The sequence below is a fragment of the Hydrogenophaga palleronii genome (assembly GCF_031457455.1).
Lineage (GTDB): Bacteria > Pseudomonadota > Gammaproteobacteria > Burkholderiales > Burkholderiaceae_C > Hydrogenophaga > Hydrogenophaga palleronii_A.
On sequence record NZ_JAVDWU010000003.1, the window covers coordinates 394,155 to 449,895 of the forward strand.

General features: G+C 65.7%; 56 protein-coding genes (2 of these 56 only partly in view). 16 read left to right on the forward strand and 40 right to left on the reverse strand.

Features of this window, described 5'->3' with window-relative positions; translation table 11 throughout:
- On the forward strand, positions 1 to 482 hold the final stretch of the coding sequence (locus tag J2W49_RS09420) for a hypothetical protein (protein ID WP_310314811.1). Its footprint begins 1,423 nt before the window's first position; the window shows 482 of its 1,905 coding nt (coding positions 1,424-1,905); the start codon falls outside the window, past its left edge; it ends in the stop codon at positions 480 to 482.
- 150 nt (positions 483 to 632) lie between these two features.
- On the opposite strand, the gene xopF2 is transcribed toward J2W49_RS09420, so the two are convergent.
- Positions 633 to 2,417, reverse strand: a complete 1,785-nt coding sequence (gene xopF2, locus J2W49_RS09425; protein WP_310314814.1) for a type III secretion system effector XopF2 — start codon at positions 2,415 to 2,417, stop codon at positions 633 to 635.
- A 221-nt stretch (positions 2,418 to 2,638) separates the two neighbouring features.
- Positions 2,639 to 3,139 carry a hypothetical protein gene (locus tag J2W49_RS09430; RefSeq protein ID WP_310314817.1) on the reverse strand — a complete coding sequence of 167 codons (501 nt, stop codon included), beginning with the start codon at positions 3,137 to 3,139 and terminating at the stop codon, positions 2,639 to 2,641.
- Positions 3,140 to 4,092: 953 nt separating this feature from the next.
- Here J2W49_RS09430 and J2W49_RS09435 point away from each other — a divergent pair.
- Positions 4,093 to 4,803: a winged helix-turn-helix transcriptional regulator gene (locus J2W49_RS09435; RefSeq protein ID WP_310314819.1), complete on the forward strand. Its 711-nt coding sequence runs from the start codon at positions 4,093 to 4,095 to the stop codon at positions 4,801 to 4,803.
- A gap of 51 nt (positions 4,804 to 4,854) precedes the next feature.
- Here J2W49_RS09435 and J2W49_RS09440 read toward each other — a convergent pair whose 3' ends face one another.
- From J2W49_RS09440 to J2W49_RS09480, 9 genes are all read right to left on the reverse strand, one after another.
- Positions 4,855 to 5,310, reverse strand: coding sequence for a CesT family type III secretion system chaperone (locus tag J2W49_RS09440; protein WP_310314822.1), 456 nt, complete (start codon positions 5,308 to 5,310; stop codon positions 4,855 to 4,857).
- Complete coding sequence (locus J2W49_RS09445; RefSeq protein WP_310314825.1) at positions 5,307 to 6,215, reverse strand: hypothetical protein; 909 nt, start codon at positions 6,213 to 6,215, stop codon at positions 5,307 to 5,309. Before J2W49_RS09445 ends, J2W49_RS09440 begins: the two co-directional genes overlap by 4 nt.
- A gap of 2 nt (positions 6,216 to 6,217) precedes the next feature.
- On the reverse strand, positions 6,218 to 6,478 hold the full coding sequence (gene sctS, locus J2W49_RS09450; protein WP_310314829.1) for a type III secretion system export apparatus subunit SctS: 261 nt from the start codon (positions 6,476 to 6,478) through the stop codon (positions 6,218 to 6,220).
- 6 nt (positions 6,479 to 6,484) lie between these two features.
- Positions 6,485 to 7,147 carry a type III secretion system export apparatus subunit SctR gene (sctR, locus tag J2W49_RS09455; RefSeq protein WP_310314832.1) on the reverse strand — a complete coding sequence of 221 codons (663 nt, stop codon included), beginning with the start codon at positions 7,145 to 7,147 and terminating at the stop codon, positions 6,485 to 6,487.
- On the reverse strand, positions 7,144 to 8,160 hold the full coding sequence (sctQ, locus tag J2W49_RS09460; protein WP_310314835.1) for a type III secretion system cytoplasmic ring protein SctQ: 1,017 nt from the start codon (positions 8,158 to 8,160) through the stop codon (positions 7,144 to 7,146). The genes sctR and sctQ overlap by 4 nt, the downstream gene beginning before the upstream one ends.
- Positions 8,161 to 8,207: 47 nt before the next feature.
- On the reverse strand, positions 8,208 to 8,930 hold the full coding sequence (locus J2W49_RS09465) for a type III secretion HpaP family protein (protein ID WP_310314838.1): 723 nt from the start codon (positions 8,928 to 8,930) through the stop codon (positions 8,208 to 8,210).
- 20 nt (positions 8,931 to 8,950) lie between these two features.
- Entirely contained in the window at positions 8,951 to 11,005 is a 2,055-nt protein-coding gene (gene sctV / locus J2W49_RS09470; protein ID WP_310314841.1) for a type III secretion system export apparatus subunit SctV, read from the reverse strand.
- Between the two features lie 319 nt (positions 11,006 to 11,324).
- Complete coding sequence (gene sctU / locus J2W49_RS09475) at positions 11,325 to 12,395, reverse strand: type III secretion system export apparatus subunit SctU (protein WP_310314843.1); 1,071 nt, start codon at positions 12,393 to 12,395, stop codon at positions 11,325 to 11,327.
- A gap of 60 nt (positions 12,396 to 12,455) precedes the next feature.
- Positions 12,456 to 13,067 (reverse strand): GNAT family N-acetyltransferase, encoded by a 612-nt coding sequence (locus J2W49_RS09480; RefSeq protein ID WP_310314846.1) that lies wholly within the window; start codon positions 13,065 to 13,067, stop codon positions 12,456 to 12,458.
- 212 nt (positions 13,068 to 13,279) lie between these two features.
- Between J2W49_RS09480 and J2W49_RS09485 the strand changes: the two genes are divergently transcribed.
- Positions 13,280 to 14,515 carry a Tle-like phospholipase domain-containing protein gene (locus J2W49_RS09485; protein ID WP_310314848.1) on the forward strand — a complete coding sequence of 412 codons (1,236 nt, stop codon included), beginning with the start codon at positions 13,280 to 13,282 and terminating at the stop codon, positions 14,513 to 14,515.
- A 260-nt stretch (positions 14,516 to 14,775) separates the two neighbouring features.
- Here the strand turns inward: J2W49_RS09485 and J2W49_RS09490 are convergent, their stop codons facing one another.
- From J2W49_RS09490 to J2W49_RS09570, 17 genes are all read right to left on the reverse strand, one after another.
- Complete coding sequence (locus J2W49_RS09490; protein ID WP_310314850.1) at positions 14,776 to 17,196, reverse strand: hypothetical protein; 2,421 nt, start codon at positions 17,194 to 17,196, stop codon at positions 14,776 to 14,778.
- 534 nt (positions 17,197 to 17,730) lie between these two features.
- A complete protein-coding gene (locus tag J2W49_RS09495) occupies positions 17,731 to 18,969 on the reverse strand; it encodes a hypothetical protein (protein WP_310314853.1) in 1,239 nt (412 codons plus the stop codon).
- Between the two features lie 160 nt (positions 18,970 to 19,129).
- Positions 19,130 to 20,452, reverse strand: coding sequence for a type III secretion system ATPase SctN (sctN, locus tag J2W49_RS09500; RefSeq protein ID WP_310314856.1), 1,323 nt, complete (start codon positions 20,450 to 20,452; stop codon positions 19,130 to 19,132).
- Between the two features lie 105 nt (positions 20,453 to 20,557).
- Positions 20,558 to 22,618, reverse strand: a complete 2,061-nt coding sequence (locus J2W49_RS09505) for a hypothetical protein (protein WP_310314859.1) — start codon at positions 22,616 to 22,618, stop codon at positions 20,558 to 20,560.
- Positions 22,615 to 23,616, reverse strand: coding sequence for a hypothetical protein (locus J2W49_RS09510; RefSeq protein WP_310314863.1), 1,002 nt, complete (start codon positions 23,614 to 23,616; stop codon positions 22,615 to 22,617). The genes J2W49_RS09505 and J2W49_RS09510 overlap by 4 nt, the downstream gene beginning before the upstream one ends.
- Before the next feature lie 133 nt (positions 23,617 to 23,749).
- Positions 23,750 to 24,466, reverse strand: coding sequence for a type III secretion system stator protein SctL (gene sctL, locus J2W49_RS09515; RefSeq protein WP_310314866.1), 717 nt, complete (start codon positions 24,464 to 24,466; stop codon positions 23,750 to 23,752).
- On the reverse strand, positions 24,460 to 25,131 hold the full coding sequence (locus J2W49_RS09520) for a type III secretion protein HrpB4 (protein WP_310314868.1): 672 nt from the start codon (positions 25,129 to 25,131) through the stop codon (positions 24,460 to 24,462). The genes sctL and J2W49_RS09520 overlap by 7 nt, the downstream gene beginning before the upstream one ends.
- Before the next feature lie 10 nt (positions 25,132 to 25,141).
- Positions 25,142 to 25,936, reverse strand: coding sequence for a type III secretion system inner membrane ring lipoprotein SctJ (gene sctJ, locus J2W49_RS09525; RefSeq protein WP_310314871.1), 795 nt, complete (start codon positions 25,934 to 25,936; stop codon positions 25,142 to 25,144).
- A gap of 52 nt (positions 25,937 to 25,988) precedes the next feature.
- On the reverse strand, positions 25,989 to 26,375 hold the full coding sequence (locus J2W49_RS09530; protein WP_310314872.1) for a hypothetical protein: 387 nt from the start codon (positions 26,373 to 26,375) through the stop codon (positions 25,989 to 25,991).
- Positions 26,376 to 26,408: 33 nt separating this feature from the next.
- Positions 26,409 to 26,885 (reverse strand): HrpB1 family type III secretion system apparatus protein, encoded by a 477-nt coding sequence (locus J2W49_RS09535; RefSeq protein ID WP_310314875.1) that lies wholly within the window; start codon positions 26,883 to 26,885, stop codon positions 26,409 to 26,411.
- 103 nt (positions 26,886 to 26,988) lie between these two features.
- The gene (locus tag J2W49_RS09540; protein ID WP_310314878.1) at positions 26,989 to 27,759 is read right to left on the reverse strand and encodes a hypothetical protein; all 771 of its coding nucleotides are present in this window, start codon (positions 27,757 to 27,759) and stop codon (positions 26,989 to 26,991) included.
- 91 nt (positions 27,760 to 27,850) lie between these two features.
- Positions 27,851 to 28,126, reverse strand: a complete 276-nt coding sequence (locus J2W49_RS09545) for a hypothetical protein (protein ID WP_310314882.1) — start codon at positions 28,124 to 28,126, stop codon at positions 27,851 to 27,853.
- 98 nt (positions 28,127 to 28,224) lie between these two features.
- Complete coding sequence (locus tag J2W49_RS09550) at positions 28,225 to 28,665, reverse strand: hypothetical protein (protein ID WP_310314885.1); 441 nt, start codon at positions 28,663 to 28,665, stop codon at positions 28,225 to 28,227.
- Positions 28,666 to 28,695: 30 nt separating this feature from the next.
- Positions 28,696 to 28,956 carry a hypothetical protein gene (locus J2W49_RS09555; RefSeq protein ID WP_310314888.1) on the reverse strand — a complete coding sequence of 87 codons (261 nt, stop codon included), beginning with the start codon at positions 28,954 to 28,956 and terminating at the stop codon, positions 28,696 to 28,698.
- Positions 28,957 to 29,012: 56 nt separating this feature from the next.
- The gene (gene hrpD5 / locus J2W49_RS09560; protein ID WP_310314891.1) at positions 29,013 to 29,981 is read right to left on the reverse strand and encodes an HrpD5 family protein; all 969 of its coding nucleotides are present in this window, start codon (positions 29,979 to 29,981) and stop codon (positions 29,013 to 29,015) included.
- Positions 29,982 to 29,995: 14 nt separating this feature from the next.
- A complete protein-coding gene (gene sctC, locus J2W49_RS09565) occupies positions 29,996 to 31,894 on the reverse strand; it encodes a type III secretion system outer membrane ring subunit SctC (RefSeq protein WP_310314893.1) in 1,899 nt (632 codons plus the stop codon).
- Positions 31,894 to 32,280 carry a hypothetical protein gene (locus J2W49_RS09570; protein ID WP_310314895.1) on the reverse strand — a complete coding sequence of 129 codons (387 nt, stop codon included), beginning with the start codon at positions 32,278 to 32,280 and terminating at the stop codon, positions 31,894 to 31,896. Before J2W49_RS09570 ends, sctC begins: the two co-directional genes overlap by 1 nt.
- 289 nt (positions 32,281 to 32,569) lie before the next feature.
- On the opposite strand from J2W49_RS09570, the gene J2W49_RS09575 reads away from it, so the two are divergent.
- Both J2W49_RS09575 and J2W49_RS09580 read left to right on the forward strand, forming a co-directional pair.
- Positions 32,570 to 32,974 carry a hypothetical protein gene (locus J2W49_RS09575; protein WP_310314897.1) on the forward strand — a complete coding sequence of 135 codons (405 nt, stop codon included), beginning with the start codon at positions 32,570 to 32,572 and terminating at the stop codon, positions 32,972 to 32,974.
- 10 nt (positions 32,975 to 32,984) lie between these two features.
- On the forward strand, positions 32,985 to 33,731 hold the full coding sequence (locus J2W49_RS09580; RefSeq protein WP_310314899.1) for a lytic transglycosylase domain-containing protein: 747 nt from the start codon (positions 32,985 to 32,987) through the stop codon (positions 33,729 to 33,731).
- Positions 33,732 to 33,860: 129 nt separating this feature from the next.
- On the opposite strand, the gene J2W49_RS09585 is transcribed toward J2W49_RS09580, so the two are convergent.
- The 8 genes from J2W49_RS09585 to queE form a co-directional block, all read right to left on the reverse strand.
- Positions 33,861 to 35,477 (reverse strand): hypothetical protein, encoded by a 1,617-nt coding sequence (locus tag J2W49_RS09585; RefSeq protein ID WP_310314902.1) that lies wholly within the window; start codon positions 35,475 to 35,477, stop codon positions 33,861 to 33,863.
- A 167-nt stretch (positions 35,478 to 35,644) separates the two neighbouring features.
- Positions 35,645 to 36,103, reverse strand: a complete 459-nt coding sequence (locus tag J2W49_RS09590) for a hypothetical protein (protein WP_310314905.1) — start codon at positions 36,101 to 36,103, stop codon at positions 35,645 to 35,647.
- Positions 36,100 to 36,573, reverse strand: a complete 474-nt coding sequence (locus J2W49_RS09595; RefSeq protein ID WP_310314907.1) for a hypothetical protein — start codon at positions 36,571 to 36,573, stop codon at positions 36,100 to 36,102. The genes J2W49_RS09590 and J2W49_RS09595 overlap by 4 nt, the downstream gene beginning before the upstream one ends.
- Before the next feature lie 204 nt (positions 36,574 to 36,777).
- The gene (locus tag J2W49_RS09600) at positions 36,778 to 37,836 is read right to left on the reverse strand and encodes a YopJ family acetyltransferase (RefSeq protein ID WP_310314909.1); all 1,059 of its coding nucleotides are present in this window, start codon (positions 37,834 to 37,836) and stop codon (positions 36,778 to 36,780) included.
- A 193-nt stretch (positions 37,837 to 38,029) separates the two neighbouring features.
- Positions 38,030 to 39,445 carry a hypothetical protein gene (locus tag J2W49_RS09605; RefSeq protein ID WP_310314912.1) on the reverse strand — a complete coding sequence of 472 codons (1,416 nt, stop codon included), beginning with the start codon at positions 39,443 to 39,445 and terminating at the stop codon, positions 38,030 to 38,032.
- Positions 39,405 to 40,220, reverse strand: coding sequence for a hypothetical protein (locus tag J2W49_RS09610; RefSeq protein ID WP_310314914.1), 816 nt, complete (start codon positions 40,218 to 40,220; stop codon positions 39,405 to 39,407). Before J2W49_RS09610 ends, J2W49_RS09605 begins: the two co-directional genes overlap by 41 nt.
- A gap of 585 nt (positions 40,221 to 40,805) precedes the next feature.
- Entirely contained in the window at positions 40,806 to 41,171 is a 366-nt protein-coding gene (locus tag J2W49_RS09615) for a 6-carboxytetrahydropterin synthase (protein ID WP_310314917.1), read from the reverse strand.
- Positions 41,172 to 41,353: 182 nt separating this feature from the next.
- Complete coding sequence (queE, locus tag J2W49_RS09620) at positions 41,354 to 41,986, reverse strand: 7-carboxy-7-deazaguanine synthase (RefSeq protein ID WP_310314920.1); 633 nt, start codon at positions 41,984 to 41,986, stop codon at positions 41,354 to 41,356.
- 212 nt (positions 41,987 to 42,198) lie between these two features.
- Between queE and J2W49_RS09625 the strand changes: the two genes are divergently transcribed.
- From J2W49_RS09625 to J2W49_RS09655, 7 genes are all read left to right on the forward strand, one after another.
- A complete protein-coding gene (locus tag J2W49_RS09625; RefSeq protein WP_310314922.1) occupies positions 42,199 to 42,606 on the forward strand; it encodes a SirB2 family protein in 408 nt (135 codons plus the stop codon).
- Entirely contained in the window at positions 42,603 to 43,040 is a 438-nt protein-coding gene (locus J2W49_RS09630) for a YbaN family protein (RefSeq protein WP_310314925.1), read from the forward strand. Before J2W49_RS09625 ends, J2W49_RS09630 begins: the two co-directional genes overlap by 4 nt.
- Positions 43,041 to 43,145: 105 nt before the next feature.
- On the forward strand, positions 43,146 to 43,808 hold the full coding sequence (locus J2W49_RS09635; protein WP_310314928.1) for a thermostable hemolysin: 663 nt from the start codon (positions 43,146 to 43,148) through the stop codon (positions 43,806 to 43,808).
- 32 nt (positions 43,809 to 43,840) lie between these two features.
- The gene (locus tag J2W49_RS09640; protein ID WP_310314930.1) at positions 43,841 to 45,301 is read left to right on the forward strand and encodes an AMP-binding protein; all 1,461 of its coding nucleotides are present in this window, start codon (positions 43,841 to 43,843) and stop codon (positions 45,299 to 45,301) included.
- Between the two features lie 21 nt (positions 45,302 to 45,322).
- On the forward strand, positions 45,323 to 46,012 hold the full coding sequence (locus J2W49_RS09645; RefSeq protein ID WP_310314932.1) for an iron-containing redox enzyme family protein: 690 nt from the start codon (positions 45,323 to 45,325) through the stop codon (positions 46,010 to 46,012).
- On the forward strand, positions 46,009 to 46,845 hold the full coding sequence (locus J2W49_RS09650; RefSeq protein WP_310314935.1) for an SDR family oxidoreductase: 837 nt from the start codon (positions 46,009 to 46,011) through the stop codon (positions 46,843 to 46,845). The genes J2W49_RS09645 and J2W49_RS09650 overlap by 4 nt, the downstream gene beginning before the upstream one ends.
- Before the next feature lie 28 nt (positions 46,846 to 46,873).
- On the forward strand, positions 46,874 to 47,560 hold the full coding sequence (locus tag J2W49_RS09655; protein ID WP_310314939.1) for a tetratricopeptide repeat protein: 687 nt from the start codon (positions 46,874 to 46,876) through the stop codon (positions 47,558 to 47,560).
- Positions 47,561 to 47,602: 42 nt separating this feature from the next.
- Here J2W49_RS09655 and J2W49_RS09660 read toward each other — a convergent pair whose 3' ends face one another.
- Both J2W49_RS09660 and J2W49_RS09665 read right to left on the reverse strand, forming a co-directional pair.
- Entirely contained in the window at positions 47,603 to 48,796 is a 1,194-nt protein-coding gene (locus J2W49_RS09660) for a phosphoglycerate kinase (protein ID WP_310314942.1), read from the reverse strand.
- Between the two features lie 115 nt (positions 48,797 to 48,911).
- Positions 48,912 to 49,487 (reverse strand): phosphatase PAP2 family protein, encoded by a 576-nt coding sequence (locus tag J2W49_RS09665; protein WP_310314944.1) that lies wholly within the window; start codon positions 49,485 to 49,487, stop codon positions 48,912 to 48,914.
- A 258-nt stretch (positions 49,488 to 49,745) separates the two neighbouring features.
- Here J2W49_RS09665 and J2W49_RS09670 point away from each other — a divergent pair, with 258 nt between their 5' ends.
- The 3 genes from J2W49_RS09670 to J2W49_RS09680 all read left to right on the forward strand — a co-directional run bounded on the left by J2W49_RS09670 (position 49,746) and on the right by J2W49_RS09680 (position 51,405).
- Positions 49,746 to 50,294, forward strand: a complete 549-nt coding sequence (locus J2W49_RS09670; RefSeq protein ID WP_310314946.1) for a cytochrome b — start codon at positions 49,746 to 49,748, stop codon at positions 50,292 to 50,294.
- A gap of 148 nt (positions 50,295 to 50,442) precedes the next feature.
- Positions 50,443 to 50,910 (forward strand): hypothetical protein, encoded by a 468-nt coding sequence (locus J2W49_RS09675; protein ID WP_310314949.1) that lies wholly within the window; start codon positions 50,443 to 50,445, stop codon positions 50,908 to 50,910.
- A gap of 15 nt (positions 50,911 to 50,925) precedes the next feature.
- Positions 50,926 to 51,405, forward strand: a complete 480-nt coding sequence (locus tag J2W49_RS09680; RefSeq protein ID WP_310314951.1) for a DUF5063 domain-containing protein — start codon at positions 50,926 to 50,928, stop codon at positions 51,403 to 51,405.
- 155 nt (positions 51,406 to 51,560) lie between these two features.
- Here the strand turns inward: J2W49_RS09680 and J2W49_RS09685 are convergent, their stop codons facing one another.
- Both J2W49_RS09685 and J2W49_RS09690 read right to left on the reverse strand, forming a co-directional pair.
- Positions 51,561 to 52,904, reverse strand: coding sequence for a sensor histidine kinase (locus tag J2W49_RS09685; RefSeq protein ID WP_310314954.1), 1,344 nt, complete (start codon positions 52,902 to 52,904; stop codon positions 51,561 to 51,563).
- 11 nt (positions 52,905 to 52,915) lie between these two features.
- Positions 52,916 to 53,635, reverse strand: a complete 720-nt coding sequence (locus J2W49_RS09690) for a response regulator (RefSeq protein WP_310314955.1) — start codon at positions 53,633 to 53,635, stop codon at positions 52,916 to 52,918.
- Positions 53,636 to 53,788: 153 nt separating this feature from the next.
- Here J2W49_RS09690 and J2W49_RS09695 point away from each other — a divergent pair, with 153 nt between their 5' ends.
- Positions 53,789 to 55,741, forward strand: the 5' portion of a protein-coding gene (locus J2W49_RS09695; protein WP_310314959.1) for an LTA synthase family protein. It continues 42 nt past the right edge of the window; the window shows 1,953 of its 1,995 coding nt (coding positions 1-1,953); it begins with the start codon at positions 53,789 to 53,791; its stop codon lies beyond the right edge, outside the window.

The window sequence follows — 55,741 nt, forward strand, 5'->3', positions numbered from 1 at the left end:
GTGAGATCAACATCGATGGCCTCATGCGCTTCGCCGACAACCTTGTGAAGGCCAATCAAGCGTTTCTGAACAAGGTGGGCCATGGCGCTCAGACCGCCATCAATACCGTGAAACAGGGCGTCTCCACGGCCGTGGCCGACGTCAAGCAGGTGGCCAACAAAGCCTTTGACACCGTGAAGGACGTGGCCAACACGGTGGTGGACAAAGTCAAGGAAGCCGCCACCAAGACCCTGAAAGAGGGCGTCTCCACGGCTGCGGTCGAAGCCAAGCAGGTGGCCAACAAAGCCGTTGACACCGTGAAGAAGGTGACCAACAAAGCTGTTGACACCGTAAAGGACGTGGCCAACACAGCGGTGGACAAGGTCAAGGAGGTCGCTGCGCCCGTGGTGGAAGAGATCAAAGACGTGGCCGAGAAGGTGGGCGACGGCATCAAGGAAGGTGCCAAGAAAGTGGGCGGTTTCTTCAAGGGTCTGTTCAAGTGATGGCCGTTGCCTGAGGGTCGCGCGCAAGGGACCTCAGGCAACTGAAAAGGGCGCTGATCAGCGCCCTTTTTTATTCCCAGCAAGGTCCAAGGTGTGGCCAAGGTTTCCTCCGCACACGAACAGACCGGCCGCGGCCCGTCCCGCGCGTCATCAATCGTTCTTGGAGGGCTTGCTCCAACGGAGCATGGCGTCGCGTTGCTGCGTGGCTTCCAGCGCCGTCTCCAGCGAAATCAGCAGGGGTTTGATGGCCTCTGACACCGCCCCCTCGCCTTGCGCGGCATGGCGCTTCAGATCGGACAATGCCTCATTGAGAGTGGTGGTGTGGTTGGTGTTGCCCAACGGCAAAGCTTGCAGGGTACGCAGAACACCTTGAAGTGCATGCTGGTCGGCATGGGGCATCGCGCCCAAGACCTGCTCGGCCTGTCGCGCCAGCTCAGGGAGCGCGCCCTGGGCCTGCTTGGCGGTTTGCAACAAGCGCAGTTGCCCGTTGGCTCGCCAGTTGTCCAGAGAGGCCGCCAGATCAAAGGAGGTCGCTTTGAATGCGGCCTTCGATGCTTGCCAGACAAAGTCGTTGGTGGCACTTTGGGCGAACTGCTGCAGCAGGTAGGCCGGTGAGTTGTGAGGCTCATCGGGGCGGGCCGATGCCGCACCCTTGCGCAGCAACTGGGCCACCAGCGGTCCTGTGGCCGTAGAAAACACCGCCGCGAGGGTGTTGGCCATCACCGCGTGGGCGACGTCGCCCACCCGATTCCGCAGTTCTCGCCCCGAAGGAATGAGGCCTTGACCCCGCCAGGGGCCCGCCACGTAATGCCGGGCCAGCAGGCCAGCCTCCACCAAGGTCTCGCCGGCACGCCGCGGCAGTTGGGCAATGTCGGCCAACGATGCGGCGGGTACATCCGGTTGGGGCAGCTTGGTGGTGAACAGGTTGACCCGCTGTTGTCCTCCCACCAGGTTGTCCACATCGGCAAAGGCAGGGGCCTTCAGCACGCCCAGCCCAAACTTGGTCAGCCCGCCAGCGGTGCCCGATGCCAGGACGGTGGCGGCCCCCACCTGCGTGCCCTGCAACATGGCCTGCGCGGGCATCCAGTGGCGGCGCAACATGTTGGCCACGCCAGTGACGGCGGGCTGTGCCAACAGCCCCCAACTGCGTGCCTGCAACATGTCTTGCACGGTGGCCAGTGTGCGACGCTTTTCCTGCGCAGCGTGCTGGAGATCGCGCAGAGTTGTTTGATCGGGAGACGCCGCCGGGGCGGCACTGTCGGTCAGGGGTTCCCAGTATTCCTTCTTGCCATCGATCACCCGCAGCTGAACGGGCGCAGGATCGGGGACCAGCGCTTTCAGGTCCACGGGTTTGAATTGAGGAAGGTTGGCCATCCGCGCGCGACGGTCCATGGCGGTGAGCAAGGTGGAATCCATGGCCAGTGCCGTGACACCCCCCGCAGCCCCCCCGATCACGGCAGGATCGAATGCATTGTTGAGTTCGCCCAGGTTGACGCGATTGCCCTCGAAGTCGGTGCCGCCCAGCCGAGGACCCAGGGCGGTGGCAATGGCCCCTGCCACCGGCGATCGCGACGAGGACGACAAGAACTGACGCACGCCGTCATAGAGCGCTGGCAGCATGGCCGCGCCCAGCGCCACCTGGCGATCACCGTCGACGCTGTAGCGGCCTTGACCAAACACTTTTTCGCGCGACGCCAGCACGCCTGCGGCCCAGTCAATGTACCGGTCTTCCAGCGCTTGCTGCGCTTGCCGCTGCGGTCCCTCCGGGGCCTGAAACGCCATGGCTTGCAACGCCGCCCCAATGCGCTCTTTGTGGGTGGGGACGGGCGGATCGAGAGGAGGCAGACCCGCGGCGGCGGAGAGACGGGCGATGTCGATCGCGACCTCGTGCGCCCTGAATGACGACACGGGCGTGTAGAAGCGCTCCGAAGGCATGTTGCGCTCTTCTCGCGACAACAGCGAGGCGCCGGAGCGTGGGGCCAGGTCCAAGGCGGAACGCGATTGGGGTGCAGTCTCGAGACGCCCCAGCACATGATGTGCCTGCGCGCTGGGACGCAAAGGCGGCTCGGCGGACGGTGGATCGGCTGCCGATGGCAGAGGTCCGTGCGGAAGCGAAGGGGGACGTGAGACCGGAATCATGACGCTTCCTGTCGGTGTCAGTTGCTCAGGCCTTGTGATTGCCCAAGGCTCGGTTCGTCCAGCATCAGGGCATGAATGATCGCCATGCCGACGCCATTGACGAGATCCAGCGCCGTGGCGGCGTCAATGGGGTCGTTGATCCACGCCAGCGATGTCAACTGCAACAGTCCTTCGGGCGAAGTGCTCAGGAACCAGCCCAGCTCGCCGAGCACCAGGGACTGCACGGCCAGCAAACGCTGCACCTCGGCACCGGCCAGTTCCTGCACAGACATGGGCAGCAGGGCCTCCGGACGCACGGCCGGTGGATCGCCTTCCTGAAGGTGTACGCGGCATGCCAGTCCGGCGGGACCGGTGAACAGCTGTGGCGCGATCAGCGCATCTCCGTTCTGAGCAGGAAGCCCCAGCTGCAAGGCCAACCGAGACATGAAGTCGGCTTGCGCGATCGTCAGAGAGCCTGACAGGGCACTGTTCATCGCTGGAAAGCGCGCATGCGCGGCAGCGGGCAGAGAAGTGGACATCATCATTTTTTGGCGGGATGGTCTGGCCTGATGCACGACATCGTCGGTGTCGACGGGCAGCCGTGGCGGCCCGAAGCCGCAATGGTCGATGGACACGCGAAGTCCGCATCGCCCCGTGACCCACACCACCGTTCAGGAAGTGGTCGCGGGCATCTCCTCAGTTGCACGCAACATGCTGCCCCCCCGGCGTGATGCAGGCCTTGCATGCCCCTCCGGGTTGCCATGGGATCGCGCCTGGGTTGCCATCAGATTCGGAGTACGCACAAGAGGTGACCGGTGATGATCTGCGCTCCCCGGCGTCGACTGATGTCGGCGACGTCGCACCTCACTGCACTTGACATTTCTGCGGCAAGCCCAGATTAAATGCACCTTGATTAGAAAATATCAAAAAATCTTTTATTAGAACACTGAAAAATTACAGAATAATTACAACCAAGTTGATTCGGTCAAATTACCAAAAAGCCCATGAATTGACCACACAAACTCGAATCATCCAAACAACTAAAGAAGAACTTAAGCGCAGGTCGAGAGGCCATCGCATCCAACTCATCCGAGGAGACAACGTTTCAACGGATTTTGCCGACAAGTTGTCGCCCACACATGAGCAGCAATCGATTGCACCAAATCTGCACGAATGTCAAGACAAAAAAACCACACTTTCGAGTGTTTGCATCAATATATGAAGAATCATCTTTCTGAAAAGAAATAAAAGTAATTATTAAATATAGTTATTTCCCCTCTTGACCTGGGGTTGTCGCCTATGCATCATTGATCTCGAATGGGATAATTCGCGAGGGGAAAAATAACATTTCGCCCTTCGATCTTTGCGAATCTGGAGGTCCAAGTTGAAAGTCATTGCGCTATTTGCAAAACAAGCCAAGGGGGCTGCCATTTGCAGAGATCTGACGGCACGGGGTATCGACATCGTCGCCGCGCCTTCCATCGGCACTCTCTTGCAAGCACTCAAGCAGGGGGACGTCCAGGCCGTCGTCTTGGAAGACGATGTGCTGCATCTGCTGGACTGGCTGGCCATGCTGCAAATGCGGGCGGGCGACCATGTGCCCGTGATCGTGGTGGGCGACGGCTACGGCGTCGGCATGGCCGAGGCGCTGGCAAACGGAGCGACCGACTATGCCGAGCACTGCGGCTGCGTGGGCCCATTGCTGGCCCGGTTGCAGGCCCGCGTGGGGCAGGCCCCGCCCGCTCAAGCCAACCAGCTCATGACGGTAGGGCCGTTCGAGCTGCACCCGGCTTCTTCCACGGTGCTTCACGAGGGCATGGAAATCAGCCTCACCGCACGCGAGTTCGCACTGGCCTGGGTGTTGTTTTCAAACGCGGGGCGCGTGGTCGGCATGTCCAGCCTGGCCGCAAGAGTGTGGGGCCGATCGACCGAGGTGTGCAAGCGCACGCTGGAGCAACACATCTACCGCTTGCGCCGCAAGCTGTCGATCAACTCCTTGGATTCCCCGGTTCGCATCCAGGCGGTCTACAGCATCGGCTACCGGCTCGATCTGCGCAGGGAAAGCCGGCCGGACTGGCCGGTCTCGGACTTCGGAGTGCTTCCCTGCCCTTCTTCCGACCCATTGCCCCGAACCCGAGACCAGGATCTGGAGGACTCCCGGTACGAGGGAGCAACGTCAATTTTCCCAGACAGCGGCGGGTGATGGATTGAACGGAGGAACGTCAAGCCGCCGCAGCCACCGCCGCCAAGACGCTCAGGCCCGGATCCAGAAATAGTCCCCCGCGCAGATGCCTGCAAACATCTCGTCGGTGGCGTTGGAAATGTTGTCGCGCCAGTAGCGCCCGTGCTCCACGTAGTGCGTCATGGTTTCGGCCAGCCACGTACCCGTGATCGAGTCGCTCATGGGCACGCGCACGATGAGCACGATCCCCCCGGTGTCGGCGTGCAGGCCAAGTTGTGCCTGGTCTTGGGCATACACGCTCAGATTGGCTTCCAGCAAGAGGCGAAAGACGCGCATGGTGCGCCCCGCCGTCACGATGCCGTAGTGGAAGTTGAGGTACATCGCACCCGGGTCGTTCTCGAAGTTCGCCAAATGCACCTCGAAACCCTCGACCTCGATGCTCCCGCGCTGGAGGACGCTGTCGGCGTCGTGCAAGTCGATGACCTGGCACAGGTCTCGCACGAGTGCTTGATAGCGTTCGAAGCTCATACGGTGGGTTTGGACGCGCCCATCAAAGCCATCTGCCACGACAGCGCCATGCGATCACAGGCTTGTTGAACCTGCTCAGCGGACCGGGGGCGATCGGCATTGAGCAGCTTCAACGGCAACAGCAGGTTGCGGTTCTGCCGGTCTTCGTCTCCTACGCCCGTGGGCGGCCGCCGGGGGCCCTTGGGCCGGCTCTCCAGCAGTGCCCGCTTCACGCGCCAGAGTGTGGCCAGAGGCCCCTGCTCCAAACCACTTTGGAGCACCTTCATCAAGTACATGCGCACGGCAGCCAGTTGCAAATTCGTGGCATCAGGCATTGGGGAAGACCGCTCGGCTGCCGTGTGGACATCGACCATGGCATGAACCAGGGCACGGGCCAGGTCTTCGGCCCGCACCGGGGTGTTCGCCCCAGCTGCGGACCACAATGCCTGGGCATCTGCGCCACAGACGGCCTGCAAGCCTGAAAGCAAGGCCACGTCGCCGTCCAGCTGCTTACGCCGGCCCACGCGCCACGAAAGGGCGCGTGCCTTCTGACGGTGATCTTGTTCCTGCATGCCGTCATGTGCATCATCGTTCCAGGCCATCGCGTCGATGACCAAGCTGTCCGACCGCTCCTCGTCTTCGAGCGCCGAAGACTGAGGCGCCAGACGCATGTTCGTCGTCGGCCCCTGCTCCGCAATGTGCTCAAGGTCTACTTGCTGTGCCCCGGGTGGACGCGGCGGACGGCGCAACCGCGGTGGGCGGCGGGCGCTTCGCGGGGCCGATGCGCGGCTCACGCGGAACACGTAGCCGCCGAACTGCCCCCTTTGTCCAGACCCTGTCTTGCCTGATGAGCGCGCATGCAGGTGCTCGTCGTGCCGACGCACTTCGGCCGCCGCTTGGGCCGCCTGCGTGGGGTGTACCTTCATGTTCATAGGAACATCGCCGCCAACAGGTTGTCAGCGAAGCGCAACAACGTCGATCCCGCCCATGGGGCACAGATGGCCACCACCACGGTGACGGAGAGCAGCTTGATGCCCTGGGAGATGCTGGAGTCCTGCAACGAGGTCACCGCCTGCACGAACGAGATCAGCAGGCCAACGATGGCCGACACCGCCACTGCGGGCAGGGAGAGCATGAGGCACATCATGAGGGCCTCAGAGGTGAGGCGGACCACGTTTTCGTAGTGCATGGCAGTTCAACGGTAGGTGAGCACAAGGCCATGGATGAGCTTGGACCAGCCATCCAGCACGACAAACAAGAGCAGCTTGAATGGAATGGCCACGTTGGTCGGCGTGACCTGCGACAGCCCCATGGCCAGCAGCACGTTGGCAATGACCAGGTCGATCACGATGAAGGCCAGGTAGAGCAAAAAACCGATGCGAAAGGCCGCCGTCAACTCGGTCAGCAGGAAGGCCGGCGCCAGCACGAGCAGGTCGTCTTTCTTCAGCTGCGCCGCCCGCTCCTGGGGCCAGATGGCCATGGCTGACTTCAGGAAAAACGCCTTCTCGGCGGAGTCGGCATGCTTGTCGAGGAAGCGCCGCAGCGGCTCGCGCGCGGCATCTGCTGCACCGATGATCTGCTGCGCATTGGTCTGCGTGGTGCCGGGTGACACGGTGCGCATCTGCTCGGAGGCTTCCATCAGGACGGGGGCCATGATGTAGCACGACACGATCATGGCCACACCGTTGAGCACCATGTTGGGCGGGACCTGCTGCACACCAATGGCGTTGCGCAGCAGGCCCAGCACGACGACGATCTTGGTGTACGACGTGACCACCATGGCAGCAAACGGCAGCACCGCCATCGCCGCGAGCACCAGGAACAACGAAATCGGATCGGCGCTGGGCAGGGGCGTCATGACGCGACCCCCACCTTCGCTGTGGACCCCAGCGGGCCCATCTGAACGATGCGCACCCCGAGCTGCTCGCCCACGGCCACCAGTTGGCCCTGGCCGATCGTCTGCCCGTGGCACACCAGCCGCACAGAGGCTTCCATCAGCCCCACGTCGAGTTCGATCACCGAACCCTCGCCCAGGCAAGCCAGCTCCCCCAGGCTCACCCGTGCGCTGTCGATCTCGAAGGCAACCGGCACCTGAAGGTCTTCAATGCCAACAGGCGCGCGAGACAACTCCGCGGCAGCGGATGCCGGGTCGTCTTCAACGGTGTGGGGGGCCTCCGTCAGGTAGGCGTGTGGTTGATCGAAGTCGATGTCTGCGTGAGCTTGCATGATGATTCCCAGTCCGAATTTCAAGGTGGCCTGCCATTGCGTTCCTGTGCGTTGAGCGGCCCCAATCAGCACCACGTCGCCAGCCGACAGTCCAGCCAGCCGGTGGCGGCGGATGAGCCGCTCGAAAAGCGTGACGCGCATCGGCACACGCAACGCCTGAAGGCGACCCAGGTCGGGCGCCACGCCTTCGTGCAACACGCCACCGACGTGCGCCGCCAGTGAGCGGCTGAGTTGAACCAGCGTCACCTCCCCTTCGCCATGTCCGATGCACGGGGGCGCACAGCCCGTCGCGCCCGTTGGCGAATACCGCCCGATCGTGCGCACCCGCGCGCCCGGCAGCAGTGCTGACAAATGGTGCAGCGCCGGGGCCAGCAGTGCATCGGTCACATCACGTGCCAACGCGCGGTCTTCCAGTCCGGCAACCATCTGCAAGGCGGGCCATTGCGCAGGGTCGAGCGCCACAGCGGCATCGCCGTGGGCGCATGCGATGTCCAGTTGCAGCAACTCGGCGGGTGCGTGCGCGGGGTACACCTGGATGCCGGCCAGCCCCGTCTGCCGCGACAGCCAGCCTTGGAGGCGGCGGTCGAAGCCGACGCGCGTCGCACGTGCTGCTGCGGGCTCAAGTGACGGCAGGTGGCGTGCCAAGCCCTCAACCCTCACAGGGCCTGCTGGTTCGGATTCGCCTTTCCCTTTCATGTCACCTCGATGTCTATTCCGTGGGGCAGTTGCGGCAAACGTTCCAGTTCTTCGAGCAGCCGATCCCGATGAGCACAGACTAAGTGGTGCGACTGCGGTGATTGGGTGATGAAGCGAAGCGAGAGCCAGTGCTGCGAAAGGCTCAACCTGAGGTCGGTCTGGGGAAGTCCTTGCGGGTCCATCGGCAAGGTGACCGTCCAATTCACGAACGAAGGCTCGGCACGCGCGCACAGGGTGGCGATGGTCTGTGCCATCTGCTGCGGCCAAGGGTCTTGCGGCAAAGCAGAGACCACCAGGCCGTCGTTCACGCCACCCCTGTTGGACGCGTCGGTGGACGGCGTGCAACCGGAAGGAACGGCCTCCTGGCTCCCGCGCGCTGCGGTCTGGTCCACCCCTAGGTGGTCTTCGCCGTCAGGTCTGTCCAGTAACGCTTCTGCGCCTGTGTGAAAGGGTGCCAACGGTCCTGGCATGGCCGGCGGGGCCGGCGCCCGCTCGCGGCCCCGGCCTGCGGAGGCCTGCAGTGGCGGCGGAGATGGCGTGGCGCACAGTGAGTCGGCACGGCGCGGTGGCCCGGACAGGGAGCGGCGAAACCGGTCCGTCGATTGCGCCACGGCCAGTTGCACCGCACCGCGAGGCGCCTGCGCCTGCGCTTGCAAGTGCTGCGCGACTTCCTCAGCGCTCAGTACGCGCAGGGGTCGACGGCCTTCGGTGCGTGACATGGCTGCGGACGACGGAAGAATCAGTCACTGACACGGCCGATCGGCCGAAGCTCAATCAGGTTCCCAAGCTCCTGGAAGGAGTAGACACGCAGCCAATCGAGCCGTGCCTCAATCAACTTGCGCACGTAGCGCCGGATGTCCATCGATGTGACCAGGGCCACCCCTTGTGCGGGACCGCCCGCAATGGCCGCGATCCGGTCGGTCAGCGCCATCGCGTTCTCTGGCGGCATGGCCAGATAGTTGCCCGCCGGCGTGGGCTTGATGCACTGGCGTATGGCCTGTTCGATGCCCGGATCGAGCAGGATCGCCGACAGCTGACCACTGCCCGCCGACGCCTCAAAGGCCAGGTACCGGCCCAGATCCCCACGCACGTATTCGGTCAGCAACAGCATGTCCTTTTCCTTGGGGCCCCATGCAATCAGGCTCTCGAAGATGCTGCGCACGTTGCGGATCGGCACCTGCTCCTCCAGCAGTCGGCGCATCACCTCGGCAATGCGCTGCAAGGGCAGGATCTTCTGCACTTCGGCCACCAGCCCAGGGTATTCGGCCACCACGCGATCGATCACCCACTGCACTTCCTGCACGCCCATGAACATGTGCGCATGGCGGCGCAACACGTCGAACACTTGCGCGGCAATCACATGTTCCAGATCCATGCAGGTACCACCACGCTGCGCTTCGGGCACGGCGGCGGGCGGCAGCCACAGGGATTCGCTCATGCCGAGGATGGGGCCGTGGCGCTCGGCAGTGCCCACCAGCGGCGAGTCCGGGTTCGTGATGAGCAACCTGCGGCCCGGTACCTCGTGGCGGCTGGTCGGCACGTCGTTGAGCAGCACATCGAAACTGTACCCCTCCAGATCACCCGACACCCACATTGCCGCACCGGGAAAGGGCAGACCCAGATGCGCTTGCAGCTTGCTTCGCTCGGACTCCAGCGCCTCGTCGAGGCGGTCGGCCTCCAGCAGGTCGCCCAACTGGCGTGACATGCGGATGGCCAAGGGTTTGGCGAAGTGAGGCGGCTGGAGCAGGATGGCCGGGGCATCGCCCTTGCCGCCCTCTCGCTGCAACGCGCTGATGGGTTTGGAAATGACATTGGCCTCTTCCTTGCGGCGTGCCCGACCCAGCATGTGTGCGGTGACGGCCAGGACCGTGGCCAAAGCCATGAACTGCAACGCAGGGAAGCCCGGCACCAAGGCAAAGGCCAGGGTCAGCCCGGCGGCAAGGTACATGGCCCTGGGGGTGCGCGTGAGCTGGGCGCTGATCTCCTGACCCAGCGAACGGGGCTTCTTCTCGTGCTCGTCAGCCACCCGTGTGATCAGCACGCCCGCAGCCACGCAGATGAACAGCGAGGGAACCTGCGAAACCATCGCGTCCCCGATGGACAGCACCGCGAACCGATTGGCGGCCTCGCCCGCCGTCATGGCGTGGTACATCACTCCCACCACGATGCCGGCAAGCATGTTGACCAGCGTGATGATGAGGCCCGCGATGGCATCGCCCTTCACGAACTTCATGGCCCCGTCCATGCCGCCGTGCATCTGGCTCTCCATGGCCAGCCGGGCGCGTTTTCGGCGGGCCTCGTCGCCGGTGATCAGACCGGCGCGCAGGTCCGCGTCAATGCTCATCTGTTTGCCTGGCAGCGCATCCAGCGTGAAGCGTGCCCCGACCTCGGCCACACGTTCCGAGCCTTTGGAGATCACGATGAACTGCACCACCGAGATGATGATGAACACAACCATGCCCACCACGATGTTGCCACCCACGACCAGGTTGCCAAAGCTTTCGATCACATGGCCGGCGTCGGCGTTCAGCAAGATGGCCTTGGTCGATGCGATGTTCAGTGACAGCCGAAACAGCGTGGTGAACAGCAGCAGCGAGGGGAATGTTGACAACGAAACCGCGTTCGGAATGAACAGCGTGGTCATCAGCAGCAGCACGCTGGCGGCGATGTTGACGGCCAGCAACGAGTCGATCAGCACCGTGGGAAGTGGCAGGATCATCAGGGCGACGATCGCCACGACGAGAACGCCCATCGACAGGTCGTTGCCCATGGTGGGGCTGAGGCGAAAAGCCATGCGGGTCTCCGGCGGTATGCAATGCGATCCCTGGGGCACCTGCCCCACGGTCAGCCCAATCTAGCGGAGGGCTTCGTATGACGCCGCCTGCGGGCGAAGGCAATGACCAGGGAACGAAGTGGGTGTGGTGCACCATTTGCGGGTGCTGCGGCATGCTTGGGAGCACCGGCTTCCAGCGCCGGGCAAGATCGGAGGGGACTCCCATCGTCCCGCCCGCCCTCCATCGGCTTGGTTTGGTTCGCCGGGGACGCTGCCACCCAGTCAGGTTCTCACTGCCACACACACCATGCCTTCACGATCGGAGGCATGACTGCTTTCTTCAGCTGCCGGCTTCGTTGTTGCCGGGCGCCAGCGACTTCAGGTAGCCCACCCAGCGCAACACGGCCGCCACCGCCTCAAAGAGTTCTTCGGGCACTGGATCGTCCAGGTTGAGCTTGTGCAGCGCACGTGCCAGTGGCGGGTTGCCGACGATGGGCACGCCGGACTTTTCTGCGATGGCGCGAATGCGCATGGCCTCGGCGTCCATGCCTTTGGCCACGATGATCGGCAGCGGCGTCTCTCCGGGGTCATAGCGCAGCGCCACGGCGTAGTGCGTGGGGTTGGTCACCACCACCGATGCACCGGGAACGCGCTTCTCCGGCGGGCTGGTGGCCATTTCCTGCGCCAGTTGCTTGCGCTGCCCCTTGAGGTGCGGGTCGCCCTCGCTCTCCTTGTGTTCGCGCTTCACGTCGTCCTTGGACATCTTCTGGTCCCGCTTGAACAGCCACAGTTGCAGGCCAAAGTCCACCGGTCCAACGATGACGAACACCAGGCTGCCCACGGCCAGCAGCTTGACCATCATCGTCCAGGCCATCACACCCACGCCCACAGGGTCGAAGTACGCTGCGCCCACCAGCAAAGGCACCATGCCTTTGATCAGCACCCACAGCACCGCCCCCAGCGCAATGGCCTTGAGCACCATTTTGAGGAAATCGATGATCGAGCGCACCGAAAACAGTTTTTTCAGCCCTTCAGCCGGGTTGAGCTTGTCGAACTTGGGACTGATCGGCTCGAAGGAAATGTTGAAGCCCACCTGGCCAAATGCCGCCAGCACACCCAGCGCCACCGATGCCACGATGAATGGCAACACCGCACCGACGCCGCTCTTGAGCGTGTCGATCATCAGCGCCAGCATCTCATCGTTGCTCTGGGTCACCAGCCCCTGTTGCAGGGCTCGCAATAGCGTCTGCGAGAGTTGATCGACCATCGATTCGGCCATCACGATCAACACCACCAACAAGCCAACCACACTCACCGCCGCATTGACGTCCTGGCTCTTGGGGCTTTGCCCCTTCTTGCGTGCGTCGTCGAGCTTTTTCTTCGTCGGCTGCTCGGTCTTTTCCCCGGACATGCAGAGCAGCCTCAGGTCAGATGGCGTGCGTGGGCTCCGGCCATTGCGCCAGCCCCCGCACTAGCACGCAGCCTGAAGCTGGCGCCCCAGGATCAGCATGTCGCGATCCAAGCCTTCGGCCCACACCACGCCTGGCAGCGCACCCCAAGGCCCGAAGCCGCATTGGGCAAAGAGCTTGCGGCTGGGCATGTTGTCGTTCCAGATGAACGCCATGAGCCGGTCAATGCCCCAATGCGGCGCTTCTTGCAACGCGTGCTCCATCAACGTGCGACCCACGCCCTGGCGTTGCCAGTCCTGGGCGATGTAAACCGCCACCTCCGCCGCACAGGTGCACCCGGGGCGGTCCGAGAAGCCCAGCAGGCTCAGCCAGCCCACGGTCTGGCCCTCGGCATGGGCCACCCACAAGGGGCGGCCATTTTGTCGGTGTGTCGTGACCCAGCCCGACATGAGTTCGGGTGTCAGGCGTTGGAGCCGACTGCGTGCCAGCGAGCGCTCTCCGTTCCGTGGAGCGGCATCCGCATCGGCTGGAGCACCTGGGGGGAGTGATTCGTTGTAGATGCGCGCCATGGCGGAGGCCTCGAAAGGCGTGGCGGCTCGCACCGCCACCGCGCTGCTGGCGGTCAAGCTTGTCCAGGGGAGCGGCGGCGCGATGTCAATGAATGTGTTCAGCATGGTGGTGCAACCGGGCATGTGATGAGCTGAACATCAATCTACGCATGCGCCCCTTGCAGCGCAGGGTCCACACGAAGCCGACGCCAACCTGGCGAAGCCACCCCGGTTTGTCGACGGTGCGTGGCCGCTCGGACAGAGCGCGCACCGGTTCTCGGCGGGCGTTCGCCTTTCAATCAAGGTTTTCGCGCCATGACCTCCACGACACGGGCGGCTTGCGCAAGCTTGCTCCGGCGCTGTCCGCCAACAAGATGTCAACCGTGTCCATCAACTCGCTCACGGCCGTTCAAGGCCCCCTCGGCACACCCACCATCCCGCCGTCGCTCACGCCTGCGGGCAGCCCTCGGGCCGTGCCACCGGAGCTTCCCGGCGCCCAGTCGGGGCCGATCGGTCCGCTGGCATTGGGCAGGGCGCCTCAGCGCCCCACCGATGCCGCGGGTGAGCCGGTCCCCGTGCGCAAGCCCTTGCCACCGCTCCCAAAGCTCGCCACCCCGGCGCCGCTTTTCTCGGCCCCAACATCGAAGGTGCCGCCGCAGAAGTCCACAGCTGCGCCCGCGGCCGAAGCGGCCAAGCCACTGGCCATCAAGGCCCAGGTGGACGACCTGCTGGCCAGGCTCCCGCAACTGCAACAGCAACACCCCTCGGTGGCGCAACAGATCGAAGAGCTGGTGCCCGTCTTCAACCATGCCTTGTTGGCCAAGGACGTGTATGCCGACCAGGCCACGGAGGCCCTGCTGCCAAAGGGTTACGCCCGCCTGTCCCCCAGCGAACTGGCGGCGCTCCAGCTGAGCGAGAAGGATCTGGCGGACCCGCAATCCGGCTACTTTGCCGCGGTGTACAAGACGCCCGAAGGCCGGTATGTCGTGGCCAACCGGGGCACCACCAGCGGCGACATGGCCGCCACCGATTGGAAGACCAACCTCCAGCAGGGGGCGGGCCGCCGTGCGAAGCAGTACGACCAGGCGATCCGCACCGCCCTCAAGATCACCTCGGCGGTGCCAGGGCAGGTGGAATTCGTGGGCCATTCCAAGGGCGGTGGTCTGGCGCAGGCCCAGGCACTGGCCACCCACAGCAAGGCCGTGGTGTTCAATGCCGCTGCGGTGCACCACAAGACACTGGCGCGCCACGATGCGCACGGCCACCATGCCAACGGCCTGATCCGCGCCTACAACGTGGGCGGCGAGGTGCTGAATCGGCTGCAGGACAAGACGCCCCGCATCGTTCCGGCGGTCCGGGGCGGGCGTTATGAGCTGTCTGCGGTGGTTCCTCCCGATTCCAAACCCGAGGGGCTGGCGTGGAAGGGCGAGATGGGGCGCTTGAGCGTCCTCAAGCACGCGGTCCAGCTGCACGGCATGGACAGCGTGATCGACTCCCTGGGCTGGCAGTTCGACAACCTCAGGCGCGATGCCGAGGTGCGTGCGCCCGTCACGGGTCGGCCGTTGGTGGCCTAAGGCCAAATCGCTGATTCCGCTGGTGATTCTGTATGGCTCTCGTGGGTTCCCACGCCCGGTGCAGCCTTGCCCCAGGGCCTTGTGGCGATCGATCGCAATACGCTGCTGGGCCGCATCAACGCAGAGATGGGCCATGCCAGCGGCCAGGGGCTCAACTGCCTGCTGGATTCGATCGTTGAAACGTCGGCGGTCGCGCTTGAACGTCGATGCCTTCGCCGCTCAGCAGCTCGAGCACCACTTGGCGGCAGATCGCGGCGTCATCAACCAAGAGAATGCGGGCGCCCTTCAACATGAACTGGTGAGTCATGTTCGTCCGCCACCGGTTTCCAGGTCGGCGATTCCGGCGATGAAGGCCAGTTCGAGGCGTCGAGGTGTCGGGTGAGCTCGCCCAGGACATCGTCGGATGGAGGTGCAACGCTCTGCAGACGCGGCGGCGGGCCAACCCGAGCCGCCGCCAGGGGGGCGGACGAGGTACCCGGCTCTTCGATGCGCGAGTCGTCTGCCTTGCGCTTGCCCAGCACACCTGCCGCCCGCCTTGCGGTGGCGCCATCGAGATCGGAATCGCTGTCGGTGTCGTGGTCGAAGGTCACTTGACCTCCGCGTGTGCGACTGACCGAAGTGGCAACCCCTTCGCGGATGTTGCGCGCGAGCAGATCGTGGGCGTCGACGCCAAACGTTGCCGCCCTGGACAGCCACACGGGACCTCGATGAACCTCGGGGCCTGCGCCGATCTCGTCTGCGCATACTCCGCATGGACGCATGGTTCCTGCGAGCCGGCTCGTGTCCAGCGGTGCCAGCGCTTCCTGTGCGAGATGGTCCGCAATGCGCCGCTCGGCATGCAGTTCGACCGCATTGCCCTTGGATCGATAGTTGCGAATCGGCACCGCGAATCGGCGTTCGGCGATGGCCGCCAGGATGTCCTCGGCCGGCGTGCCGGGATGCGGGTCGGAAGCCGGGTCCATGCGCGTCGCGAGTTTCTGCACGTGGCGCTGCTGCCGCTCGGTCGGAGCGGTCGTCGCCTCGGGCCGACCCGAGTCCGACAGGAATGGCTCTAGGCTGCCACTCTTCAGAAATGACTCCAGCTGGTCGTTGATGCGGCTGACATTCGACGAGACGATGATGTTGCGCCGCTGCGGCTCGTAGTAGCACTGGACTTCTGTGCCCTGCGGGAACTGCTGCTGCAGCAAGGTGCTCAGCCAACGCAGCGGTTGGCGCTGGCGATCGGCGTCGAACGAGCGCGGTGGTCGAATCAAGTCAGGGTTCTGGGCATAGATCGTCGCCAGCCGACGGGGTGCCGTGGCGCCAGGGTCGATCGTTTTCGCGTCCACGACAAGCACCCGGTCAGGGCCGATGCGGCGTTTCCCGAGGTGGAGCGCCTTCAACGACGACTCGGCCGCTGTCGCGGCAGACCCTGCATCCCGGACCTTCGCGTCCAGCCCTGCGAGCCAACGGTCCAGTCGCAGGGTGGCGCCGGGATCCAGGCCACTCAGATGGCGGGCGATGTTTTGCCGCGTTCGAACTTCTCCGCGCTCGTCGAGCAGCATCTCCAGCAGCGGCATGGGGGCCTTCATGGCGCGCGCCGCAGCCGCCATCGTCATCGACGGATCGGCACGCAGCAGCCTGGCAGCCCCGATCAGAGGCTGGGTTTGCTCATGTCCCTGGTTCAAGAGCTGGCTCACGAGCATGCGCGGCGGTTCAGGCAAGGCTTCGGCCTGCTCAGCGTGATTCAGTGACCGAAGCGAAGCTCGGATCGACTCGACGTGCAGGGCGTAACCCGGCAGGCTCGGGAGGTGGCCGGGGCGTTTGAGCGACCCATCCCGGTTGCAGTCGAGGGTCAGCGTCATGGTAGAAGTCCCGAGCTCCATTGCCAAGGATGCCCAGCTTCGCGTCGGATCGGCCGCCAGCAAGCGCAGGGCGTCCGCGATTCCACGGGCGTCCCATCGCGTCGGTTGCGCGGTGGCCTGCATCTCGTCACGCAGGCCGTTCGCTGCATCCGTGTGGCCGAGTGAAGCCCAGAGTTGTGCAAGCCGAGGCCCCACTTCCGGTGCATCCGGCAGTCCTGCGTATGCTTTGAGCGGCTTGCTGGGACCTCCATCGACTCGCAACCAACTCCTCACCGTACTCGTCATCACTGCGCCGCGCAGATCGGGGCCGCCTCGGTCGGGAGTCGTTGCCCGGCGTTGCAAGATCTGGCCCAGAACCTCGGCCAGTCGTGACGCGGTGATCTTGTCGCGCAGCTTAGCGGGCGGATCCGGCAGCCGTCCCGAGAACAGCCCTCGCTCGACCACGAGCGACTGGAGGCGATCGCGCCATTCGGGGTAGTCCGGCATCTTCGACAGCGGCCTATGCAGGGTTTTCGCGATCCATTGCGACGGATTGCGATACATGGCCGCCCGGGCGGGCAGCCCGAGCTCGCTGACCGACTTGCCATGTTCCGCCGTGAGCAGCCGATAGACGCCCCGGGCTGTCAATGCACCGCTTGCCAACGGCGCGGCAGACGGTCTGGATGTGGGCGCGGCAACGGGTGCCTGGGCTGTCAGGCCGAGCGGCGTGACGTCCCCCTGCAAGAGCTCGCGGGCCGGCACCCGACTGGTGCCGGTGGCGCTCGCCAGAAGATCCGCCAGCGATCTCCGGGGCGGGCCCGCCGTCTGGCCAGCCACGTCGCCGGGTATCACCGGCATCCGGCGTCCCAATGCCGAGGCGGCCTCGACCACTGCCGATGGCTGCGGCGCCACCCTCGGCACGCGAGACGATGACGCCTCTTGCTCGACTGGCGAAGCCGGGCTTCGGATAGGCGTGCTCACACCTTTGACCATGGACTTCCGATCATCTTAGAAACGATGACGCGCCGCATCGCGGAAGGCGGCGCGCGAAGCTGAGAGGAACTGGCGCGAACGGATCGCACCGCCGCAAGCCGACCCTACCGTCTGCGGCCCGCTCAAGCGTTGAGCACCGGGCTTGGCGCGTATTTGTCACCCCCTCTCGCACAGCGGATGCGTGTCGTAAACGATGTGCATGCTGCTTCGCGCTTCCAGGCCTTCGGGTCTGGTGCTTCGGGATAGCGCGTTGAAAGAATCCGGCGACGACCGGGCGGAAAGCGCCTCGGGAAAGGTCGTCGGATATGAAGTGCGACGGCTGCCACCAAAGCATACGGTTCCCATGATTCTTGAGCTTCTGCAAATGGGGCAGTGAACGGCGCTGTCCATGCGGCGCGTTCACCGCTCTGCGGTCGGAGCCGGATCGGAGCGGGATGGCGCCGCTGGCGGCTCCGGCTCGACGGCCCGGCGTACGTCAGGCCCCACGATGCCGTAGGTGGGTTGGTTGAGCAGTTGATCGAAGGCCTGCAGCACCGGCCCCGCGACCTCGAGGCTTGTCGCCAACGCGACCGGCTTTCCCATCGAGCGCACGGCGCCGGCCAGCTCGATGAACAGCGACTGTTCGGGCCAGCTGGTGGTGCGGCGTCGCGCTTCGCCGAGGAAATCGCCCCGCAGGTTGGGCGGCACCCTGCCGTAGGCCGCCTGACTCACGTCTTCGCTCTCGGATTTTTCGCGCCAGACGCCCTCGCTGGCACGGGTCAAGGACCGCAGGGCGTCGTGGTTGGCAAGGCCCTGCAGCGCATGGTCGGCCACCGTGGCCAGCCAGCGCGCCTGCTGCGCGTCGAATTGCCACCGCGTCTCGTTGGCCACGAAGCCGGTGTACGAGTCTTCGCGCAGGTGGGCGACGGTGCGCATCCAGCCGTCCATGATCACGTCGTCGTTGCGCAGACGGGCGTCACTGCCGATCGACTCCGCCCAGGCATGGTCCATGTAGTCCGATTTGGCGATCCGGGTCATGGCAGGCGGCTCGTCCGCGGCGGCACGGGCATCGGCCACCACCCGCGCATGCTCGCCGCAGTTGCCAGCGCCGTAGTAGCGCGCGGCAACCACCTTGGCCAGGAAATCCTTCGCCTGTTCTGCCGCGGCCTCCGAAGGAAAGTGCTCGCGCAGCTTCTCGCCGAAATCGGCCGGCCAGCACTGCCGGAGCAAGGCCATGTTCTTGTTGATGCCCCGGCTGGCGATGGCGGCATCGTCAGGCGGCGAGAAGTCCATGGACCGGCCGAGGAAGGCCGTGGCATCGCGCTGCACCTGCACCGCAACATAGGCCTCGCCCGCGCTCGCCCGCAGATCCGCATGGACATTGCCACGCCCGAGAGGAAGCGCGCTCACGCCCGCGTCGACCGCCTGCTGGCCGTCGACGAGCGAACGGACCGTCCCGCGGTCGTCCACCGTGCGGCCGGTCGCGGTGCGCGCCAGCAGATAAGCAGCAACAGACACCTCGGCCGGCGCCAGCTGTTCGCGCTGCCCTTGCGCGCGTGCCGCAGCGACTTGCGCAGCGGGCGTGCCCGTTTCGTGGCGATGCGGGGGACGCTGGCGCGGCGCCAGCGAGGCGCCCATGCGCAACGCGGCCGAGGGCAAGGGCGGGAGCGGCGGTGGCGATGGCAGTGGCGTGGAGAACCGGCGTGCCGGATCCGCAGCGGGTGGCGGCCCCACCGATACCGGAATAGTGAGGGCCGGCACGGCCGGGCTCTCCACGACGGAGGGTTTGGAGCAGCAGGTTCCCATGGCGGATTCCTCCTCACGCGCCGGCCACTTGCAGCAACGACTGCAGCGAGCGGTCAAAGTGCCAGAGATCATCGGTGGACTGGCAGAGGAAGTCGCGGATCTGCGGCTGCTTCTGCACCGCCTCGTCGGCCAGCGCATCGTTGCCGGGTTTGTATTCGCCCATCTGCATCAAGGGCTCGATCTCATCGAACTTGGCCATGAGCTTTCGCAGCTTTCCGGCGGCGGATTGATGGGTCCCCGGCACGATCTGCGACATGACGCGCGACAGGCTGCCCAGCACATCGATGGCCGGGTACTGGTTGCGGGCAGCGATCTTGCGCGACAGGATCATGTGGCCGTCCAGAATGCCTCGCACCTCTTCGGAAATGGGGTCGTTGCCGCTCTCGTCCTCGTACAGCACCGTGTACAAGGCCGTGATCGAACCCTTGGCACCCATGCCCGCACGCTCCAGCAGGCGCGGTATTTCGGCGAACACCGACGGAGGGAAGCCGCGCCGCGCCGGCGGCTCGCCGGCGGCAAGGCCGATCTCGCGCTGGGCACGCGCAAAGCGTGTCAGCGAGTCCATCATCAGCAAGACCTTCAGGCCCTGGTCGCGGTAGTACTCGGCCACGGCGGTGGCCACGTGGGCGGCCTTGGCGCGTTCGCTGGACGAGCGGTCGGAGGTGGCGCACACCACGACGGAGCGTGCCATGCCCTCTTCGCCCATGATGATTTCGATGAACTCACGCACCTCGCGCCCGCGTTCGCCGATCAGCGCGATCACGCTGATGTCGCACTGCGTGCCCCGCGCCAGCATGCCCATCAGCGTGGACTTGCCGACACCTGCCGGCGCGAAGATGCCCATGCGCTGGCCCTCGCCGAGCGTGATGAGACCGTCGATGATCTTCACGCCGGTGGGCAGCGGGCGCTCGATCATCTCCCGCTCCATCGGCGTGGGCGGCAGCGCGAACACGGGCCGGTGCTCGGAGGCCTTCACCGGACCCTTGCCATCGATGGGCCGCCCCAGGCTGTCGATCACGCGGCCCAGCAGCGCATCACCCACCGGCACCGACAGCACCTGCCCCAGCCCCATCACGCGCGTGCCGCCCCGCACCCCGAGGATGGAGCCGAACGGCGAGAGAATGCTGCGCCCTCCGGAGAAGCCCACCACCTCGGCGGTTTGCAGCACGGCGCCGTCTTCGTCGATCACTTCGCACAGCTCGCCCAGGCGGGCACCGAGTCCGCTCACACGCATGAGCGTGCCGATCACTTCGGTGACCTTGCCGATGCGGCCCACCATGGAAGCCGACGCCAGTTCGGCTTCCATGAGTTGGGCAAATTGGTGGATGTCGCTCATGTGGTGTTGTCTCCGTGGACCTGGAGCCTACGGCCGGGCGGCTTGCACGGCAGCCGTTTGACCGAAGCCCCGTCCCACGTCGCGAAAGGCAGGTCCAGCCGGACGTCAGACGTTCTTGTCCAGCGCCTCCTGGAGCGTCTGCGCGCGAGCCTGGGCGGCGCTGCTGCTCTCGGCGGCGAAGCTGAAGCTGCCTTTGAACCTGTCGGAGTCGATGGCCGGCTGCTTGCCGGCCACCAAGTGGCGCAACGACGGCCCGCCGGCGAGGTCCGGCTCGCGGTCGGGCATGCGATCCGGGCGGTCCTGGAGCGACGACTCCCGCGACGGCGGCGGCGACCCCGGCACCACCTCCAGCCGCGACAGCCAGGTGCGGTCCAGGCGGGTCCTTGGCACGCCCTGGTCTGCCAATGCCTGGGCCTGCGCGTCGACACGCACCTGGCTGCGCACGGCGGCATGGGCCTGGTAGGTCTGGTTCACGGGCTTGTAGCTCGCGCCGAACATCATCGCCACGCCAAAGCTCGACAGCGCGGTGCGCAGGTTGGACGGCGCCATCAGCGATGCGAGGTCGGCCGCCGTGGCGGCAGTGCCGTTCCAGGCCATGCGAGCGGGCGAGTGGTCGAGCAGGCGCGAGATGTCGACGTTTTCACGGAAGGTCTGCACGCGCAGCTGGGCCAGTTGCAGCGCCGACACATTGCCCTCACTGGCGGCCATCAGTTCGCGTTTCTTCTGGGCGTACTGATTCGCGCCGGGCATGCCGGGCGAAAACACCTGCCGACCGCCGGCCTGGCTCGCTTCGTGGTGTTTGGCCATGCCGGCGTCCAGCACCTCGCCCAGCGTGTTGGCGACGGCCCGCACGCTGGCCACGACCGCAGCCATCTTGAACAAGGCCGGGCCGCTCGCCAGCTCGGCGGCGGCAGTCCGGATGATGCCGCCGCTGGCGCGGATATCGGGCCGCGCATGGCTGACAATGGCGTCGGCTCCGTAGGAGCCCGCCGCCTGGGCCACCGTGTAGGCGAATGCCGAGGTGCTCATGCGCTGGTCGTTCACGCCGCCGGAAGCGTTGGGCGCCTGCAGGCCCACCATGCTGAGGCTGGCCTGCCCCGTCTCGCGCAGCGCCGCATAGATCAGGTTGCGCACGTCGCTGGCCGCCTGGGTGGCCATGAACAGCCGAGCGTTCTCGTTGCCCGGCTGGGCCAGCCCGCCGATCATCGCACCGGTGTTCACCACCATCGCGGCAGCGTGCATCTGCGTCACCCAGCGCGAGTTGCGCTGCTGGCGCTCCATCATGGCGGCCTGCTGATCGGGCGGCGTGGCGTCCCATTGGGGCTTCGTCATGCCGTGGAAGCCGCGGGCCGCCGCTTCGGGATTGCGGTCCATGCGGCGATGCCGGATCACATGGCCCGCCACGTTGATGGCCGTCATCGCCGCCTGCACGCCGGCCGCAGCGCCGGGGTTCTCGGCCAGCTTCATCGTCAAACCGATGAAGGCCATCTCCCGCGCGAAGGTGGGGATGCCGCAGGTGACGGCCTGCTGCATCAGGTGTGCGCCCGCGATGCCCACGGCGTGTGGAATGGGTCCCAAGGCCTTGAGCAGATCCTGACCGGTCAGCGCCGCGCCGCGACCTGTGGCGGTTAAGGCACCAGTCGCGCCTTGCTTGACCAAACCGCCGGCCAGCTTGGCGCCCTGGCTCGCCTGGCCGTAAGCGGCACTGGCGCCCTGGCTGACCTGGCCGTAGACGGCACTGGCACCCTGGCGCGTCAGGCTGGCGGCATGGCCGGCGCGCTGCCGCAGCGTGCTGCCCGCCTGCGCGATGGCCCCCGTGAGCCGCGACAACCGGCCGGCGGGCTGCGTGGCCTGCCCTTGCTGCGGCGCATCGATCTGCAAGACGTGCTGCCCGGATGGGTTGACCGGCGAATAGGTCGGGGTGTGGTCATAAGTCCGCTGCAGCATCGGCGAATCGCCGCCGCTGGGCGAGGCCGGCGATGGCGACGACGGCAACGCGGCGCGAGGGCGGATCGCGGTGTCGGGGGCCTGGCTGGCCATGGGGGCCAGCCCCGTGCCTGAAGACGGCAGCTGGCCCGACGAACCGGGCTGCTCGCCGGGCGTGCTGCCGGCCGGCGCTTGCGGCTGCGCCGCAGGGGTGCGGCTCGAAATGCCCTGGATGCTCATATGGACCTCCTGCCGACAAAAGAATGACGACGACCGGCCGTGGCAGCGGCGCCGATGGCCTGCGACAGTTCGGCAAAGTCGATGAGCCAGGCCGCGAACAGCGCCGCCCGCTCCTCGCCATCGTCCGGCGCCTCGTCCACGTCCCAACGTCCCAGGAGCATCACGCGCCCGGCCAGCCGGCCCATCGCCAAGCCGGCCAGGCCCAGCAGGTCAAGGTTGCCGGCCAGCACGGCCGCTGCATCCCTCGCGCCGGTGATGGCGTCCGGCCCGAAGTCGGCCGAGAGCACCAGCGCGTGGCCTTCGATGTCGGCCACCACGGCGATGTCGACCGGCCCGACGCGCAGCGAACACTGCTCGATCACTTGCCGCTGCGCGGCTTCGTCACCGCCCAGCGCCTTCACGGCATGGCGCACCAGCGCCTGCATCGGGGCCGTGAAGGCCGGCTGCGCCATCGAGGCCTTGATCGCCGCGCCGATGGCTGCCGCGTCCTCATTCGCGGTGGACCGGGCACCCGCCGTCGCGCCGGCAGGCGGCGATGCAGCAGCCTGCGGCTCGACCAGGCCCTGGACCAACCCTTCGGCCGTGCAGAGCAGGCCGAAGAGGCTGCCGCACAGCATGACCGCATCGCCGAAGTGGGAAGGCGGCACGCGCAGCACCAGCAGCGCAGCCCCTTCGTCGTCGATCGTGAAGGTCCAGGGCGCCAGCAGCATCAGCGAACCGTTGGCGTCCAGCAGCACCTGGCACCAGCGCTCGTGATCCACGCCAAGGGGCCGCTCGATGCGCGCGAGCGCCAGCCAGTCGTCCGGTTCGTCGCTGCGCGGCTGCACGCACAGCAGCACGTCGTTCAGCCGGAGCTGGCCGGTGCGGGCGAATTCCTGCGCCACGGCGGCTTCGGCCCCCAGTTCGAGGGCAGTGTCATGGAGCCAGAAGGCCGTGGGGTCGTTGTCGCCGGGAGGGGACGTTTCGTCGCGCACCTGAGGGGTATGGATGGAGGTCATGTCGGCTCGTGATCCTGGTTCCTGGAGCCCGCATCGGCTCCGACAAGTCAAGGCTATGACCACCGCCGGTTCGCGAGGATGGATTCCCGAAGCGACGACCCACTGGGCGAAAACTCGCGCTGCGGCGTCCGCGTCAAGCCGCCTCTTCGCCCGGCGCGTCGGCATCGGTGAGCGCCCTGCGCACGGCGCGGTCCATCGCGGCACGCAGCCCATCGAGCTGTGTTTGCAGGCTCGCATCCAGAATGCCGACCTCGGACTCGAACACGCAACCTCCCGGCTTGAGCGCCGGGTCCACGGACACCTCGATGCGCAGGCCCTGTGCCTGCAGCTCCTTGAGCGAATCGATGGCCGCTCGCGCATGCTCGTAATCGGCGGCATTCACCCGCAACGCCAGGGTGGAAGCGCCCTGGGCCAGCCCCTGCACGCTGCGGAGCGCGCGCTGGTAGAGCGCCTCACGTTGCTCGGTGTGCACGATGCGCTCAACCGCTGCGGTCACGATGGTGGCGAGTTTTTCGTGCATGTTGCTCAACATCTGTGCCTTGTCGATCACCTGGCCGGTCTGCTGCTCGTGCCACTCGAGCGCGGCCTGGCGGCGCCCAGCTTCATACGCCTCCTGATGGACCCGCTCGGCCTCGATGCGGGCCTGCTCGCGTATCTGCGCGGCCTCCTGCCGGACCTGTTGAAGCAATACCTGCGCCTCGGCTTGTGCCGTTTGCAGGATCTGGTCGCGCCGATCGTCCAGCACGCGCCGAAGCTGATCGAACACCGTCACCTCCCCGACGAAGGCGGCCGGCACGATGCCGTCTTCCACGCCCGCATCGCCCGTGCTGCCATGCAACCAGATCACCATGCGTCATCTCCGTCAAACAGTGCGTGCACCTGCCGAAGGGCCTCGTGCGTGGGCACATGTGTGATCGGCACATCGCGCCCGCTCAGCGGCACCGGCCACCGCGCCGGCAGGGCCAGGCGCACCAGCCGACGCAGGCCCAGATGCGGCCATGCGCCCGCACGGCACACGTCCGCATAGCCCACGCAAGCCCACTGGATGGGCATCCACGCGGCCACATGCGCCGGCACCACCGATCCTTCGTGCGCCGACGCACGCAATGCGCCCATGGCGGGGCCCAGCGCCGCTTCGATCGATTGACGGGTGCGACGTTCGACGCAGCAGCGCATCACCCCGGGTCGACTCAACAGGGCCAGGGCGCACAAGCGCGAGAGCAGGGACAGTCTGTCCAGCAAGGCCAGCCGTCCGGCGGGCGTGGCCAATGCCCGCACGTCGGGCAACGGTCCGCAATGACGGGAAAACAGCGACGCCATGACACGCCTTCGGGCCGCGCCAGGGGTCAGCCGAGCAAGGGTCGGGCGCACCGCGGCCCATGCCGGCCAACTGGGGTCTGCGCCCTCAGGCAGATGCTGCAGCCGCCGCTCAAAGGCCAGCGCGAGTTGCGCCATGTGCCATGGCTCCGGGCGTTCAGTCGCTGGGTGCGCCACGACGGCAGCACGGGTGCTCATCTGTGCCACCTCACGAAGCCACCACCGTGCCCGTGGCCGGAACCTCCGGCACGCCAGCTTGCTTGGGCAGCCGCTTGGCCAGCCCGGGGGGCAGCCAGTCGGGGCGACGCCACACCACCCAGCCGATGCCCGCGACCAGCAGCATCAGCGCAGCCAACCCGACCCAACCCCAGGCGAAAGTGGATTCTGGCGGTGGCGCCTGCGCCACCATCGAGCCCGGCACCAGCGTGACCGACACATTGGCGTAGGACAGCCCCTCGATGCTGCGCGCCACCATGTTCTTGATGGCGGGTGTCAAGGCGGTGAGGTTGGCTTGTGGTCGGTATTTCACGAAGACCGATGCACTGGAGGGCTTGGCTTCGGGTGCCAACGGGTCGTTGTTGGGCAACACGATGTGCACGCGCGCGGTGATCACGCCATCGATCTGCGCCAGCGTGGCCGAAAGCTCCTGCGACACGCCGTGGATGAAGCGCACACGCTCTTCCGTGGGCGTTGAAATCAGCCCTTCTTTCTTGAACATATCGCCCAGGTTGACGTGTTTTTCCTGTGGCAAACCGTGGGCCTTCAGCACGGCAAGCGCACGGGCCACATCTTCTTTCTCGACCATGACGCTCCAGCTCTTGCCGCCATCGGGTGTTTTCTTCGTCGCGGGAGTCCCGTTTTCCAGCAATGCCGCGACCATGCTGTTGGCATCGGCCTCGGTCTGCTTGGTGTAGAGGTCGGTTTTGCAAGCGGCGAGAATGCAGGCCATGCACACAGCCAACGCCAAGTGCAGCAAACGGAGAATGCCGTCTCGAATGTTCATGTCGTTCCTCCATGTCGGGGGCGCGTGCGCCAGTCAGGCCACCCGTGGCCCCTCACTGGTTCTTCATCAGCGTTTGCAGGCCGCTCTTGCTGCTTTGCGAGACGTAGACACCGGCATTGAATTGCACCTGCACCATGGCGAGCTGGTAGGTCAACTCCATCTGGCGCGAGGCCAGTTCGCTCGGGTTCATGGCGGGAGCCTCCAGCGAAAACGCGCGCACCTTGTCGAAGGTCTGGCGCATCACCCCTTCTTGTGATTCGATGAAATGCGAGACCATCGAGCGCGACCCCGCTTCGGTTTCGTTGGGCACAGGGGCGGCAGGCTGCTGTTGCATCATGCGGCTGAAGCGGTCTGCCAAGTCGTTCAAAGCTTCAGGCCGGCTGGTGGCCTGCTCCAGAACCTGCGAGGCAGAAACACCGTCAATGGCTGATACGGTCACGGACGACTCCTTGGGTTTAACGGGATGGGTCGATCAGGCTCTCAGGAAGGCAGCGTGGTGCAATGAGCGTGGGTCGTAATCCGAAAACCCGGTGGCCGTTGCGGTGGAGGCTTCGGTGTCCGCGTCCAGCTCATCGGCGCCGGGGCCCATGAGCAACCTCACCAGACCGCGCGCCTCCGCCGTCGATTCGCCTTCCAGCACTTCGTTGGCGCTGATGCTCCAGGCGGCATCGCCCACGGCGAATTGGCAGAAGGCCATCAAGGCCTTGCCCAGGCTCCAGCTCTGCGTCGACGCATCGAGCTTGTGCAGGGTTCGAATCGCATCCTGCCAATGGCCGCGCTTGATCGCGATCCAGGCTTCGAACGTGTCGAGTTCGGCCAGACGCGGCCGCAGCACACGCACCCCGGCCAGCACGGCTTCGGCATCGTCCAGACGGTTGTGTGTGATGGCGCAGCTGATCACTTCGATCTGTGCAGCGATGAAGGGCTTGCGGGTAAAGAACGGATTCATCGTACGGTCTCCAATTGGGAGGGAAATTGCCTGTCCTCAACGGAACACGTTCCGCTGAGGACAGGCATACAGCGCCTGCGCTGTATGCCTTGCACAGACGTTTTCAGAACTTGTTCGCACCGGTGTTGAAGATGCTGTACAGCTCCATGCCTTGATTCACGTCCTTGGCGGTCATGTTGCCGCCACCGTTGGCCAGTGCCCACTGGCGCGCGGCCTCAGCGGTCATGTTGCCCAGCACGGCCGAGGTGTTGACGGTGTTCGTGCCCATGCCGGTGGTGGGTGTTGCGGTGGCGGGCGTGCCAGCGGCGGCGCTCAGCACCGTGCCTGCTGCCCCACCCACAGCCGCACCCACTTGCGCACCCTGTGCACCACCAAGGGCCCCACCGACGGCGGAACCGATCTGGCTACCGGCGTTAGCCAGGGGGTTGGCACCCAGGCCGCCCAGCTGAGGCCCCACGCCCATGCCACCGCCGGGGAACTGGCCGGCCAGCGACGTGGCAGGGCCGTTGGCGCCCATGGCGCCGTTGCTCAGCGCTTTCAGCAGCGGGGTCAGGGATTGCAGCAATTCGGCAAAGCTCGCCAGCAAGCCACCCAGGCCGCCCGCACCGCCCGCACCACCCAAGCCACCGGCGGCGCCCAGGCCGCCCGCGCCACCCAAACCGCCCATGCCAGGGGCTTGCGAAGGGCCAGCACCCTGGCCGCCCATGCCCTGATTGGCTTGCTGGGCAGAGCGCAGCAGGTTCATCAGCAGGGCGTTCATCAGTTGCGTCATTTGCGACGCGACATCCAGCCCCGTCGAAATGGCGTTCATCGCCGGAGAGTTGTTGGCGGTATTGAAGGCAGCAGACTGGCTGGAGACAGCAGAGATTGACATGATGATTCCTAGAAAGAGAAAAAGAATGAATGAATGGATAGCAGGAGCCCCTTCTGGCGAAGCCTGTCCGCCCGCCTGGAGGGGATGTTGATCAGGCCAGACCCTTGATGGCTTCGCCGATGGCCTTGAACATCTTGGCCAGCGCTTCGTTCATCTTGACGATCATCTGGATGAGGCCCATTTCCGTCTGGAACTTCATCTGCATGGCAGCCGTTTGCTGGATCTGGGCCATCATGTCGGTGCCGTCTTTGGACGCGGCTTGCGTGCCTGCGGCGCTGAGCTGGGCTCCGCCGTTTTGCAGCATGTTCAGGCCGGAACTCATGCCGACGTTGCCGGCGCCGCTGGAAGGAACGTTAGAAATGGACATAGTGCTCTCCTAGTTGTGCGGTTGCCCGCGTTTAAATACCACCGGGATTGGTGGCGGGTTGTTTGGAATACCCGACCATCGGGCACCCCGAAAAAAACTCAATTCGCTTGTCGCAGTGCCGACAGGAAAGTCAGCACGCCGTTGGCGGCTTCACGTGCGCTTTGCTCGGTGCTGGTGGCCATCACGTTGTCGAGCCAGGACTTCCATTCGGCATCGCCGCCCAACATCAGCGAGACGGCCATCGCGACCTTGGCGTTGTCGTCATCGGGGTTCTGCTCGACGTGGTTGCCCAGTTGCTCGCGGGCATAGCCCACTTCGCCACCCATGCCCACCGCAATGGCACGGCACATGCGGTAGAAGGCGGGGTCGTCGAGCGTCGCTTCCACGGCGGTGTTGACCACGTCGGCGTCTTCCATGCGGCGGTAGATCGCGCCCAAGAGCCCGACCGTCATCAGACGGCGGTAGACCTCGGGATAGCCACTGCCGGGCACCCCGGAAGGGGTGACGTCGAAGGCGTGCTGGGTGTAAGCGTTGTACATGTGCGTTCTCCTGTGCTCGGACCGCGTGACTCAGACCACCAGCGTGGCGCTGTGCAGGGTCTCCCACACGTGGCGCACGATGCGTTGCGATGCGTGGAAGCCTTCGAGCAGTTGCGTGATCAGTTGCCGCTCGGTGGCGGCAGCGCTGGTCAACATGGTTTCGGCGGACTGCGCCACCTCGGAGAAGTAGTCCAGCAGTGCTCGGGCGCGGTCGCCGCTGGTGTCTTCGGCCAGCGACTTCTCCAGATCAGAGAGGTCGCCGAATACGGTTTGCTCAAGTTGTTCGTTCATGATCGAAATTGCTCCGTGGATGGTTGGTTTTTCAACGGGGAGAAATGGCCCTCGCCTCACCTGTTCCCAATCGGTTCAGGCGCCAGCGAGAGGTGCTTGGCGCCGTCACGCGTCTGCACATACTTCAGGCCATCGGTGGACAACATCGCGCCCACAGGCACGGTATCGGGTGCGGGTGCCTCGGAGGCCACAACCTCGATGCCTCGCACCAGCGGCGCAAGATCGGCCGCGATGCGATTCGCAGCGGCGCGAACCTCGTCCAGGTACATGGCGCGCCCGCTGACTTCGAACACCCCTCGGCCGCGGTAGCTCGCCACCAGTCCCGAGGTGCTCAGTGCATCGGAAATGCTTTGCGCGATCTCCGACGCAGCGGCGTACCGGTGCTCGATGGACTCGGACGGAAAGCGCGCAAGCTGCTGGCGCAGGGTCAGCACCTCAGCGCTGTTCGTAAGCAGCCCCTCAACGACGACGCGCTCGGCGGAGGTCCGCACCTCCAGGTCATGCCATCCGGCGTCCGACAACAGGCGACTCACCTGATTCACCAGCGGCTCGGTCACCGCGTCTGCCTTCTGGGTCAGGGTGCCCTGCCAGGTCACTGCGCCGAAAGCACCGCCTGCGGCCAACGCAGCCACAGCGGCCACCGCCGATGCCATCCGTGTCCAGCTCGAAGCCGCGGCGTCACGCACCTCATGGGCAGCTTTTGCGATGGGGCGCATCAGGCACTCCAGCAGCTCCATGTCAGAAGGCCATGCCACACCCACGGGGCCCGCGCACAGCACCACGTCGCCGAAGCGGCGCGGCTCGAAGTCCGCAAAAGGCCGTGCCGAGCGATCTGCCATGTCTGCCTGATTCAAGGTGATGGTGAGCACGTTGCCTTCTTCCAGTAGTTCAAGTTCCAGGGGCTGTACCTGCCAGTCAACGAGCTGAATGTCTGCTTGCTCGTCTGCGGCGATTCGGTACTTCGATGCAGTCAAGGTTATTTGCACCCCAGCATGGCGACCAGTCAGAACACGAAGCTGCTTCATGATTCGCGAATCCCTCAATAGCCGTTGTTGTGCTGAACAGACTGCGCCTCGCGCTCATGGCTTTGAGCAGCGGATTCGCCCTGCGTTTGGGCGGCCGCAGGCACGCCGCCGGGCCGCAGGGACAACGACAACTTCAGGCGTGACGAATCCGTCGCAGGTTTGCTGGCCTGGGTGGTGCTGGCCTGGGTGGTGACGGTGCGGCCACCCACGACCTTGGGGGTAATGAGGAACAGCCGCTCCGTGCGCGACGTGCTGCTGCCATTCCATCGAAACAGACCGCCCACCAATGGAGCACGTCGCAAGCCCGGAACGCCGGATTCCTGCACCGTCGTGGACTCCACCATCAGGCCGCCAATCAGCAGACTCTCGCCTTCGCGCACATGGGCCTCGGTGCGGATCTCGGTCTTCCTGACCACGGGCACCTGGTCCACCAGGCTGGTCTCGAAGTTGCCGTCTTCGATGTAGAGCGACAACTTGATCTGATTGCCGCCTTCGTCTTCGATGACCTGTGGCGTGACCTGCATCAGCGTGCCCGCTTCGATCTGGAACAGGCGAGCGTCGAGATTGCCCGCCACGCGCACCGTGGCCACCCGCTTTTCCTTCATCATCGCGGGCCGGTTGACCACGCCCAGCAACGAAGGCTTGGAAAGCACCCGCGCCTTGCCCTCGCCCTGAAGTGCGTTGATGCGCATGAGCAGTTGGCGGCCCGCATCGGCCACCACCGTGCCTATGGAGAAGGTGCCCAACCCCGAGATCGTCTGCCCGCTGCCGGCCGGACCCGCCGCACCGGCAGGCGAGGTCACGGAAAATTGCCCCTTTGAACCCTGCAACGACCAATCGACCCCGAGTGAGTGCACGTTGTCTTCACTCACATCAATGATCATGACCTCCAGCTCCACCAGCATGGGCTTCTGGTCAAGCCGCTGGATCAGCGCCTCGTACTCGCGCATGCGGTGCGAACGCCCTTGCACGATGACGGAATTGGTGCCCTCGTCCGCTTCGAAGTTGGGCTGGTCTTCCTCGAAGTTGACCGGGCTTCGCAAGCTGCGTGTGCTGCGGGCGGCCCCTGATTTGTCTGGCGCGGGCATGCTCTCATGGGAGACCGAAGGCAGGTCCGGCATCATCTTGCCGCTGCCGTACAGCGACTCCATCGACCTGATCTTCAGGCTCACCGGGCGCGAGCCCTGAGATTCTCCGGCCTCTGACTCGGCGCTGTTGCGCGAATACAGCCCACGCAGAACCGACGCGATGCCCGGGATGTTCACCTCGCCCAGGGCACGGTCGCCTGCAGAAGCAAAACGCAATGGAAACACACGCACCACACGCTCGTTGCCTTCGGTGGCCCCCTGGTCCAGCGACTCCAGCGCCTGGGCAACCAGTTCGATGTGGCGCGGGGGCCCATAGACCAGGAGCGTGTGCTGCGCGTCGTCGAACCTCAGTTCAAACCGTTTGTCCCCGAGACCGAGCGACGCCAGCAGCCCCATGACTTCTTCGCGGCTGTAGCCCTTCAGGCGAAACAGGCGGCTCTGGATGGCACTGGGCGGATAGAAGTAAAGCGCTGTGCCATCGTGGTACCAAAGCACCCCGTAGGCTTTCGAAATGGCGTTGAGGAAGCCCTGCGGCGTGGTGTCGAAGTTTGCGCTGACCACACCTTCCACGCCATCACCCACCACGGCGGGCAAGCCCTGGCTGGCCGCGAAATCGCGCAGCACGTCCGCCAGGCGCTTGCCTTCAGCCCGGTAGACAAAACGCTGGGTGCCCACGGCACGCGCTGATTGAGCTGCACGGTCGTCCGCAACCCGCACGGGGTGCGGGCTTTGGGCTTGGAACTGTGCAGTTGCATCACTGCAGGCCAACAAGGTCAGGCAGGCCGCGACCAGCGCGCGATGGCGACCAGTGAATGCTGCCTTCATCACAGGGGCTCCGCATCCGGATCGTCCTCGTCAGGCTCTTCTTCCTGGAAGAACTTTTCCATGGCCTCCTTCATCATGCCCTGCCCGGCATTGAGTGTGTTGGACGCAAACTGCGTCAACACCTCATTCAATTCGTCGCTGTTTCCACTGCCCGCACTGCCCGAAGTGGCCGGTGCCGAAACGCCTGGCGCCGACGGGGGCACGCCGCCACCGGTGGACGGGTTCATCTGCGAGGTGATCAGGTTGAACAACTCCTGCGGTGACATACCGAAGTTGTTGGCCAGCTGGTCAAGCAGCTGTTGGAACGATGCGCCATCGTTGGACGGCGTGGTTGGGGGCGGCGACGAATAGCCCGCAGGGCTCGTGCCATTGATTGACAGAGACATGGTGGTTCCTCCGGATGTTGGGGTGTTGATGACCCTTTGAGCGTAGGAACGAGGACCGTCGTAACCGCCACCGCAGGCGAAGCCAGGTGCGGCACTGCGAAACCTGGTCGCATTTCCAAAACCGGCGTGTGCCACGGTTCGCATCGCAGCACACCGCTTCGCCATTGGGTTGTTGATTCAAGGGTTCTTTTTCAACACTTCCGACATGCCCAATCCGCCACGTCACGTGCGGTTGTGCAAAGGGTCTTTGATCGGCCGCCACGCGGTCACCACTCACAGGAGCATTTCCATGCAAGCTGCCCAAACCATCGCCGGTTACGCCGACCTCTTTTCCTCGCTGCAATCGGTACAGGCAACCGTACAGACGCAAATCGAGCGGTTCCAGCGACTCATGACCGACATCAAGCTCGCTGCCGGCGCGCACCCGGACGAAGCGGGCGCGCGCGCCGTGGGCAACGCAGCGCTGAAGCTGCACCGTGCACATGCACTGCTGTACGGCGCTGGCGAGGCCAGTGCTTCGGTCACCTCCCCACAAATCCAAACCGATCCCGCCAGCGAAGAAGTCGATCTGCAACACGCCCTCGGCGAGTTCTCCACGCTGCTGTCCCACAGCCAGAACACCTCACGCGAAGTGACCGCACTGCTCGACGGTGTCGAGCAGGAAATTGCGCAGCTGCGCAGCCCGGCCAACTGACGGATGCCCGGTGGTGATCCACCATCGACCACTGTGGCGGGTGGCCTGCCTGGCTGCCCTGCTGGCCTCCCCCAGCGAAGCCGCAGTGCGCTACCGCTGCGAAATGCCCGACGGCAACGAACTCGTGGCCATGCAGGACCTGTCGGCGAGATTCGGCGGTGCGGTGCGCCGCTGCACCGCCTTTGAAACATCGGAACCCGAAGCCGTTCCCACGGTGTTGCGCACCGACGGCATCCTGCCGGGCCTGGAAAAGCCCATCCGCCCGCGCCCCCTGCGACCCGTGCACAGCGCAACACCGCTGATGCAACCCCTGATTCAGCCGCCGATGCATCCTCTGATGCCGCCTTCCGTCCTGGACCTTCAACCTCCGGGTTTGAGGTCCATGGTGGCCGCGGCCAGTGCGCGTCAGGGCCTGGACCCCCGCCTGGTGGTTGCGCTGGTGCAAGTGGAGTCGGCCTACCGACCGCATGCACGATCGCCCAAGGGCGCACTGGGGCTCATGCAAATCATGCCCGCCACGGGCGCACGCTACGGCGTGGACACACCCCAAGCACTGCTGGACCCAGCCACCAACATCGACGTGGGCACGCGCTACCTGCGCGACCTGCATCGGCTGTTCGATGGCCAGATCGAACTCGTGCTGGCGGCCTACAACGCGGGCGAGGGTGCGGTCAAACGCTACGGCAACCGCATTCCCCCCTACCGGGAAACGCAAAACTACGTGCGAAAGATCCTGGGCCTGTACCGAGACCGATAGCGGGAAGGCGGCGTGGGTCGGCAGCAGCGCCGTTTCACGCCGCTACGCCTGAACGTTCGCGCCGATGGTCGCAAACGCGGACATTGCCTTGGCGCTGAAAGGGGGTGTCATCGCGCCACGAGACCAGCTTCACGGGATCTCGTCGCGCCTCCCCGCGTCCTGCCGCGTGCGACTGCCTGCACCACCCATTTCGGTGTCGGGATTTGCAGCAAGGGTGCCTGCCTGCTGGCTGTTCGTCGCTTCGCGAACCGCCGCATTCGCCTGCCACGTGCCGCCGATCGTCTTGTATTTCAGCCCCTCGTAAGCTGCCTCGATGATGTTCATTGAAGCGTTCTGCGCCCACTCTGGCGCATCCTTCATCGCAAAACCCACGGCACTGAATATGGCGTTACCCGCACCGATCGCGGTGATTCGTGCCGGGGTCTGGTCGAGCACGCGACCATAGTCCCTGTCCTCGGGCTTCAGGAATTTCAGTTTCGGGTCCCATTGCTGGATGGTTCCCGATTGGCTGGCCTCTTGCTGGGTCACCGAGAACCAGTCCGCTGCCTCGACGGCCGTATTGATGGCCGCCTTGACGGCCGAGACGCCTGCCTTCGCCATCCACGCCTGCCCGTGCGACAGCTCCGTGCTGTTGCCGCGCAACACGGCATCCGCTGTCGCGGCGTGCGGCGTCAGCGCGGGCAGGTAAGAGTGGCCGTAGTTGCCGATGACGTTGGCGAGGGCATAGAACTTGGCGGAAGCCGTCATGTGCGCTCCACTCACCCCGCCTGTCGTGGGAGCCGCCGTGTTGACCATGCGGAAGCTGGCCTGCAAGGAGTCGCGCACGCCGCTGTACAGCAAGGCCTTGAAGTCCGCAGCGAACAGCTTCACCGCCCGCTCGGTGTCGGGCTGGTCGGCCCTGGCGGCGAGCATGCCGACGGCGACCTGGGTCGTCGACGCCATGATCTGCAGGTTCGTCACCATGCGGGAATGATCTTGTTGCTGTTGCCGCAGCTTGACCTTGTCCGCCTCCGGCAGCGCATTCCATTGGGGTTCCGACATGGCATGGAAGCCACGCGCCGCGGCCTCGGGATCGCGGTTCTCACGCGCACGGCGTATGAACTGGGCGCCCACGCCGATCACCCCCATCCCCACCTGCAAGCCGAGGGCGTGGTCCGGCGGCATGTGACGCATCGACAGCACCAGGGTCTCGGCCATCATCTCCCGAAGAAAAGTCGGCACGCCCACCGTCACCGACTGATGGATCAGGTGACCGGCCGCTGCGCCGACTGCGCCGGTGGGCGGCTTCAGCAGGCGCAGCGAGGCCCCTTGCGCGAGCACCTCCTTGCCCACAGTAGCGGCCGCCTGTCCTATGGCCGAGCCCGTTGCGAGGATGGCGTTTCCGGCAGCACCGCTGGCTGCACCAGCGAGGGCCTGCACCGCACCCATCGACGAACCGATCAAGGCACGCCAACTGCGCTCGGGCGGCGGCGTGGCCGTGGGCGAGGCTGGCAGGCTGATGTCGAGCGGGCCGCTGAACGGGACGGCAAGGGAATTCTGGTCGATTGAGCGAAAAGACCCCAGGTCGATGCTCTGAAACGATGCCTTCGACTCGCTGAATCGATTCGATCGTTCACCCGTAGGCAGCAGCGCAGAGCTGTCATGCTGAGCGCTCGCAACGGGGCGGATTTCAGACGACACACGCGACCCCGACGCGTACGAGGTCGACGGATCTTGCGGCAGCACCAAGCCACGACGCGGAGGCATGCCTGCCTCGGACGCCATGGGCTGATGGCGTTCCCGCAAGCCCTCAGGAACCGCCTGTGAAATGGAGGGCCCGCCTCGGTCCGTGGTGCCTCGAGACGGCGGCAGTACGAGGTCATCAGGCACAGAGGCAGATCGGCCCGAGCCGGAAGGTGGGAGTTTCGAGATGGTCATGCCGCCCCCTTGGATGGCACCGAGGCGGTGGCTTCACCGGCCCCTGCAACCAACATGTTTGCCATGGCGGCAAACTGCCGAAGCCAGCCGGCGAAGAGCCCTGCGTCTGCCATGGCAAGCGACCAGCGGCACATCAATGCAGGCCCGGTGAGCGTGCGGCCATAAGCAACCCCGGCTTGAAGCAGCAGTGCAGTGCAGGCGCGAAGCGCAGCCGTGCGTCGCTCCGGTGTATCGAACCAGTCAGCGGGCAGTGCGGTGGACAAGACCAGGACGTCTTCGTCGGGGGTCGGCGCCACCGCAATGCTGCGGCTCTCCAGTTCGATCACGCCCGTGCGTGCCGCTTCGGCGGCTTGCGCTGGCGAGGCGCCGAGCCAAGTGGCGGCTTCGTGCAGGAGTGACAGCACGGCGCCGGACGCTTCGAGCTCCTGTTCGGCTTCACGCGTGGCGGCGCTCATTGCGGTGCTCCCTTGCCCTGCGCCGCACCGAGCGACGCGCTGACGCCCTCGCGCACAGCCCGGCACATGCCGACCATGCCATCCACGCGACCAGCGAGGAACCGCGCGTCGAGCAAATCGGGCGGCAAAGGCGCGACGAGGACGGCGTCACTGCCGTCTTCCAGACCGAACGCCCAGTCGCTGAGCAGCATCGCCTGCGCGTTGGCCAACAGCAGCGCGTCGGACCACGCGGCGTCACTGACACCGGAGGGCGCCGCAGCCCCCAGGCAAGCGACCCACGGCCCATCGTCTGGCCCGGCTGGCAGCACATGCAGCGCGAAGTCTTCGATCAACGTCGATCCCACTTCAGCGAACTGCTGAGCGATCTGCTCGCTGGCTCCGAGCAATCGGGCCGCATCTCTCATGCAGGCCCTGCGTTGCGGAGAAAGGATCGGCCAGTTTTGCGAGTCAGGTGGGGGTGGTTGACTCATGTTCCTGTTTCCATGGGTTGGTGAGGGGCATGAAATAGGCGATGGAGCGGGGCAGCGCACGAGCCTGAAGCACTCAGCACCGGCATTTCAGGGCTTACTCTGAAGCCATGTCCATGTCGTGCCAGGCAGGAGCACGAAGCAAACGGTGACGACACGAAGCACGCGGCGGCGCCGCGAGCCGCTGCAGCCAGTCAGCCATTGTGGTCAGCGCGTCGGCTGCGGCACCAGGGCGGCCAGCGCGGTTCGAATCAGATCGATGCGCTTGGCCTCGTACGAGTTGCTGTACAAGCGCTGCTTGTTGTTCTGTGGATCCCGCCGCGCGGTCATGTGGGATGTCCAGCGTTCCAGCAGCGTCTGGCCTTCGCGATTGACCACTGGGTCCCGCCCCGCCTCGTCCCGCAGGAACAGGTTGTTGATCAGGTCGTTGCCGGAGGTCGAGTGCTTGAAGAAGGAGGGCGGCAAGGCGGCCGCAGACAAGGCGACGACGTTCTCACCTGCCCCGCCGTTCATGTTGCCCAGCGCGGCGCCGTGCAGTTGCGCGATCTGGGGCTCTGCGGCCATCTTCCGGGCTGCCGAGAGCGCCATGACGACGCATCCGTTGTCCGTGCGCTGGGTGGTGGAGCATGCCACGGCAAGGTGCAGTCGCACCTGCTCCTCGGGCATGTGCTCGCGCAGCACCTCGCCGATGCCGCCGAGAATGTTCTGCCACGCGTCGACCAGTTTTGAAGCTTCCGAAGCCGCATCCATGCTGTCGACGAGGATCAGCGAGGCGTCATGCGACGAGGCCGAGCATTGCACACTCAGCGCGTAGCGATGATCTCGGTCACCGTCGTCGATCACCATGCGCCAGGCATCGCCTTTGCCCAGACCATTCTGCAAGCGCTGAGTGAGTTGGTACTCCTGGATCCAGTTGGAAGTCTCATCCCTCATGACCTCGTCGTGTACCAGCCGAAGACCCGGATCGGCTTTGTTGAGGCCTTCGATGATGAGTGCGAGATGTTGCTTGTCCTCGTTGACAGGCGTCCGGTTTTGCTGGTACGCGGCCTCCAACTTCTCCAGATAGTTGGCGAGGCCAGGATGCAGCTCAGCCGCGAGCTTGCGGTCAAACTTCGGCCCGAGCTGGGCGTCCAGCGCCCTGGCCTTGGCCTTGGCCTTGGCCTTGGCCTTCGGAATGGATCGCACAGGCATGGCGGCTTCTTCGGCTGCGCCATCGGTGCGTGGACGGCGCGGCAGCCCACTGAACGCCGCGTCGTCGGGAAGCAAGCGCTAGCGCGAGGGGGCCGAGGCCGGCGTGCCGGCGCCCATCGACAACGTGTGCAGGGGCAACGAACCGGGTACTGAATGGACGGGTGTCATTGCGAGGGTCGGTTGAGGGTCACCTCGATTACAGCAACGCATCGCAGGTCCGCCGCACTGAATGCGAAAAACGGAGCGTTGAGATGAAAGCTCAGCACGGCTACTCAGGCGAGGCGACGCGCGGCTTGACCTCGTAGGTGTCGTCGAGGTCAGACTCGGGCGCGGGTGCCGGTTTGCTGAAGTTGGCGAGATAGGCATCTCCATAGTCGGCGAGAACCTGCGCGTGGGGCCTGTCGTCGCCCGCGGGGAACAGGTTGTCCAGCGCCACCAGGGCCACGGCCACCTCGTTCCGGTGCTTGCCGTCCTTGTCGGTCAGCGCCAGATCGAAGGGCAGGAACAACGCGTTGATGCGTTCCTTGTCGTAGGCGGGTTCGGGGTGTTCCGGGTCGGGCCGGCGCAGCGCGGTGTTGGCGAAGGCCATGCTGTTGGCCGAGCCCAGGCCGGCGAAGGTGATCTCGGTTCGCTTGCTCGGCCCGCTCCAGTTCGTGCGGCCGCGCTGGCGTTGTTGCGGCAACCGGCCCGCATCCAGTGCGTAGTGGTCGCTGTCGGGGTGTGTGGCGAGCGCCTCCTGGCGCTGGCGTTCGTTTTCCAGTACCGCGCCCATGTAGAAGCCCAGGATGCGGCCGTTGCTCAGCGTGGGGGATTCGGCCGGGTCGCTGGGGCGCGGAACGAACAGGCCGTATTGGCCGATCAGTGCCTGCTCGTGGTCTTGCACGTATGCCGCGCTCAGCTTGATCGGCAGGCAACGCGGGTTGGCGCTCGGCTGCTCGCGAATGAGCCGCTCGAACTCACGCTGCGCATCTTCGGTGAGCGCCTTGACCACGTCCGGGAGCTTGCGGGGATCGAGCTGCAGCCGCGGGTCGCTCTCACACAGCTGCTGCAAGAACGTGTGCATCTCCTGGCCGGCCACCTTGAGCTTCTTGAGCTTCACGTTGGGATCGCATTTGCCGTCGGCACCGGCGTAGCGCGGGTGCGCCCGCTCAGGGTTGTTGCGGTCGCGCAGCGGGAACTTGTCGTCGTTGCCCGGCACGGGCTCCATGCGGTGGTGCACGATCACCCCACCGCTCTCGGCCAGCTTGGACGCCCACTGCGGCGCATCGCCGGTGAGGTCGCACACCTGGGCGACTTCTTCGTAGAAGGCGGTGCGCGCCTGGTCGAGCTGGGTTTCCACCAGCAGTGGCACGCGCACCGCCGGGGCGAGGTCGATCGGCTCGGGTTTGACGGGTCTGCCGGCTGGCACGGGCGGCACATCGTCGACGGGATCGGGCTCGAGGTTCAGGTCGAACACCGGTCGCGATGGTGCAGCAGCGGGTCCTTGCGGGTCGGGCGCTGCGGATTGCGCGGTGCTGGCCGACGACTGGCCGCGAGGCAGGGCGCCGGGCTGCAGCAGGGCATTGACCTCCTGGAGCAGGCGGAAGAAGTCCTGTTGCTGCTGCGGGGCGGTGAACTCGTTCAGGACGGCCCCGAGTTCGTGATCACCGCGCCAGTTGCCGGAAGGGGCGATAAACCGAGACAAGCCCGGGAAGCTTGGCTCCGCAGCCTCCAGGGGCATGGTGCCCTGCCGGATCTGCAGGATCAATCGCGCCAGCTCGTGCTGCCGAGCCCCGAAGTTGTTCAAGGCCAGGGGCGTTGCGACGGGGGGCGGGGCTGCACCGGGGGCGGGGCGTTTTTGCTGGGGCTTGGCGATCGCCGCTTTGAATCTGTCGGCCACCTGTCGATACTGGGTGGCTCGCCTCCAGGGCCTTCAGCTTGTTGTGAAGGCTGTGGGCGTTGGTATTGGAAGCGGCCGGTTTCGTGGTGCCGTCCGGTTTGAACATGAAAGAGAAGCTGCGCATCCCCTCGTTTTGGGAGACTGCGGCCGGCGTTACCCCATCGTTCTTGACGGCGTTGATCATTGGAATGAGCTTCTCCAGCTCGCGTGCGTACCGCTCCAATTGCACCGGCCGCGTCGGCAGGGCCGCCTCCGCTTCGAACCTCGCAGCCAGCTGCCGATGCTGAGGCTGGGGGCTCTGCAGGAGGGCCTGCAGCTTGTTGTGAAGGCTCTGGGCGTTGAAGCTGGAAGCAGCTGGCTTCATGGTGCCGTCCGGTTTGAACATGGCTTTGAAGGCGCCCATCCCCGCGCGTTTAGTGACTGCCGACACCGTTGCCCCGTTCTTGACTTCACGGATCAGCGGGATGAGCGCCAACAGGTCGTTGGCATTTCGTTCGAGAACCTCCGGTGACAAGCGGGCCAGGTGCGCCGAATTCACCACCGGTGCGGCAGAGCCGGCGCTGGCGCGTGCGTCACCCATCCCAGCGGTTCTTTGCACCTCAGGCCCGTGCCGTGACGACGTCGCCAAGGTGCTCGAACCCTGCGCGGGCCGTGCGTGCTGCAACGGCGGCAGCTCGGTGGGCCGATGAAAGAGCACGCCCGATCCGCCCCCAGGCGCGATGGGCGCGGCACCTGGGGCACGCGGCGGCAGCGTGGCGTTGCGCCGCGGGGGGCATCACGGTCTTCTCCTGGCACATGCCCGGCGCTCGTGCGTCGACGCAGCGCCTCAGGGGCTTGCAGTTCCGCAGCTGCTCTGCGCTGCGGCGAAGCAGACGGGCTCGGTTCGTTCGAAGGCGAGGACGGCGAGCGACTCGCCGAGCCTCCTGCCTGGCCGATTCCTGTCATGCGTGGTACTTTCTCGGTGAGAAGCCTCTTCAACGCTGCTTGCGACCTGAGGTGTTCTTGGGGCCATTCTTTCGATCCGGTTCTCACCCGAGAGGCTGAACGCGAAGTCACGGACAGAAACGAGAAGCGCAGCAGGCTGCGCACCTTGGCGTTCTCCCTCGGGCGCTCCTCAGTGCATCAAACCGTCGCCCCAGCCCCGCCGCCGGGGGATGGTAGGTGTCTACCGGCGCAGCCGGCAGGCGTCACCGCTGGCCTGGCGGCTCACCTCCACGCTGTCCAGCTGCTGCCCATAGTGCGCCTCCATCGCGCGCCAGATGAAGGCGCACAGGTTCTCCAGCGTGGCCGGGCCCAGGTCGGCCACTTCGTCAAGAAGACGGTGGTCCAGTGCGTGGCGCAGGGTTTCGATGTGGCCGCGCAGGTGTGCCAGATCGACCAGCATGCCGCTGTCCGGATCGGGCTGACCCGCCAGCGTGACGTTGGCGATGTAGGTGTGGCCATGGATGCGCAAGCTGGGCTCCACCTCGACCTTGCGGCGCAAGGTGTGGGCGGCCTCGAAATAAAAGCGCTGACTCAGTTCGTATCTCATCTCAATCCATCTCTCAACTCAATTCACATGCTTCGGCGACACCGCGCCGCACATCAGCGGGGAGAGGAAGTCAAATCCCGCCTCCGGAGCGCGTGCCTCTTCCAGCACACGCCGAAGATCCGGCTTTGCCGGTCCAAGGGCGTGGTCCCCCTGGGGGGAAGCCGCGAAGCGGCGCAGGGGGGTCACCTGATCCCAATGACTTTGTGCGTCTGCACCGACAGCCGCCAGCGCGGATCGGCCAGGCACAGCGCGGTGGCCAGCTCGGTGTTGCGGCGCGCCAGCGGGCCGTCCATGGCCTGCAGGAAGTGGTGTTCAAAAGGCAGCCCGGCCAGCGCGTCCAGGTCCAGCCCCTCTTGGGGCACCACCACCTTGAGCTCCTGCCCGCGCGTGAGCACCAGCGGGGCGCCGGCCTTGGGGCTCACGCACACCCAGTCCAGCCCGGCGGGCGGCGCCAGCGTGCCATTGGTTTCCACCGCGATCGTGAAGCCGCGCGCGTGCAGTGCGCTGGTCAGGGCCTCGTCCACCTGCAACAGCGGCTCGCCCCCGGTCAGCACCACCAGGCCGGGGGCCGTGCCAGCGGGCCATTGCCCGGCAATCGCGTCGGCCAGGGCCCCGGCGGTGGCGAACTTGCCGCCCAGCGTGCCGTCGGTGCCCACGAAGTCGGTGTCACAGAAGGTGCAGACGGCGCTGGCGCGGTCTTCCTCGCGCCCGCTCCAGAGGTTGCAGCCGGCAAAGCGGCAGAACACCGCGGCGCGACCGGCGTTCGCACCCTCGCCCTGCAGGGTGTAGAAAATTTCCTTGACGCTGTAGGTCATGGTGAAAGCCGGGTGGGCCGCGAAACAGGCGGCGCCCGGGGTTGTGTCGAAGAGGCCGGTATTGTCCGCCACCAGTGGCCAGCGTCCGGTAGGTCCCCACAATGTCCGCATGACCCTCGAGCACATGCGCGCACGCGAGCCCAGCAGCCTGCCGATCATGGGCGTTGCCGCACAATGCCGTCTGACAATCTCCACATACCGATCCGTCACCCATGCAACCCCCCACCATCGCCACGCTCTATCCCGCGCTGCTCCATGCGCACATCGCTCTGGTGGTGCTCAGCGTGAGCCTGTTCGCACTGCGTTGGGTTGGAGTGTTAACCGGTGGCGCCTGGCCCATGCAGCGCCGCACGCGCGTGGTGAGCATGGTGTTCGACACCGCCTTGCTGTGTGCCGGCGCCACGCTGTGGTGGCTGCTGCAGCTCAACCCGCTGCAGCAGCACTGGCTGGGTGCGAAGCTGGCGCTGCTGGTGGTCTACATCGTGCTCGGCACCTTCGCGCTCAAGCGCGCGCGCCGCTGGGTGGGCAAGCTGCTGTTCGGCCTGCTCGCATTGGCAGTGGTGGCACAGATGGTGGCGATTGCACATACCCGAAACCCGATGGGATGGCTGAGCCTGTGAACCCACCCGTCGCGCCCGAATCTTCGTCGGGCACGCGACTGCATGCGTCGCGCACGGTGCGCTGGCTGCTGTGGACCGCGGGCACGGTCTCGCTCGTGCTGGGCCTCATTGGTGTGGTGCTGCCTGGCCTGCCCACCACGCCTTTCATCCTGCTCAGCGCGGCCTGCTACGCCAAGGCATCGCCGCGCCTGCACCGCTGGCTGACCCACCATCGCTTGCTGGGTCCCATGGTGCGCGACTGGGAGCAGCACCGCAACCTCACCCGGCGCACCAAGACGGTGGCGCAGGTGTCGATGGTGCTGATGGTGGGCCTCTCGGCCTGGGGCCTGCGCGAGCGACCGGTGCTGCTGGGGGTGGTGCTGGTGGCCGCCGTCGTGGGCGTGTGGGTGGTGGCGCGCATTCCGACACGTCCTGCCCCGCCCGGCGAAGGCTGAAAACGCCCTTCGGTTGCGCCATAAGGTGCGCTTAATGTGCACCGACCACGATGACGTCCATGCGCTCGCCCCCTGTCCTGGCGAGCATGTCCAGGAGCGTCTTCCATGCAAACATCCCCGTGGCTCATGCCCGTGTTTCCAGCCTCGCCGCTGCGCCTGCCGGCCCCGTCGAAGCGGCTGAACGTCCACCCTGCGGGTGACCCGCGCAGGCCCGAGGTCGAGGCTTTCATCCGGCGCGTCTTCTCCGCGCGCTTCGATGCCAGGGTCGAGCATTTTGCGCCCGTGCTGGTGAGCCTGAGCGACCCCATGAACGGGCGCATTCTGGCGGCCGCGGGCTACCGCGCGGCGGGAGAAGCACCGCTGTTTCTGGAGAACTACCTTCATGAACCGGTGGAGCGGGTGCTGTCGGGCATTGGTGGCAACCCCGTGGTGCGCGACGGCATTGTGGAGGTTGGCCACCTGGCTGCCGACCAGCCTGGCGAGGGCCGACGGCTGATCTTCTTGCTGGGCCAGCACCTCGCCGACGAAGGCGCGCAATGGGTGGTGAGCACGCTCACCGACGCCCTGCGTCAGCTGTTTGTGCGGCTGGGCATCACGCCGCTCGCCCTGGGGCGCGCCGACCCCAGCCGGCTGGGCGCCGCTGCCGCCGCGTCATGGGGCAGCTACTACGAACACGAACCGATCGTGCTGGCCGGGCAGTTGCCACAGGCCTTAAAAAGCCTGGCGCGTCGCGAGGCCCGCCAGCGCCGCAACGGGAGGACAGCATGAGCGCCGCAGTGCGCAGCACGGAGGGAAATCCTATGAGCGCAGCACGATCCTCTCCCGCACTGTTGGGCCTGCACAGCGTCATCACCCACCCCGAACTTGATCACGCCACCCGTGCTCTGGCCGAGCAGTTCGTGGCCAGTGGCACGCGCGTGCTGGCCAACCTGCTTGACAACGGCCCGGCCTGGGTGATCGCCGACCGCGCGGTGTCGCTGGCCGGCCTGGTTCATGTGCCGCTACCCGTGTTCTTCACGCCCTCGCAAATCGGACACGCCTTGCAGGCCGCGGGTGTGGACACCCTGCTGGCTGCGAATGGCATACCCATGCCATGGCCCGGCGCATCGTCCCAGCCCCTTCAACTCGCCGGTTCCGAGCTGGTGCTGCATCACCGTGCCGTCGAGCCCGTGTCCCTGCCGCTCCACACCGGGAAGATCACCTTCACTTCCGGCACCACGGGCACGCCCAAGGGGGTGTGCCTGTCTGACTCGGCGATGCAGCAGGTGGCGACCAGCCTGGGCAAAGCGCTCGCACCACTGGCCATCGAGCGCCACCTGTGCGCGCTGCCCCTGCCCGTGCTGCTGGAAAACATCGCTGGCGTGCTGGCACCGCTGTCACAAGGCGCAGCCTGCATCGTGCTGCCACTGGAACAGGTCGGCCTGAGCGGATCGTCCCGCTTCGACCCGGCGCGGCTGCAGGCGGCCGTGCTGGCCCATCGGCCGAACAGCATGATCCTGTTGCCCCAGATGCTGCGCGCCTGGACGTTGTGGTTGCAGCACACGGGCCAGCGCGCACCGGCCTCGCTGCGCATGGTGGCGGGGGGCGGGGCTGCGGTGGGGGCGGCCACGCTGCTGGCCGCCCGCGCGGTGGGCATTCCGGCCTTTGAAGGCTACGGGCTGTCAGAAGGTGCGTCGGTGCAAACGCTGAACCTGCCCGGTGCCGATCGGCCAGGCAGTGCAGGGCGCCCGCTCCCACACAGCCGCGTGCGCGTCAACGCCCAGGGCGAACTGGAGATTGCCGGCAGCCTGATGACGGGCTACCTTGGCGCAGCTGAAGCCGTGCCGGCGTGGTGGCCCACGGGCGACCTGGGCCATATCGACGGCGACGGGTTCGTCCACGTCATGGGGCGCAGCAAGCACCTGCTCATCACCGCCTATGGCCGCAACGTGTCACCCGAATGGGTGGAAACCTCGCTGTGCGCGCAGGCCGGCGTGGCCCAGGCCGTGGTGTTCGGCGACGCACAGCCCGCTCTGAGCGCGGTGCTGTGGCCCCTCTTTCCCGAGATCGCCGATGCCCAACTGCAGGCCACCGTCGACGCGGCCAACCAGACCCTGCCGGACTACGCCCGCGTGGTTCGCTGGGTGCGTGCACGTGCGGCGTTCCAGCCCGACACCGGTTTGAGCACCGCCAACGGGCGGCCGCAACGCAACGCCATCGAGGCCCTGCATGCCGATGCCTTATTTGAAACCCCCGCCGGCACCCCCACTGCCGTCGCTTGAACAAACCCCAAAGGACTCACCATGACCTTCCACCAACGCCTGATCCGCGACACCGAAGCCGATCGCCGCGCCATGCTCGAAGCTCCCATCATTCAGGGTTGCCTGAACGGAGTGGTGTCACTGCCGAGCTACCTCGCCTTCCTGACCGAGGCCTACCACCACGTGCACCACACGGTGCCCCTGCTCAAGGCCTGCAAGGCCGCCCTGCCGCCGCACCATGCCTGGCTGGAGGGCGCCATGGACGAATATGTCGAAGAGGAACAAGGGCACGACGAATGGATTCTGGATGACATCCGTGCCTGCGGCGGCGACGCCGAAGCCGTGCGCAACGGTCGCCCCGCTCATGCCACCGACGTGATGGTGGCCTGCGCCTACGACACCATCGCACGCCGCAATCCGCTGGGCTTCTTCGGCATGGTGCATGTGCTCGAAGGCACCAGCGTGGCGCTGGCCCTGCTCGCCGCCGACCAGATCCAGCACGCGCTACAGTTGCCCGATGCGGCCTTCAGCTACCTGCGCTCGCACGGCACGCTCGACCAGGAACACACGGCTCATTTCGCGCTGCTGATGGACCAGATCCACGACCCGCAGGACCAGGCCGACATCGTGCACGGCGCGCGCAGCTTCTACCGCCTTTACGGCGACGTGTTCCGCGGCCTGCCCCTGCCGGCCCTGGCAAGCCAGCCGCAACTGGCCGGAGCATCAACATGAAACCCAGCCACGCCCGCGTGCTGCTCACCGGCGCCACCGGTGGCATTGGCCAGGCCACGGCGCGCGCGCTGATGCGGGCTGGCGCGTCGCTGCTGCTGGTGGGGCGCTCCGAAGGCGCGCTGGACGAGATGTCGCGCCAGCTCACGGCCGCCGGCGCCTCAGCCTCACGCGTGCGATGGATCGCGGCCGACCTCACGCAGGCCAGGGACGTGCAGCGCCTGGTGATTGAGGCGGCGCGGCTGGACTGCAACGTGGTCATTCACGGTGCCGGTCTGCCGGCGTTTGGTGCTTTTCAAACGCTTCCAGCGGCCGACATCCGCAGCGTCCTGCAAACCAATCTGGAAGTGCCGGTGCTGCTCACCCAGGCGCTGCTCCCCCGCCTGCTGACACTGCCGCAGGCGCAGATTGTCTGCGTAGGCTCGGCGCTGGGCCGCATGGGTCTGCCCGGATTCAGCGTCTACAGCGCCAGCAAGTTCGGCCTGCTCGGGTTTGCCGAGGCCCTGCGCCGCGAGCTCGCCGACACCACCGTTCGGGTGCAGTACATCGGCCCGCGCACCACGCGCACGCGCTTCAACGCGCCCGCCGTGACCGCCTACAACCGCGCCACCGGCACCAGCGCGGACACGCCCGAGTTCGTGGCCAATGCCATCGTGCAACTGCTCACCGACGGCACGGCCGAGCGCTTCCTGGGCTTTCCGGAACGGCTCGCGGTGCGCCTCAATGCACTGGCGCCCGCCTGGTTCGACCGGGTGTTCCGAAAACACGCAGCCCACCTGCGCAACAGCCAGAACCCCACCCCCACCGCGCCATCCACCCCGTTGGCGCGTCATTGATCCGCATCGCCCTCAAAGGAGTTTCACCATGTCATCCATTCGATCCCATTTACCTTCTCTGCCCATTGCTCAACGCCGTCAATGGCTGGCTGCCTTCATGGGCGCAACTTTGATGCTGCTCACGCCCTTGTCGCACGCCGCCCCGGTGGACGACGCGGTGCAGGAACTGCAGCAAGGCTGGGAATCCATCCGCTACCAGGCACCGGCCAACGAACGCGAAAAGCGCTTTGAAGCGCTGGCCACCCGCGCCCGGGAACTGAGCACTTCGCTACAGGGCCGGGCCGAACCCCTGATCTGGGAGGGCATCATCGTCAGCTCCCTGGCCGGTGAAAAGGGCGGCCTGGGTGCACTTCCACTGGTGAAGCAGGCCAAGGGCCTGTACGAAGCGGCGCTGGGCATCGACCCCAAGGCGCTGGACGGCTCGGCCTACAACAGCCTGGGCGTGCTGTATTACAAGGTGCCGGGCTGGCCCATCGGTTTCGGCAACAAGACCAAGGCCGACGAGCTGCTGCGCCAGGCACTGGCCATCAACCCCAATGGCATCGATCCCAACTTCTTCTATGCCGAGTACCTGATCGAGACCAAGCGGCCCAGCGAAGCGGTGCTCTACCTGGAAAGTGCGCTGAAGGCGCCAGACCGCCCGGGCCGCTCACTGGCCGATACCGGTCGCAGGGAAGAGGCGCGCCAGTTGCTGGAGAAAATCAAGGCTCAGTGAAACCTGCTGGGGATGGGGCGGGCCCCCGTCCCTGCGCAGATCTCAGCCCGCGCGCCGCGCCAGCACCTCGAACGCCGGCAGCGTCTTGCCTTCCAGCACTTCAAGGAACGCACCACCGCCAGTGGAGATGTAGCCCACGTCTTTCTCGATGCCGTACTTGGCAATGGCGGCCAGCGTGTCGCCGCCACCGGCGATGGAGAAGGCGCTGCTCTCGGCAATCGCCTGCGCAATCACCTTGGTGCCGTTTTCAAACGCGGCGAATTCGAACACACCCACCGGGCCGTTCCACACAATGGTGCCGGCCTGCTTGAGCTGCCCGGCCAGCTTGGCGGCCGTCTCTGGGCCGATGTCCAGGATCAGGTCGTCGTCGTCCACCTCGGTGGCTTTCTTGACCATGGCGGGCGCATCGGCCGCGAAGGCCTTGGCGGTCACCACGTCGGTGGGGATCGGCACCTCGGCGCCGCGTGCCTTCATGGCCTCGATCACGGCCTTGGCTTCACCGACCAGATCGGCCTCGGCCAGGCTCTTGCCGATCTTCAGGCCGGCGGCGAGCATGAAGGTGTTGGCGATGCCACCGCCCACGATCAGGCCGTCGACGTTTTTCGCCAGCGCCTGCAGGATGGTGAGCTTGGTGCTGACCTTGCTGCCGGCGACGATCGCCAGCAGCGGGCGCTTCGGGTTGGCCAGAGCCTTGCCGATGGCGTCCATCTCTGCCGCCAGCAGCGGGCCGGCGCAGGCGATGGGCGCGGTCTCGGCGATGCCGTAGGTGGTGCCTTCTGCGCGGTGCGCGGTGCCGAAAGCGTCGTGCACGAAGATGTCGCAGAGTTTGCCGAGCTTGGCAGCCAGTTCGGGGCTGTTCTTCTTCTCGCCCACGTTCACGCGGCAGTTCTCCAGCAGCACCACTTCACCGGGCGCCACAGAGAATTCACCATCGACCCAGTTCGAGACCAGCCGCACCGAGCGGTTCATGAGCTGGCCCAGACGCGCGGCGATGGGCGCCAGCGAGTCTTCGGGCTTGAACTGGCCTTCGGTGGGGCGCCCCAGGTGGCTGGTCACCATGACCGCGGCACCCGCATCCAGCGCCATCTGAATGGCTGGGATGGAAGCGCGGATGCGCGTGTCTTCGGTGATCTCGCCCGCATCGTTCTGCGGCACGTTGAGGTCGGCCCGGATGAAGACGCGCTGACCGCTGGCGCGGCCGCTGGAACAGAGGTCGGAGAATCGGATGAATTGCATGGTGGTGCCTTGAGCGGACAGCGGTGCTGCGGGAATGTGGGAACGCAGGTGACAAACGTGCAACGCAAATTGTAGGCATTGCTGCCGGGGCGGCGGCTGCGGCAAGGCGGCGCGGTCAATCCAGGCGCGGGGGTAGGGCCACGGGAGCCTTGGCGCAGGTGCCGGTGAGCCACGCCCGACCTCGGCTCCAGCGGTGGACAACGAGCCAGGCCACCACCGTGGCCAACAAGGCACCGGTCAGCACATCGACCGGAAAATGCAGGCCCAGCGCGAGGCGGCTCCAGCTGATCAGCACGCCCACCGCCAGCAGCAGCGCGCCTCCGACCGCATGTGGTGCAGACAACCAGCCCACCACGCCCAGGGCCATCGCCACGCTGGCGTGGCTGCTCGGAAAACCGGGCGAGGGCGCATGCGCCAGCCAGAGATGCCCCAGGCCCGCGACATACGGCCTGGGCATCGGCAGCGCCCACTGGATGCCACGCGCCAGCAGCCAGGCCAGGGCCATGGCCAGCAACATCTGCCGCGCCATGCAGCGCCAGCGCGGCTGGCCCACCGCCGCCAGGCTGAAGGCAAACACAAGCACCCAGGCAGGCAGTTGGACCGTGGCGAACCGCGCCAGCGACAGGCTCCAGGCGCTCGCCGACGGCGACAGGTTCAACCAGAGGAACAGCGTCTGATGAAAGTCGCTCATGGTTGCGCACCCGGGTGACCGGAGCGCCCGCCAGAAGGTTGCCGAGGGGGTCGCTGCATGGACTGAAGGTCTCCAACCGTGTTGTGAACCTTCAGGACCTTAAACAGCCAAGCTTATGCAGCGCTTATGTCGCACCGCATCACGGGAAACCCCCTGGATTTAAGCGGGCACTAATTTTTCCAACCCAGCATCGGCCTTGACCCATCGGTCACCATGAGTTTGTTCATGTTTTCCATACCTATCTCAGGAGGTTTCCCCATGCCATCCACTACAGCCACCGGGCGCTACCGCACCTCATCCATCGCCTTGCACTGGGCCATGCTGTTGCTGCTGGTGGCGGTGTACGCCAGCATCGAATTGCGCGAGCTGTTCCCCAAGGGCAGCGACCCGCGCGAAAACATCAAGGCCTTGCACTTCATGCTGGGCCTGTGCGTCCTCGCGCTGGTGATTCTGCGCGTGGCCCTGCGCTTCTCGGCGCCGGCACCGCGCATCGAACCCGCGCCTTCGCGCGTCCAGCAACTCATGTCGACGCTGATGCACGCTGCGCTGTATGGGTTCATGCTCGGCATGCCACTGGCGGGCTGGCTCTACCTGAGCGCCAAAGGCAGCCCCGTGCCGTTCTTTGGTCTGGAACTGCCAGCCCTGATGGGCAAGGACCTTCAGTTCGCAGCGCGGATCAAGGAGTGGCACGAAACGGTGGGCGAAGCCGGCTACTGGGTCATCGGCCTGCACGCCGCTGCCGCCCTGTTTCACCACCACGTGATCAAGGACAACACCTTGCGGCGCATGTTGCCTTCGCGGGGCTGAGAGGTCTTTCGCCTGTGCAGCCAAGCCGTCTCGGGCGCTCGCAGACACGCACCGGCCAACTGCACCGTCGACCGCATCACGTTGGACACAGCGCTGACCAGGGTCCCGCACGCCTCTAAACTAAGCCCATTTGCTGGGAGGAGATTTCGTGAACAAGCTGTGGTGTGCTGCCATTCTGGCCGTCTGGATGGCGTCTTCCCGGGCTTCTGCAGACAGCCTGCGCTCAGTGGGCATCAAAACCAATGACAAGACAGGCTGCGCCTTGTCTGACGGAAAGACCGTCATTGGAAGCACCATCCACTTGATGGCAGATGCTTACGGGAATCATCCGAAATTGAAAGATGAAACCATTCTCGAGATCATCACCGCCGCCATCAAGGTCGGCTGCAACCTCCATGAAGCGAACCCATCGGGCCTGTCGCCCCTGAATTCGGCCATTCTTCTCAACCAGCCCGTGCTGGTCAGGCTTCTCCTGGAAAGTGGCGCCAATCGAAACCTAAAAATATCTGGTTCGAAGGCATTTCTCACCGGCAAGGATTCCTTCGGCCTTTATGAAATCCTCAAGTCCAGAAAAGACATGGCTGAAATTGGCAGCCTTCTCGAGCGACACCAGTGAATGCATGACCGGCGCATGGACGACAAGCACCTGGGGATCTTCCCGTTTGCCGAAACGGCACGAGCGTTTTGCGACTGGTGCGAAGGGTCACAGAAAGCCATCACAGACCGCAGCGCGGCCTACTGGTTAGGGCGACTGTATGCAGAGGCGCTGAATCTTCCCGAGGTCGGTCAGGAAAACGATTGGGGGGTTCCCGATCTTCCAGCCCAAGGTCTCGAAAGGGCAGAAGCCAACCTAACTTCCTTCTGGGGCCGCCACTACCGAGAGTTCTTTGACCCTGCGCCGGAGCTTTCCGATCTGCCCGGCATGGGGGACCTTGGAGACGACCTCATGGACACCTACCGGGATATCCGCGCAGGGCTGCTGTTGTTCGACACAGGCAGAGAGCTTGATGCGCTGTGGCACTGGTCCTTCATGCACCGCATCCACTGGGGCCGGCACGTAGCGAGTGCACTCTATGCGCTTCACTGCTTGAGCATCTCGCGGGTGGAGTGAGACGCAAGTCACCAACACCCTTCATGCGTGGCTGCGGCAGTCGGCCACCTGTCTGATGAACACCCCGGGGCGAGTTGTTCGGATCAGTATCCGAGGCGCTGGCTAAACAAGCCTTATCACCATCGATACGGCAGCGACTTTTCATCGAAGCCCACTCATGCGTCATTGCCATGCGTGTTCCATCGGAAGGTGAAACGTGTGGTCATGGGCGCGACGGCACCATCGCGCTCCAGCACGGCGCCCATCTGTTCCGCAATGCGCTCGACCAACCTCAGCCCCAACCCCAGCCCGGCAGCAGGCGATGCGGCAACGGGTACCGCACCAGGGCGCTGACCGTCGTCGCTGACCGACACCCCCACCGCGCTCTTCTCCCGCCAGACCACCACCTCCACCTGGGTATCAGGTGGGGTGTGACGCAGCGCGTTCTCGATCAGGTTGCGCAGCGCCAGTTCCAGCAGCAAGGCGGGCGTGCGCACCGTCACCCCGGTCTCGGGCTGCACCAGCGAAAGGTCGTGTCTGTTGTCGTGCGCCTGCTGGGCATGGGCAGCAATGAGCGAAGCCGCGAGCACACCCAGATCCACCGGCTCGTTGTTGTGCACGGGCTCCGCGGTACCCAGGCGATGGGCGCGCGCAAGGTCCAGCAACTGCGACAGGATGCGGCCGGCGCGCAGCGCTTCCTGTTCCAGTTGCGCCAGCCGTTCGGGCGTCGCTTCCAGCCTGGCCGCACGCGACTGGAGCGCAATCGCAGCGAGTGGCGTGCGCATTTCGTGGGCCACGTCGGAGGCGAACTCCCGCTCGCGCTGGGCGCGGGTCTGCAAGGTGTCGACCAGCGTGTTGATGGCCGCCACGGTGCTGGAGAATTCGCGGAAGCGGTGTTGGGTATCGAGCCGCTGGCCTGCAAAACCGTCAAGTGCCGCCACCTCGCTGGAGAGCTGGTCCAGTGGACGAAGGCCGCGCCGTATCGCCCACCACAGCACCAGCGCCACCAGCGGCAGCACCAGCAAGGCGGGGCGGGCCACATGTTCGGCCACATCGCGGCCCAGGTCGTAGCGGTGAACCATGTCCATCAGCACTGCCACGCGCCGATCGCCTTCGGCCGTCTCGCCCACATACATGCGCCACGCCACCGGTTCTCCCGGGCCTTTATGGGTCACGGTGGACAGGCCGGGCGCCGGTGGCACATCAAGCCCGAGCCCGGGTGCCAGTCCGTGGGTATCGGTGATCAGGCGACCACCTTCCCATTGCAAGACCGCCAGCTCCAGCACATAGGCCTTGACGGGCGGCAGGTTCAAAGGGACGGCTTCCGCCTTCTGCGCGCCGCGAGCCGCGTGCAGCCACAAACGGGAGGCCGCCACCAGCTGGCCATCGGTGATCTCCTCGGCTTCGTGGTGCCCGGTGTACCAGGCCACGGCAATCAGGGTCATCCACACCACCAGCAGTGCGCCCAGGGCCCAGGCCCAGAGGTGGCGCCACAACGGTGGAAGCTGCTTTGCAGGCATGGACAAGGCCATCAGCGCGCGCGCTCCGGGCTGGCCTGGTCATCGCGCGGAATGAAGTACCCCACGCCGCGCACCGTCTTGATAAGCGCCTCTCCCAGCTTGCGGCGCAGATGGTGCACATGGACTTCGATGGCATTGCTTTCCAGCGCTTCACCGAAGCCATACAAAGCCGACTCCAGCCGCGACTTCGACAGCACCTGCGGGCGCGCCTGCAACAGGGTGAGCAGCAACGCAAACTCCTTGCCGCCCAGGGCGACGGGTTCCCCTGCACGCAGCACCGTGTGTGCGGCCGGGTCCAGCACCAGATCCCCGTGCTCGATCACCGGGTTGCTGCGCCCGCTGGCCCGACGCAGCATGGCGCGCAATCGCGCCTGCAACTCGTTGGCATCGAACGGTTTGACGATGTAGTCGTCGGCGCCACTGTCGAGTCCGCTGATGCGGTCGCTCACCCCGTCGCGCGCCGTCATGATCAACACGGGCATGTCGTGGTGCGGCAGTGCGCGCCCTGACCTTGCACCTGTGCTGGGCTGGCGCAGACGCGCCAGCAGATCCAGCCCGTCGCCGTCGGGCAAGCCCAGATCGAGCAGCATCACGTCAAAAGGCTCCGCCTGCAGCGCACGCCAGGCACAAGCCAGATCGTGGCACAGGTCAACCGCATAACCGGCCTGACGCAAGGAAGCGGCCAGCCCGTTGGCGATGCCAGGATCGTCTTCCACCACAAGTGCGCGCATGAGCAGGTGCGGACGCCTTCGCGCCCACGAAAGGAATTGAAAGGATTATCCGGCGCAGACCCCTCCCGGGCATTCGGACCGCCAGACCTTGGCCATTCTGGAATGCCCGCCTTAAGGCGCACTTAAGTGACGCCGGGTGCAATCGCGCCCGCCATGTCCATCCGCATCAAGGCTGCCCCCCTGCCCACTCACCTCTCGCCACGAGCGCATTCGCCCTCTGCCCTGGAGGCTTTCAGCGCGGTACTGAGGCCACTTTGGTGGCCCATGCTGGCCACCTTGATGGTGTTTTGGCTGAGCCGGCTGGGCCTGGCGATCTGGCTGGCGCCGCGTGTGCAGGAGGCAGGCGCATGGTCCCACCTGTGGTGGCAGGGGCTGCGGTTCGATGCCGTGTGGCTCGGGCTGGTCTGGGCGCTGCCAGCGGCCATCACGCCCTGGATGGCCCTGCACCCGACCACCTGGCGCGCCTGGACCCGGCTGTTGCGCCTGTATGGTGGTGCCGTGCTGCTGTTTGTGACCTTCATGGAGCTGTCCACCCCCGCCTTCATAACCCAGTACGACAGCCGGCCCAACTACCTGTTCGTGGAATACCTGAGTCACATGCAGGAACTGGCCGGCACGCTGATCAAGGACCAGTGGCTGGACCTTTTGGTGGCGGCCGTGGTGTTGCCCGCTGTGGGGCTGGTTTACGCAAGGGCCACGCGGCCGACCAGCCCGGTGACCACGCTGACGCTGCCCATTTCAATGGTCCTGTCCCTTGTGCTGTTAGGGACGCTGGCACTTGCAGGCCGGGGCACCCTGGGCCACCGCCCCGCCAACCCGGCGCTCGCGGCGGCCACACCAGACCACCTGGTCAGTGAGCTGCCCTTGAGTTCGGCCTACACCTTGTTGTACGCCCTGCATCTTTCGCGCAAGAACGAAGACGGCGGCATCACCTACGGCCACCTGCCCACGCAGCAGGTGATCCAGAGCGTGCGTGCCGAGACCGGCCTGCCCCTGGCGGTGTTCACCGACCCGGCGGTCCCCATGCGCCACCGCCAGGTCAGCCTGCACCCGTCGCCGCGGCCGCGCAACCTGGTGATCGTGCTGGAGGAAAGCCTGGGGGCGGAATTCGTCGGTGCACTGGGCGGGCTGCCCCTCACGCCGAATCTGGACCGGCTGACACAGGAAGGCCTGTGGTTCGATCAGCTTTATGCCACCGGCACGCGTTCGGTGCGGGGCATCGAAGCCGTGGTGGCCGGCTACCCGCCCACGTCATCGGTCAGCACCGTGAAGCTGGCGAAGTCACAGCGCGATTTCTTCACGCTGGCCAGCTTTCTGAAAGGGCAGGATTACACCTCCACGTTCTTCTACGGCGGTGAATCGCACTTCGACAACATGCGCGGTTTCTTCATGGGCAATGGCTTCGACCAGGTGCTGGACCAACACGACATGCCGTCCAACGCCTTCATGGCCACCTGGGGCGCGTCTGATGGCGACGTGATGGACCGCGCGCACCAGCACTTCCTGGCACAGCCTGCCGACAAGCCCTTCTTCGGCCTCATCTTCACCTCGTCCAACCACGCCCCCTTCGACTTCCCGGACGGCCACATCGAGCTTTATGACGCGCCCCAGGCCACGGTGAACAACGCCGTCAAATACGCCGACCACGCCTTGGGCCGCTTCATCGCACAGGCCAAGGCCTCGCCGTACTGGGCAAACACGCTGTTCCTGGTGGTGGCCGACCACAACTCACGCGTTTACGGTCAGTCGCTGATCCCCATCGACCGCTTCCACATTCCGGGGTTGATCCTGGGTGGTCCCATCGAGCGGCCACAGCGCATCAGCACGGTGGCCAGCCAGATCGATCTGGCCCCCACCCTGATCTCGCTCATGGGGCTTAGCGGCGAGCACCCCCTGATCGGGCGCGATCTCAGCGACCCCGCGCAACAAGCCCGTGGGGGGCGGGCCATTCTGCAGTTCGACAAGTTGCAGGCCTACATGGAGGGCGCAGAGGTGGTGGTGATGCAACCCGACACGCCGGCCAAGCTGATGCGCTATGCAGACGGCACACTTTCGGAGGCGACGGCCACCAACGCCCCCCTGGTGGAGAAAGCCCTGGCGCATTCA

What these genes read in the sequence shown, in the direction of transcription:
- J2W49_RS09480 (WP_310314846.1), bottom strand. Translation starts at nt 13,067, where the DNA reads ATGCTGAACACATTCATTGACATCGCGCCGCCGCTCCCCTGGACAAGC.
- J2W49_RS09685 (WP_310314954.1), bottom strand. Translation starts at nt 52,904, where the DNA reads ATGCCTGCAAAGCAGCTTCCACCGTTGTGGCGCCACCTCTGGGCCTGG.
- J2W49_RS09595 (WP_310314907.1), bottom strand. Translation starts at nt 36,573, where the DNA reads ATGAGTCAACCACCCCCACCTGACTCGCAAAACTGGCCGATCCTTTCT.
- sctS (WP_310314829.1), bottom strand. Translation starts at nt 6,478, where the DNA reads ATGCACTACGAAAACGTGGTCCGCCTCACCTCTGAGGCCCTCATGATG.
- J2W49_RS09440 (WP_310314822.1), bottom strand. Translation starts at nt 5,310, where the DNA reads ATGAGCTTCGAACGCTATCAAGCACTCGTGCGAGACCTGTGCCAGGTC.
- J2W49_RS09680 (WP_310314951.1), top strand. Translation starts at nt 50,926, where the DNA reads ATGGACGACAAGCACCTGGGGATCTTCCCGTTTGCCGAAACGGCACGA.
- J2W49_RS09635 (WP_310314928.1), top strand. Translation starts at nt 43,146, where the DNA reads ATGCAAACATCCCCGTGGCTCATGCCCGTGTTTCCAGCCTCGCCGCTG.
- J2W49_RS09575 (WP_310314897.1), top strand. Translation starts at nt 32,570, where the DNA reads ATGCAAGCTGCCCAAACCATCGCCGGTTACGCCGACCTCTTTTCCTCG.
- J2W49_RS09610 (WP_310314914.1), bottom strand. Translation starts at nt 40,220, where the DNA reads ATGGGTGACGCACGCGCCAGCGCCGGCTCTGCCGCACCGGTGGTGAAT.
- sctR (WP_310314832.1), bottom strand. Translation starts at nt 7,147, where the DNA reads ATGACGCCCCTGCCCAGCGCCGATCCGATTTCGTTGTTCCTGGTGCTC.
- J2W49_RS09535 (WP_310314875.1), bottom strand. Translation starts at nt 26,885, where the DNA reads ATGAATCCGTTCTTTACCCGCAAGCCCTTCATCGCTGCACAGATCGAA.
- sctV (WP_310314841.1), bottom strand. Translation starts at nt 11,005, where the DNA reads ATGGCTTTTCGCCTCAGCCCCACCATGGGCAACGACCTGTCGATGGGC.
- J2W49_RS09570 (WP_310314895.1), bottom strand. Translation starts at nt 32,280, where the DNA reads ATGTCTCTGTCAATCAATGGCACGAGCCCTGCGGGCTATTCGTCGCCG.
- hrpD5 (WP_310314891.1), bottom strand. Translation starts at nt 29,981, where the DNA reads ATGAAGCAGCTTCGTGTTCTGACTGGTCGCCATGCTGGGGTGCAAATA.
- J2W49_RS09490 (WP_310314850.1), bottom strand. Translation starts at nt 17,196, where the DNA reads ATGCCGGTGATACCCGGCGACGTGGCTGGCCAGACGGCGGGCCCGCCC.
- J2W49_RS09445 (WP_310314825.1), bottom strand. Translation starts at nt 6,215, where the DNA reads ATGAAGGTACACCCCACGCAGGCGGCCCAAGCGGCGGCCGAAGTGCGT.
- sctU (WP_310314843.1), bottom strand. Translation starts at nt 12,395, where the DNA reads ATGTCCGGGGAAAAGACCGAGCAGCCGACGAAGAAAAAGCTCGACGAC.
- J2W49_RS09555 (WP_310314888.1), bottom strand. Translation starts at nt 28,956, where the DNA reads ATGAACGAACAACTTGAGCAAACCGTATTCGGCGACCTCTCTGATCTG.
- J2W49_RS09650 (WP_310314935.1), top strand. Translation starts at nt 46,009, where the DNA reads ATGAAACCCAGCCACGCCCGCGTGCTGCTCACCGGCGCCACCGGTGGC.
- queE (WP_310314920.1), bottom strand. Translation starts at nt 41,986, where the DNA reads ATGACCTACAGCGTCAAGGAAATTTTCTACACCCTGCAGGGCGAGGGT.
- J2W49_RS09465 (WP_310314838.1), bottom strand. Translation starts at nt 8,930, where the DNA reads ATGTCACGCACCGAAGGCCGTCGACCCCTGCGCGTACTGAGCGCTGAG.
- sctL (WP_310314866.1), bottom strand. Translation starts at nt 24,466, where the DNA reads ATGGTGATCTGGTTGCATGGCAGCACGGGCGATGCGGGCGTGGAAGAC.
- J2W49_RS09430 (WP_310314817.1), bottom strand. Translation starts at nt 3,139, where the DNA reads ATGTCCACTTCTCTGCCCGCTGCCGCGCATGCGCGCTTTCCAGCGATG.
- J2W49_RS09645 (WP_310314932.1), top strand. Translation starts at nt 45,323, where the DNA reads ATGACCTTCCACCAACGCCTGATCCGCGACACCGAAGCCGATCGCCGC.
- J2W49_RS09545 (WP_310314882.1), bottom strand. Translation starts at nt 28,126, where the DNA reads ATGTCCATTTCTAACGTTCCTTCCAGCGGCGCCGGCAACGTCGGCATG.
- J2W49_RS09520 (WP_310314868.1), bottom strand. Translation starts at nt 25,131, where the DNA reads ATGAGCACCCGTGCTGCCGTCGTGGCGCACCCAGCGACTGAACGCCCG.
- J2W49_RS09505 (WP_310314859.1), bottom strand. Translation starts at nt 22,618, where the DNA reads ATGAGCATCCAGGGCATTTCGAGCCGCACCCCTGCGGCGCAGCCGCAA.
- sctJ (WP_310314871.1), bottom strand. Translation starts at nt 25,936, where the DNA reads ATGAACATTCGAGACGGCATTCTCCGTTTGCTGCACTTGGCGTTGGCT.
- sctC (WP_310314893.1), bottom strand. Translation starts at nt 31,894, where the DNA reads ATGAAGGCAGCATTCACTGGTCGCCATCGCGCGCTGGTCGCGGCCTGC.
- J2W49_RS09660 (WP_310314942.1), bottom strand. Translation starts at nt 48,796, where the DNA reads ATGCAATTCATCCGATTCTCCGACCTCTGTTCCAGCGGCCGCGCCAGC.
- J2W49_RS09590 (WP_310314905.1), bottom strand. Translation starts at nt 36,103, where the DNA reads ATGAGCGCCGCCACGCGTGAAGCCGAACAGGAGCTCGAAGCGTCCGGC.
- J2W49_RS09540 (WP_310314878.1), bottom strand. Translation starts at nt 27,759, where the DNA reads ATGTCAATCTCTGCTGTCTCCAGCCAGTCTGCTGCCTTCAATACCGCC.
- J2W49_RS09510 (WP_310314863.1), bottom strand. Translation starts at nt 23,616, where the DNA reads ATGACCTCCATCCATACCCCTCAGGTGCGCGACGAAACGTCCCCTCCC.
- J2W49_RS09690 (WP_310314955.1), bottom strand. Translation starts at nt 53,635, where the DNA reads ATGCGCGCACTTGTGGTGGAAGACGATCCTGGCATCGCCAACGGGCTG.
- sctN (WP_310314856.1), bottom strand. Translation starts at nt 20,452, where the DNA reads ATGAGCGACATCCACCAATTTGCCCAACTCATGGAAGCCGAACTGGCG.
- J2W49_RS09670 (WP_310314946.1), top strand. Translation starts at nt 49,746, where the DNA reads ATGCCATCCACTACAGCCACCGGGCGCTACCGCACCTCATCCATCGCC.
- J2W49_RS09550 (WP_310314885.1), bottom strand. Translation starts at nt 28,665, where the DNA reads ATGTACAACGCTTACACCCAGCACGCCTTCGACGTCACCCCTTCCGGG.
- J2W49_RS09640 (WP_310314930.1), top strand. Translation starts at nt 43,841, where the DNA reads ATGAGCGCAGCACGATCCTCTCCCGCACTGTTGGGCCTGCACAGCGTC.
- J2W49_RS09665 (WP_310314944.1), bottom strand. Translation starts at nt 49,487, where the DNA reads ATGAGCGACTTTCATCAGACGCTGTTCCTCTGGTTGAACCTGTCGCCG.
- J2W49_RS09655 (WP_310314939.1), top strand. Translation starts at nt 46,874, where the DNA reads ATGTCATCCATTCGATCCCATTTACCTTCTCTGCCCATTGCTCAACGC.
- xopF2 (WP_310314814.1), bottom strand. Translation starts at nt 2,417, where the DNA reads ATGCCTTCGGAGCGCTTCTACACGCCCGTGTCGTCATTCAGGGCGCAC.
- J2W49_RS09625 (WP_310314922.1), top strand. Translation starts at nt 42,199, where the DNA reads ATGCAACCCCCCACCATCGCCACGCTCTATCCCGCGCTGCTCCATGCG.
- J2W49_RS09615 (WP_310314917.1), bottom strand. Translation starts at nt 41,171, where the DNA reads ATGAGATACGAACTGAGTCAGCGCTTTTATTTCGAGGCCGCCCACACC.
- J2W49_RS09585 (WP_310314902.1), bottom strand. Translation starts at nt 35,477, where the DNA reads ATGCCTCCGCGTCGTGGCTTGGTGCTGCCGCAAGATCCGTCGACCTCG.